39 protein-coding genes and 1 pseudogene are annotated in these 47,275 nt (G+C 44.3%); 23 read left to right on the top strand and 17 right to left on the bottom strand.

Annotated elements, in window-relative coordinates; genetic code table 11:
* A pseudogene (locus Q5866_RS16525) lies at positions 1-667 on the top strand (hypothetical protein); the annotation flags it as partial.
* 69 nt (positions 668-736) lie between these two features.
* Here Q5866_RS16525 and recG read toward each other — a convergent pair.
* Positions 737-2,839, bottom strand: a complete 2,103-nt coding sequence (gene recG, locus Q5866_RS16520; RefSeq protein ID WP_303181376.1) for an ATP-dependent DNA helicase RecG — start codon at positions 2,837-2,839, stop codon at positions 737-739.
* Between the two features lie 130 nt (positions 2,840-2,969).
* Here recG and Q5866_RS16515 point away from each other — a divergent pair, with 130 nt between their 5' ends.
* The 4 genes from Q5866_RS16515 (at position 2,970) to Q5866_RS16500 (ending at position 5,233) form a co-directional block, all read left to right on the top strand.
* The gene (locus Q5866_RS16515; protein WP_186977234.1) at positions 2,970-3,590 is read left to right on the top strand and encodes a hypothetical protein; all 621 of its coding nucleotides are present in this window, start codon (positions 2,970-2,972) and stop codon (positions 3,588-3,590) included.
* Positions 3,591-3,718: 128 nt separating this feature from the next.
* On the top strand, positions 3,719-4,279 hold the full coding sequence (locus Q5866_RS16510) for a cob(I)yrinic acid a,c-diamide adenosyltransferase (protein WP_099289994.1): 561 nt from the start codon (positions 3,719-3,721) through the stop codon (positions 4,277-4,279).
* 36 nt (positions 4,280-4,315) lie between these two features.
* Complete coding sequence (locus Q5866_RS16505) at positions 4,316-4,978, top strand: DUF2461 domain-containing protein (RefSeq protein ID WP_186977230.1); 663 nt, start codon at positions 4,316-4,318, stop codon at positions 4,976-4,978.
* An 84-nt stretch (positions 4,979-5,062) separates the two neighbouring features.
* Positions 5,063-5,233, top strand: coding sequence for a hypothetical protein (locus Q5866_RS16500; protein ID WP_176554860.1), 171 nt, complete (start codon positions 5,063-5,065; stop codon positions 5,231-5,233).
* Here Q5866_RS16500 and Q5866_RS16495 read toward each other — a convergent pair.
* Entirely contained in the window at positions 5,217-5,792 is a 576-nt protein-coding gene (locus Q5866_RS16495; protein ID WP_099289996.1) for a Fic family protein, read from the bottom strand. The two genes, Q5866_RS16500 and Q5866_RS16495, sit on opposite strands and share 17 nt — an antisense overlap.
* A 143-nt stretch (positions 5,793-5,935) precedes the next feature.
* Between Q5866_RS16495 and purD the strand changes: the two genes are divergently transcribed.
* Together purD and Q5866_RS16485 are read left to right on the top strand one after the other, a co-directional pair.
* On the top strand, positions 5,936-7,204 hold the full coding sequence (purD, locus tag Q5866_RS16490) for a phosphoribosylamine--glycine ligase (protein WP_303181372.1): 1,269 nt from the start codon (positions 5,936-5,938) through the stop codon (positions 7,202-7,204).
* A gap of 12 nt (positions 7,205-7,216) precedes the next feature.
* Entirely contained in the window at positions 7,217-8,191 is a 975-nt protein-coding gene (locus tag Q5866_RS16485) for a hypothetical protein (RefSeq protein ID WP_303181371.1), read from the top strand.
* 25 nt (positions 8,192-8,216) lie between these two features.
* On the opposite strand, the gene Q5866_RS16480 is transcribed toward Q5866_RS16485, so the two are convergent.
* The 3 genes from Q5866_RS16480 to murF all read right to left on the bottom strand — a co-directional run bounded on the left by Q5866_RS16480 (position 8,217) and on the right by murF (position 11,738).
* A complete protein-coding gene (locus Q5866_RS16480) occupies positions 8,217-9,542 on the bottom strand; it encodes a dihydroorotase (RefSeq protein ID WP_227217231.1) in 1,326 nt (441 codons plus the stop codon).
* Positions 9,543-9,699: 157 nt separating this feature from the next.
* Complete coding sequence (locus Q5866_RS16475; protein ID WP_186977581.1) at positions 9,700-10,440, bottom strand: polyprenol monophosphomannose synthase; 741 nt, start codon at positions 10,438-10,440, stop codon at positions 9,700-9,702.
* 5 nt (positions 10,441-10,445) lie between these two features.
* Entirely contained in the window at positions 10,446-11,738 is a 1,293-nt protein-coding gene (murF, locus tag Q5866_RS16470) for a UDP-N-acetylmuramoyl-tripeptide--D-alanyl-D-alanine ligase (protein WP_303181369.1), read from the bottom strand.
* A 139-nt stretch (positions 11,739-11,877) separates the two neighbouring features.
* On the opposite strand from murF, the gene ispF reads away from it, so the two are divergent.
* On the top strand, positions 11,878-12,357 hold the full coding sequence (gene ispF / locus Q5866_RS16465) for a 2-C-methyl-D-erythritol 2,4-cyclodiphosphate synthase (protein ID WP_099290002.1): 480 nt from the start codon (positions 11,878-11,880) through the stop codon (positions 12,355-12,357).
* A 34-nt stretch (positions 12,358-12,391) separates the two neighbouring features.
* Here ispF and Q5866_RS16460 read toward each other — a convergent pair whose 3' ends face one another.
* Together Q5866_RS16460 and lpdA are read right to left on the bottom strand one after the other, a co-directional pair.
* On the bottom strand, positions 12,392-13,771 hold the full coding sequence (locus Q5866_RS16460) for an aminopeptidase C (RefSeq protein WP_303181368.1): 1,380 nt from the start codon (positions 13,769-13,771) through the stop codon (positions 12,392-12,394).
* A 101-nt stretch (positions 13,772-13,872) separates the two neighbouring features.
* Complete coding sequence (lpdA, locus tag Q5866_RS16455) at positions 13,873-15,264, bottom strand: dihydrolipoyl dehydrogenase (RefSeq protein WP_303181367.1); 1,392 nt, start codon at positions 15,262-15,264, stop codon at positions 13,873-13,875.
* Between the two features lie 558 nt (positions 15,265-15,822).
* On the opposite strand from lpdA, the gene Q5866_RS16450 reads away from it, so the two are divergent.
* The 7 genes from Q5866_RS16450 (at position 15,823) to Q5866_RS16420 (ending at position 24,566) form a co-directional block, all read left to right on the top strand.
* Positions 15,823-16,695 (top strand): electron transfer flavoprotein subunit beta/FixA family protein, encoded by an 873-nt coding sequence (locus Q5866_RS16450; RefSeq protein ID WP_303181366.1) that lies wholly within the window; start codon positions 15,823-15,825, stop codon positions 16,693-16,695.
* Positions 16,696-16,785: 90 nt separating this feature from the next.
* Positions 16,786-17,805 carry an electron transfer flavoprotein subunit alpha/FixB family protein gene (locus tag Q5866_RS16445; protein ID WP_099290006.1) on the top strand — a complete coding sequence of 340 codons (1,020 nt, stop codon included), beginning with the start codon at positions 16,786-16,788 and terminating at the stop codon, positions 17,803-17,805.
* A gap of 100 nt (positions 17,806-17,905) precedes the next feature.
* Positions 17,906-19,612 (top strand): acyl-CoA dehydrogenase family protein, encoded by a 1,707-nt coding sequence (locus Q5866_RS16440; protein WP_099290007.1) that lies wholly within the window; start codon positions 17,906-17,908, stop codon positions 19,610-19,612.
* A 266-nt stretch (positions 19,613-19,878) separates the two neighbouring features.
* On the top strand, positions 19,879-21,087 hold the full coding sequence (locus Q5866_RS16435) for a hypothetical protein (RefSeq protein ID WP_303181365.1): 1,209 nt from the start codon (positions 19,879-19,881) through the stop codon (positions 21,085-21,087).
* A gap of 121 nt (positions 21,088-21,208) precedes the next feature.
* Positions 21,209-22,531, top strand: a complete 1,323-nt coding sequence (locus Q5866_RS16430; RefSeq protein WP_303181364.1) for a hypothetical protein — start codon at positions 21,209-21,211, stop codon at positions 22,529-22,531.
* Between the two features lie 42 nt (positions 22,532-22,573).
* On the top strand, positions 22,574-23,335 hold the full coding sequence (locus tag Q5866_RS16425) for a YjbH domain-containing protein (RefSeq protein WP_303181363.1): 762 nt from the start codon (positions 22,574-22,576) through the stop codon (positions 23,333-23,335).
* Positions 23,336-23,369: 34 nt separating this feature from the next.
* The gene (locus tag Q5866_RS16420; protein WP_099290010.1) at positions 23,370-24,566 is read left to right on the top strand and encodes an OmpA family protein; all 1,197 of its coding nucleotides are present in this window, start codon (positions 23,370-23,372) and stop codon (positions 24,564-24,566) included.
* Positions 24,567-24,669: 103 nt separating this feature from the next.
* Here Q5866_RS16420 and Q5866_RS16415 read toward each other — a convergent pair whose 3' ends face one another.
* A complete protein-coding gene (locus Q5866_RS16415) occupies positions 24,670-24,888 on the bottom strand; it encodes a hypothetical protein (RefSeq protein WP_186977204.1) in 219 nt (72 codons plus the stop codon).
* 410 nt (positions 24,889-25,298) lie between these two features.
* On the opposite strand from Q5866_RS16415, the gene Q5866_RS16410 reads away from it, so the two are divergent.
* The 7 genes from Q5866_RS16410 (at position 25,299) to kdsA (ending at position 33,410) form a co-directional block, all read left to right on the top strand.
* Entirely contained in the window at positions 25,299-26,537 is a 1,239-nt protein-coding gene (locus Q5866_RS16410; protein ID WP_303181361.1) for a hypothetical protein, read from the top strand.
* Between the two features lie 39 nt (positions 26,538-26,576).
* Positions 26,577-28,466, top strand: coding sequence for a carboxypeptidase-like regulatory domain-containing protein (locus tag Q5866_RS16405; protein ID WP_303181360.1), 1,890 nt, complete (start codon positions 26,577-26,579; stop codon positions 28,464-28,466).
* Positions 28,467-28,521: 55 nt separating this feature from the next.
* The gene (locus Q5866_RS16400; RefSeq protein WP_186977198.1) at positions 28,522-29,268 is read left to right on the top strand and encodes a YjbH domain-containing protein; all 747 of its coding nucleotides are present in this window, start codon (positions 28,522-28,524) and stop codon (positions 29,266-29,268) included.
* A 41-nt stretch (positions 29,269-29,309) separates the two neighbouring features.
* Positions 29,310-30,506 carry an OmpA family protein gene (locus Q5866_RS16395; RefSeq protein ID WP_303181359.1) on the top strand — a complete coding sequence of 399 codons (1,197 nt, stop codon included), beginning with the start codon at positions 29,310-29,312 and terminating at the stop codon, positions 30,504-30,506.
* Positions 30,507-30,730: 224 nt separating this feature from the next.
* Complete coding sequence (locus tag Q5866_RS16390) at positions 30,731-31,030, top strand: DUF3276 family protein (RefSeq protein WP_186977194.1); 300 nt, start codon at positions 30,731-30,733, stop codon at positions 31,028-31,030.
* Positions 31,031-31,251: 221 nt separating this feature from the next.
* Positions 31,252-32,523 (top strand): replication-associated recombination protein A, encoded by a 1,272-nt coding sequence (locus Q5866_RS16385; protein ID WP_186977193.1) that lies wholly within the window; start codon positions 31,252-31,254, stop codon positions 32,521-32,523.
* Between the two features lie 89 nt (positions 32,524-32,612).
* Positions 32,613-33,410 carry a 3-deoxy-8-phosphooctulonate synthase gene (kdsA, locus tag Q5866_RS16380; protein WP_186977191.1) on the top strand — a complete coding sequence of 266 codons (798 nt, stop codon included), beginning with the start codon at positions 32,613-32,615 and terminating at the stop codon, positions 33,408-33,410.
* Positions 33,411-33,444: 34 nt separating this feature from the next.
* Here the strand turns inward: kdsA and Q5866_RS16375 are convergent, their stop codons facing one another.
* Complete coding sequence (locus Q5866_RS16375; RefSeq protein ID WP_303181356.1) at positions 33,445-34,416, bottom strand: type I phosphomannose isomerase catalytic subunit; 972 nt, start codon at positions 34,414-34,416, stop codon at positions 33,445-33,447.
* A 127-nt stretch (positions 34,417-34,543) separates the two neighbouring features.
* Between Q5866_RS16375 and Q5866_RS16370 the strand changes: the two genes are divergently transcribed.
* Entirely contained in the window at positions 34,544-35,596 is a 1,053-nt protein-coding gene (locus Q5866_RS16370; protein ID WP_186977187.1) for a hypothetical protein, read from the top strand.
* Positions 35,597-35,722: 126 nt separating this feature from the next.
* On the opposite strand, the gene Q5866_RS16365 is transcribed toward Q5866_RS16370, so the two are convergent.
* The 8 genes from Q5866_RS16365 to Q5866_RS16330 form a co-directional block, all read right to left on the bottom strand.
* Positions 35,723-36,502: an alpha/beta fold hydrolase gene (locus Q5866_RS16365; protein WP_303181355.1), complete on the bottom strand. Its 780-nt coding sequence runs from the start codon at positions 36,500-36,502 to the stop codon at positions 35,723-35,725.
* Between the two features lie 82 nt (positions 36,503-36,584).
* Entirely contained in the window at positions 36,585-37,346 is a 762-nt protein-coding gene (locus Q5866_RS16360; protein ID WP_099290051.1) for a succinate dehydrogenase/fumarate reductase iron-sulfur subunit, read from the bottom strand.
* An 18-nt stretch (positions 37,347-37,364) separates the two neighbouring features.
* Entirely contained in the window at positions 37,365-39,305 is a 1,941-nt protein-coding gene (locus Q5866_RS16355) for a fumarate reductase/succinate dehydrogenase flavoprotein subunit (protein ID WP_186977183.1), read from the bottom strand.
* Positions 39,306-39,400: 95 nt separating this feature from the next.
* Complete coding sequence (locus Q5866_RS16350; protein WP_099290019.1) at positions 39,401-40,093, bottom strand: succinate dehydrogenase cytochrome b subunit; 693 nt, start codon at positions 40,091-40,093, stop codon at positions 39,401-39,403.
* 285 nt (positions 40,094-40,378) lie between these two features.
* Entirely contained in the window at positions 40,379-43,255 is a 2,877-nt protein-coding gene (locus Q5866_RS16345; protein ID WP_303181374.1) for a glycoside hydrolase family 3 N-terminal domain-containing protein, read from the bottom strand.
* 258 nt (positions 43,256-43,513) lie between these two features.
* A complete protein-coding gene (locus Q5866_RS16340; protein WP_186977179.1) occupies positions 43,514-44,599 on the bottom strand; it encodes a TlpA disulfide reductase family protein in 1,086 nt (361 codons plus the stop codon).
* Between the two features lie 37 nt (positions 44,600-44,636).
* On the bottom strand, positions 44,637-45,908 hold the full coding sequence (locus tag Q5866_RS16335) for a hypothetical protein (RefSeq protein WP_303181353.1): 1,272 nt from the start codon (positions 45,906-45,908) through the stop codon (positions 44,637-44,639).
* Between the two features lie 31 nt (positions 45,909-45,939).
* On the bottom strand, positions 45,940-47,275 hold a 1,336-nt coding region (locus Q5866_RS16330), incomplete at its 5' end, for a DUF4270 family protein (protein ID WP_303181351.1).

The raw sequence follows: 47,275 nt of genomic DNA, 5'->3' as shown, positions 1-47,275 counted from the left end.
GAGTACAATAGTGTCCTTGAATCTTCCGTCAGACATAGAATTACCGGACGAGAGTGGGAACGCGGATGCCGATACCACCGGAAAGTTTTTACCCCTTGATGCCTCGCCGTTCCCGACGAATGAGGATGAAATCATCGTGGATAACGAGGACTTGGGATTTGCGATTCACGAGACAAGAAAGTTTAGTCTTGCCTCGCTGTTCGGGGGTGTCGAGGTTCGGGCGAAATGTTACAGTTTTGCCCCTGCCAACCACTGGGGGCTTATACTTCGAACAGATTGCCAAGGTTTTCCGGTAAAAGGGGCGTATTCCAAAAGAGCCGGCAAGGGTAACCAGAAAGTGCAGTGGGAACCCCGTCTGCCCCGGGAGGGAAAGTACGAGGTATTTTGTTACTTGCCTTATGATGGTAGGAGTTATTATGCGGATCTGGCACCTCATTTTTCAAGGACGTATCACTATACCGTGTTCGACGGGCAAGAGGAACACGAGGTTGTTCTCTCGCTGGACAAGAACGATTGGAGATGGATATCCCTAGGGGTTTTCGACTTCCACGGGACGGCACGGGTGACCTTGAGTGACAAAGATCGGGAACGCACACCTGAAAATGAAAAGTTCGGACCGCAAGAAGTTGTGGCGGACGCCATAAAATGGGTGAAAATCCGGGAGTGATGGCGTTCGAAACCTGTAACTTACCGCAGGTAAATGCAACTTGTAACCTGCAACTCGCCGAAGGCGAATTTAGCTGATGTATCGCCAATTGATTTTTGTCTTGAAGAGCCGTTTTACTTGTGTGGCGAAGGTTTGGTTTTCTTCTTTTTGCAGGGAAGGATCATCTTCCAGAATAGTCGTGGCGGCTTGGGCGGCTTCATTCAGTATACGTCCGTCCTTTCCGAGGTTGGCTACCCGCAGGTTGCAGGTGAGTCCGCTTTGCTGGGTACCCTCGATATCTCCCGGTCCGCGTAGCTTCAAATCGACTTCCGCTATTTCGAAACCGTCGTTCGTGGAAGTCATCGTTTCGATGCGTTTGCGTGATTCGTTGGAAAGTTTGTACGAGGTCATAAGGATGCAATATGATTGATCTGCACCCCGTCCTACGCGGCCCCTGAGCTGATGGAGTTGGGACAGCCCGAAACGCTCGGCGCTCTCGATGACCATGATAGAGGCATTGGGGACATTGACACCGACTTCTATAACTGTGGTGGCTACCAGTATCTGGGTTTCGCCGGACGCGAAACGCCTCATGTGTTCGTCCTTATCGGCGGGTTTTAATTTTCCGTGCACGATGCCTACTTTATAGCCGAGCGGGTCGAAATAACTCATCACGTGCTCGTAGCCCTCTTCCAGATTCCGATAATCCATTTTCTCGGATTCGGAAATAAGCGGATAGACAATGTATGCTTGTCGTCCGAGTTCCAGTTCCTTCTGGATGAATTTGTAGACTTGCAAGCGTTTATTCTCGAAAGCGTGGTGAGTCGTGATTGGTTTCCTGCCCGGTGGCAGTTGGTCGATTACGGATACGTCCAGATCCCCGTACAGTGTCATTGCCAACGTTCGAGGAATCGGGGTGGCGGTCATGACCAGCATGTGGGGCGGAATCGTGTTCTTCTGCCAGAGTTTGGCACGCTGGGCGACGCCGAACCGATGTTGCTCGTCGATTACGACAAGCCCGATATTTTTGAAACTAACCACGTCTTCCAGTAGGGCGTGAGTTCCAATCAGTATTTGTAACCTGCCGTCGGAAAGGGCATCATGCAGTACATCCCGCTCTTTCTTTTTGGTAGAGCCTGTCAATAGCCCCACGCTAATGGGGGTATTTTTCAAAAGTTCGGAAATCGTTTCGTAATGTTGTGTGGCAAGGATTTCGGTAGGCGCCATGATGGCTGCTTGAAAACCGTTATCTAGAGCGATAAGCATGCACATTACGGCGACCAGTGTTTTCCCGCTTCCCACATCGCCTTGTAGCAGGCGATTCATTTGTTTCCCCGATCCGCAATCGGAACGAATCTCCTTGATTACCCGTTTTTGGGCGTCGGTAAGGGGAAAGGGGAGGTGATTGCGGTAGAAATCATTGAAGTAATTCCCCACCACGGTAAACGGATGGCCTTGGAATGCCGCTTTCCGGTTGAATTTGAGTTTTAATATGTTGAGCTGAATGTAAAACAACTCCTCGAACTTCAGGCGATACTGGGCATTGCGCAACATATCCGGGTTCTCCGGGAAATGAATATTGTACAGAGCCTCGTGCAGGTAGATCAAATTGTGCTTTTTGATAAACCATGCCGGGAGGGTTTCCTGTATGCGGCCGTTGATAGCCTTGAAGATATTCGCTTGAATTTTGTTGATTACGCGGGAGGTCAGGTAACTTTTCTTCATCTTCTCCGTGGTCGGGTAGATAGCTTGAAAACCCACGAGTTGTTTGGCGTTTGCCTCGTACAAGTCAATTTCGGGATGCACGATATTCAATTTGTGGTTGAACACGGATGGTTTCCCGAATATCAAGTATTCTTTCTCGGGCAGGATTTGGCTGGTCAAGTATTTGTAGCCGGTGAACCAAACCAGTTCCAGTTCCCCCGTGCCGTCGTACGCGGTGGCAACCATACGGGTCTGTTTTCCAGTTCCCACGGCGGACAGGTTCATGATTTTGGCTTTGACCTGTATGTACGGGAGGTCGGACGTGAGTTCTCCTATGGTATATATCCGGGTGCGGTCGATGTACTTGTACGGGGTATAATAGAGCATATCCTCGTAACTCCGGATGCCCATTTCCTGCTCCAATAGCGATGCCCGTTTTTCTCCGACGCCCGGGATAAACTTTATATTCAGTCCTGCCAGTTCCAAAATGCTCAATTAAATTTAATAGTATCGAATTTCACGAACGAAAGTAAAAAAAATAGATGACTTTAGTTGAGCATGTCGGGAATAAATTTTATTTTCGTAGGATAAATAATATAGATTAATTGTTCGTCGGGAGATGTATAATTATTTGAAACAACGGTTTAAGCATGCTATTCGATTTCGTCACAAGAGAGGGTACGGGGTACATTCCCCTTTTGTGTTTGACTTGATCACGAACGTGATAAAGGAAAAGGCGGAGTATTATGATTTCGCGCGTATCGAGGCAATGGGCAATGTCCGGGAGAAAGAACGAAAGTTATACCGGTTGATTTTCCGGTTGGCGGATTATTTTTCGTTTCGGGAGGTATTATGCGTGGGAGTGGAGAACCCGTGGGTGTCCCGTTATTTAGCCGCGGTCTCAAAGCAGATGAACGTGTTGAACGGGGGACATGATTGTCCCGGGGCGGAATACACGGGACGTGTGACTCCCGCGGAGATGAAAGGAAGGGAGATAGACTTGCTGTTTTTAGGACGTGCATTCGAGGCGGATTGGCATGAATCTTGGGAAGAGGTTTTGCGGGAACGCAAGAAAGGACCTTTGTGCGTCGTGATAAAAGACATTTACAAAGGTCGGTTTAATTCCCTCGTTTGGCGGCAATTGCGTCAAGAAGGAACGGTGTCGATCGATATGATGTGGTACGGGATTGTTTTTTTCGATGAACGGTTGCAAAAGGGGAGGTATAATATGATAATTTAATTGAAAATTGAAAGTTGAAAATTGAAAATGAATGGATTCGGTGATTGAAGAATTGCTGAATTTGAGAGTATCGAATGAGTGCGGGGACAGTGGGAATCATAAATCTAAAATTTAAAATCTAAAATTGAATGAAGGTTTACACGAAAACAGGGGATAAAGGAACTACGGCATTAATCGGGGGAACTCGGGTACCGAAAAATAATATACGTTTGGAAGCGTATGGCGGGGTAGATGAGTTGAATAGTCATTTGGGAATGATCCGGTCGTACCCGATTGACGAGGTTAGTGTGAAAGAGTTAATAGAAATTCAAAACGTGTTGTTTGTCGTGGGTGCGAACCTTGCGACGGATACGTCGGTGAGTAATATGCAAAAAAAGATGCCCTGCACGGAAGAGGACGTAGCTTTTCTAGAGCGGGCAATTGACCGGATGGACGAGGAATTACCACCTTTGCAATATTTCGTGCTACCGGGGGGACATCCTGCCGTGTCGGCTTGTCATATCGCTCGCACGGTTTGCCGTCGGGTGGAACGTCGGATTATTGACATGGGCGAGGAAATCGAGGTAGAGGACGTGATTGTACGTTACGTGAACAGGCTTTCCGATTACTTGTTTGTATTGGGACGCAAGCTGGCAAAAGATTGCGGTTTGGAAGAAGCCAAGTGGATTCCGAGGAAAGATAAATACTAATTGATTCCGTGTTCAATCATAAATCATAAATCATAAATGCAAGAGATATTTCGTTTTTTAGAGGCATTAAGAGAGAATAACGACCGGGATTGGTTTCATGCCAATAAAGAGTGGTATTTGAGAATAAAGGCAGAACACGAGGCATTTATTAATCGTGTCATAGCGGCGTTGGCAGTCGTGGAACCGGAGGTCGAGGGGTTGGAAGCGAAAGATTGTATCTTCAGAATTTACCGGGATACGCGTTTTTCCCCGAACAAGCAACCCTACAAGACACATATCGGGGCGTACATGGTGAGGGGCGGTAAAAAGAGTCCTCGTTCGGGGTATTACGTGCATATCGAACCGGGTAACTGCTTGCTTGCCGGGGGAGTATGGTGTCCGGAGCCATCTTTATTGAAAGCGTTGCGGCAAGACGTGTATGATAATATTGATGAATTCACGGGTATTGTTCGGGATAAAGAGTTTGCCAAGTATTACCGGTTGGACGGAGAAAAATTGAAGAAAGTACCCGCTCCTTTCCCGAAAGACTTCCCGGAGGCAGAAATGTTGAAATTCAAGGCGTATACTGTTACTCACGGTGTGCCGGACGCGTTTTTCGAGGGTGAGGATGCGGTCGAGAGGGTGGTTGACCGTTTGTTGTTGATGAAACCTTTTCATCGTTTCTTGAATTACACGGTGGAAGAGACGTGGAATAATTGAAAATGGAGAATTGAAAATTGAAAATGAACGTGTTTTTCCTTTGAATGGCTTTGATAATAAGGGGAAAAGTCGTATATTTGTAGTATGGAAAAAACAAAAGAAAAAATGCCGCAGCTAGTGAAAAACGCCACGGTCCGGGAAGAGATTTTGCAGGGAATGATAACCTCGTTTCAATTGGAAGGAATAAAGATTTCCCAAGAGACGGCGTACACTATTCTGGAACGGGTGAATTTGAAACTTAAAATGCGTAAGTAATGATCTTTTCCATTCTGGAGTAGTCTTTGCGGGCTACTTGCTGAACGGCTATAATATACTCGTCGAAATTCACTCGTCTGAAATTCAATCCTGTATAACCTTGTTTGCGAGCCATTAGATTGGCAAGTATACGTGCTGTCCGTCCGTTTCCCTCCCGGAATGGATGAATGAAAAGCAATTCCCCGTGTACTTTGGCGATGTCCTTGATTAACTCCTCTTGATGAGCGTAGTGATCCGGAAGATGTGCCAGTATCTCTTCTTCAAAAATTCGCATATTATCCGGGATAAAGCGTCCGGCCGGAAAGACGAATCCCCCTTTCGATACATTCACGGAGCGGAAATGCCCGGCAAAAGAGTAGAGTTCTTTTAACGCGGTACGGTGGATGTCGCAAATGTATTTTATCGTGAATTTCGTTTTGGGCGTCAGGTTCTCTGTAAATAGAATTTCGGCAGTCAAAAAGCCCTCGAACTCGGCATTGTGTATTGCTTCCTCGTCGGTAAGTCCGAGTAAGTTGTGGAGTATTTCACCCTCTTCACCATTGGTCGAGTATCTGTTCATGGCGTTCGATTTGCTTCAAAGTTATGGAAATCTGTCAATATCACCAAATTTATTTAAGATTTATGATTTATGATTTGTGATTAACCGCTATCTTTGTCATTCGGTAAAGCCGAGTTACAAGTTGTAATTATTATAAGATAACAATGAAGGTATTATTATTGGGTAGTGGCGGACGCGAGCATGCGTTGGCGTGGAAAATAAACGAGAGTGAGAGATTGACAACGTTATATGTTGCACCGGGAAATGCCGGAACTGCCGGGATTGCGGAGAACGTGAATATTAAGGTGACGGACTTCGAGGCATTGGCTGCATTTGTCGAGAATAACGGTATCGAGATGTTGGTCGTGGGACCGGAAGATCCGCTGGTGGAAGGTATTCGGGATTATTTCGAGGCTGATGCCCGTTTTGCACACTTGATGATCGTGGGTCCCGGAAAGGCGGGAGCGATATTGGAAGGGAGCAAGGATTTTGCGAAAGAATTTATGATTCGTCACCATATCCCGACGGCGGGTTACTTGACCGTGACGAAAGAAAATATAGAGGACGGGATTGATTTTCTGAAAACACTGAAACCGCCTTACGTGTTGAAGGCTGACGGACTGGCTGCCGGTAAGGGTGTCTTGATATTGAATGATATCGAGGAGGCGAAAAGTGAACTCCGCTTGATGTTGGGCGGTAAGTTCGGTAAGGCGGGCAATCGAGTGGTGATAGAGGAATTCTTGAGCGGGATAGAGCTTTCCGTGTTCGCCCTCACGGACGGGAAAGATTATAAGATATTAGGCTCTGCCAAAGATTACAAACGTATCGGGGAAGGGGATACCGGATTAAACACGGGTGGAATGGGAGCCGTTTCTCCGGTGCCGTTTGCCGACGAGGAGTTCAACCGGAAGGTGGAAGAGCGGATTGTACGCCCGACGATAGAGGGTTTCCGCGCGGAAGGTATCGATTACAAGGGATTCGTTTTCTTCGGGTTGATGAATGTTGCGGGTGATCCTTACGTGATTGAGTACAACGTGCGTATGGGTGATCCGGAAACGGAAGTAGTGTTACCGAGATTGAAGACGGATATCTTATCTTTATTCGAGGCGATGGCGAAGGGCGAGTTAAAACGAGCCGCTTTTGATTTGGATTCCCGTTTTTGCACGACGGTCATGTTGGTATCGCAGGGTTACCCGGGAGATTACGAGAAAGGAAAGGTTATTACCGGATTGGAGAACGTGGAGGGTAGTATCGTGTTTCACGCGGGAACAAAATTAACAGACGGGAAAGTGTTGACAAACGGGGGGCGCGTATTGGCTGTCAGCTCGTATGGCGATACCATGAAAGAGGCTTTGACTCAATCATACAAGAACGTGGCGAAAATTCATTTCGAGGGAATGAATTTCAGGCGTGATATAGGGTTTGATTTATAGCACGCGAAGAAAATGGGATTCAACTCGGTACTGAAGTCGAAAAATTTGTATTTGTTATATTTGTTGCCGTTTATTCTGGCTGCAATAGCATTTTTACGTTTCACGCTGGATGGAGACGGGGGAATCATTTGCCGCGAGAATGGTTTAATCTCATTTCCTTTTTTAAACGAAAACCAGCATCTTCTTTGGTTAAAGGCGGCAGGGATGTTCGTGTTGTTGTGCTTGTCTTTTCTGATCTTCTTTATCGCGGACCGGTACAAATTTTTATCCCGTATTACCGTGTTGCCCGCGTTGTTCTATGCTTTGATGTCGGCGGGAATTATTTGTCATTATGGCGTGAATAATTACCTGCTGGCAGCATTTTGCATGATTGTGGCGATATCCCGTTTGCAGTCGGCTATCGTGCACTCGAACTCCAATGCTCCCGTGTTCGGGTTTGGTTTGTTTACTTGTTTGGCAGTCTTGCTTTGTCCCAAGTTAGTGTCGTTGTTGCTTTGGGCTATCGTGGTATTGCCTTTCTCCGGTCGTGCGAATGTCAAGGACTTGGTAGCTTTGTTTATCGGCTTTTTTACCACTCTGTTTTTTACCGCCGCCTACTATTTTTGGACAGATCAATTATTCGAACTCCCGGCAGTGTTCTCGGAAACGTTGTTAGCGGGGGAAGGTTTTTGGAGGTTAATGCCGGAGAAACTGGCTGCCTATATCGTTTTCGGGGTACTGATTATCGTGTCGTTGTACAACGTGATCGTGAACTCTGCGACCGCTATTGTTGCGCAACGGAGAGGCATATTTTCAATGCTCTCGATGCTATTGTTTGCGGGTAGTTCCTTGTTTTTTATTCCATTCAATTGCCATGGCATCATGCTGATACTCGCGATACCCTTGTCCTACTTGTTTTCACAATATTTTATCTCACACCGCACCCGATGGTTGGGAAACGTGTTGTTTCTCCTCTTGTTGGCGGCGTGTGTTTGGACTATTTGGTAGAATATCAGGGTACAAATGTCGTACTCTAGTAGAATGTCAACATCTCTCCGCGTACCTTCTCGTTGATTTTACCGTTGTTGTACACGATTTGTCCATTCACGATTGTTGTTGCCACTTTATAAGTAAATGTCATTCCTTCCAATGGCGACCAACCGCATTTGTATCGTAAATTTCTTTTCCTGACCGTCCACGGGTGTTTTTCAAAGATGGCGATATCCGCCTTGTAGCCTTCCCGCAAGTAGCCTCTTTCCTCGACATGAAAGATATCAGCAGGGGCATGGCACATTTTGTCAACGACGTTTTCAAGCGTGATTTCACCCCGTTCCATGAGTTCCAGCATGACCACCAGCGAATGTTGTACCATGGGGCCGCCGCTTGCCGATTTGGTATAAACACCGGCTTTCTCTTCCGGCAAGTGGGGGGCGTGGTCGGTGGCAACGACGTCCAGACGGTGTTCATTCAGCCCTTGCAACAATGCCTTCCTGTCACTCTCTGCCTTGATTGCCGGATTCCATTTCACGAGGGAGCCTTTCGTGATGTATGCCTTGCTGTTGAACCATAAATGGTGGACACAAACTTCCCCGGTGATACGCTTTTCTTTTCTGGGGCCTTCGTCTAGCAGAGCCACTTCCTCTTCCGTGCTTAAGTGGAGTATGTGCAGGCGGCTGTTATGCTCGCGAGCCAATGCTGCGGCTAGAGAGGAACTCTTGTAGCATGCTTCCCGGCTGCGGATCACGGGGTGGCAATACGTGGGGATGTTGTCGCCGAGCATTTCTTGAAGAAGTGCCAGATTCCGGTTAATCGTGGGAGTATCCTCGCAGTGCGTGGCAATTAAAACGGGAGATTCGGCAAATATGCGTTCCAGTGCTTCCGGGCTATCGACGAGCATGTTGCCCGTGGATGAACCCATGAATACTTTTACCCCGCAGGTAGTGTGGGGATCGACATTTCTGATCTCGTCAATGTTATCCACGGTTGCTCCAAGGTAGAATGAATAATTCACGACAGCGTTCTCCCGGGCGATTTGTTGTTTTTCCCGCAACAATTCGTTCGTGACGGTGGGCGGCTTCACATTGGGCATATCCATGAACGAAGTGACCCCACCTGCTGCCGCGGCACGGCTTCCTTCCCCGATATCCCCCTTGTGGGTTAAACCCGGTTCGCGAAAATGTACTTGGTCGTCAATCACGCCGGGTATAATAAATTTCCCCGTCGCGTCAATGACTTTTACACCCTTGGGGATTTCAGTGATTCCGCCTTCAATGATTTTCTCGATTCTGTCGTTTTGAATAAGAATATCACCTTTAAATGTTCTCCCTTCGTTTATGATTGTTCCACCGTGAATAAGCATATTAATTTATGATTTACGATTTTTGATTTACGATTGAATAATTCTGAGATTTAGATTTCTGTTAATTTCTTGATTTATGATTTTCCGTTAACCGATGCTTCTAAAATCGTAAATCGTAATTCATAAATCGTAAATTAATCCGTCGGCAATCACAGAATTAATTTATTCTCTTTTTACGTTTCCCGATGCTTCTGAGTTTCATGGTGATGACACCCCAGAATGCTTCGTTGAATATACCACCGCTCATTTTGGACGTGCCTAGGGTGCGGTCGGTGAAGATAATCGGGACTTCTTTCAGTTTGAACCCGAGTATCCATGTCGTGAATTTCATTTCGATCTGGAATGCGTATCCTTTGAATCGGATTTTGTCCAAGTTGATTTCTTCCAGAACCTTTCTCGTGTAGCACACGAATCCGGCCGTGGCGTCATGTACTTTCATGCCCGTGATCATTCGCACGTACTTGGAAGCAAAGTAAGACATCAGTACCCGTCCCATAGGCCAGTTCACAACGTTGACGCCGGTGACGTAGCGGGAGCCGATAGCCATATCGCCCTCTCCCGAAGCACAAGCGTTGTAAAGTTTCACCAGATCGTCCGGGTTATGTGAAAAGTCTGCGTCCATCTCGAAAATGTAGTTGTACCCGTGTTCCAGAGCCCATTTGAATCCGGCGATGTAAGCGGTGCCTAATCCCAATTTCCCCTTTCGCTCGATCATGTGGAGTTGCGGGAACTCGGTTTGCAGGCGTTTGACGATTTGTGCCGTTCCATCGGGAGAATTATCCTCGATAACAAGGGCATCAAATGCCGGGGTAAGCGTGAAAACGTGTCGGAGAATGTTTTCGATATTCTCTTTCTCGTTATAGGTAGGTATGATGACAACTCTGTCGTTCATAACGATATATTTTATAAATAGTCAATAATCCGTTCCAACTTGTTCCCCCGGGAGCCTTTCACCAAAATGAAAGAATTTACTACTTCATGCGTTTTTAAATGTTCAATCAGAGTATCCGTGTCGGGAAAATAGGTTGTAAATGTATAGTTATTTATGATAGATTCAAAATTATGCCCCACGACAAATACTCGCGGGAAATTGTGATTCGCGATCATATCCATGATTTCCCGGTGCGCTTCGTGTGATATGTCCCCAAGTTCCCGCATTTCGCCGATAATGATGAGTTTGTTGTCCGCTTTCATTTCCGCGAAGTTGGAAATAGCTGCCCGCATACTGCTGAGATTAGCGTTGTATGCGTCCAGAATGATGGTATTCCGTTCGGTTTTCAGTAATTGGGAACGTAGATTCGAGGGCGTGTAGGCTTCTATCGCTGCCTGTATTTGCAGCGGGTCTACCTCGAAAAATATTCCCGCGGCAGAGGCTGCCATGGCATTGTCGAAGTTGTAGCCCCCGATCAGCTTGGTACGTATATAAAGATGCCCTTGGCGGGTTTTTAGCGTGTACACCAGATAGGGTGTGGTTTGCGCTATCTCGCCCTTGACTAAATCTCCGTCTGCACCGTAAGTGTATCGTTTCGCATCCTCGGACAGGCGGCAAAGCAGTTCATCTTCCCCGTTCACGAAAAGAATACCTTGTTTCGCCTTGACGGATTTGTACAGGGCGCTTTTTGTTTCGATGATATTCTCGTAACTGCCGAAACCTTCCAAATGCGCGTAACCGATGTTGGTTATAATCCCGTAATCCGGTTCTGCGATTTCGCACAGGTCTTTGATTTCACCGGGGTGGTTGGCACCCATTTCCACGATGCCGAATTCCGTGTCTGCATCCATGCTGAGCAAGGTGAGCGGAACCCCGATATGGTTATTCAAATTACCTTTGGTGGCAACGGTTTTGTACTTTTTCGAGAGTACGGCATGGCATAATTCTTTCGTGGTTGTCTTGCCGTTTGTCCCGGTGATACCTAAAATGGGGATGTTTAACTGTCTGCGGTGATGATTCGCCAGTTGTTGCAGAAAGCGTAATGCATCGGGAATGAGTACGCACCGGGGCGAGATGTTGTACTCGGCTTCATCAATGACGACGTACCTTGCTCCTTGTGCTATAGCTTTATCTGCGAATGTGTTACCGTTATGATTTTCCCCTTTTAAGGCAATAAATATATCCCCTTCTTTTATTTCCCGGGAGTCGGTGGTAACCCGACCGCCTTCCCGGAAGGCCTTGTATATAGATTCTAATTCTTCCATCTTTCGTTTTATTCGATAGGAATTACAAATTTATAAAAATAAATGAACCGATCAATTTTAGATTTATGATTTTAGATTTACGATTCTGTGATTGGTTGATTTTTTATTAATATCGCGGGATAATTTAATCTTAGAAATAATGAAAATCAAGACAGGGTTGGGGATTGATGTCCACCGGTTGGAACCGGGGTTGGATTTTTGGCTCGGGGGAATCAAGTTGCAACATGATAAAGGTTGCGTGGCACATTCGGACGGGGATGTGTTGATACATGCGATATGTGATGCACTTCTGGGAGCTGCCGGGTTGGATGATATCGGGACGTATTTCCCGGATACAGATCCCGCGTACAAGGGAATCGACAGCAAGATATTGTTGAAGAAAGTGGTCGAAATGCTTGAACGGAAATGTTTTTCTGTCGGGAATATCGATTGTGTCATCTGCCTGCAACGCCCGAAAATTAAGACGCGGACACTGGAGATGAGGGAATGTCTGGCAGAGATTATAGGAATTGATGTCGATGATCTCACGATAAAGGCTACGACCACGGAACAACTCGGTTTCGAGGGTAGGGAAGAAGGGGTTTCAGCCTATGCTACCGTGCTGCTTATCAAGTTATAAAAAAGGAAAGCCGCTCGGCTTTCCTTTTTTTATTTTAGTTCATGTAGTCCCACATGGGTAACAGGATTGGTTTCTGGTTCAATGCCTTCAAGGCTTTTTCTCCCAAGTATTTTTTATGAATTACCACGCGGAAGATGTATTCGTCAAACCATTTGTCCGTGAACGTGAGATAGCCGTTATGTCCCGCTTGCGGTCCCCAGCTATTCTCGAATTCCCATTTCGTGGGGTTCCCGTTCTCGTCAACATCCACTGCCACGAGCACCATGGCGTGAGCGGAACCGCTTTGGCGGGTGAGAATACGTGCTTTTTTATCCATGGAGAAGTCTACGCCCATTAAAGAGTTGTAGTCATACATCTCCGGGTCGAGAATCCCGGTTTCCCGGTTGAAGAATTTACCCACGTCGCTGGAAGTGTACATCGCCTCGTTCCCTTTGATGGAAGCGATCGCGGCTTGCTTGATGTCCTCGTTCGGCAGGTTCAGGTACACCCAGTTGATACCCTCTATCGTGTTGCGATAGTTCTGGATATCGTATATTTTGTAATATTCCCGGGTGGGGTCGTTCATAATCATGATATAGTTCTCCGGACTGTAATCGGCGGGAGTGATTTCCTTGTAGAACTGTTGCGGGGTATAGTTTGCCAATTCCTTGATTTCGCCGTTTTTATCCTTGTATCTCCACGTGAAGGTGGTAGGCGGTTCGCCGAGGCAAAGAGCCAGAATACGGTAAATATCTTTCAGCACGGATATTTTTTCAATGCGCAAATCTTTGGCTTTTTTGCCTTGTGCCGCCATTTCCCGGATGGTGTAACCACCTTTGCGAAGGCGTTCATTGATTAACGATACCATGGCGTTGGTATTGTTCGAGTGGGCTGTTTCCGGCATCACCTCTTTCGGGACAACCCCGTATTTTTCGCCCAAATTGTAATAAAGATTCCATACGCCACCGTCGTTCACGGGAGCTTGGAACATATAGTACACGTCCCGATCGTCCATCGGTTTGCCGGCAGTGGAAATCATGTTCTCGAGGAAAAGATTGGATTTCTCGAACATGTCCCAGAAATAAAGATAGTTGTGCGAGAAGTCGAAGTTGGTAAGATTGTATTTCTTCATGATGCTCGGGCGCAACACGTTCATGGACGTGAACATCCAGCAACGTCCGGAACTTTTCTGGTCCGTGATGCCGTTCACTTTTACCCGATACTTGAAGTAATGGTCTGTTTTGCCTTGTACTTCCCGGTTTAGGGCATTGCTACGGATGTCCTTGTCATTCGTCAGCACGTTCTGAATGGCTTTCGTGGCAGCGTCTTTCCGGAAACTCCCTTTGATATCGTTTAGTTCTTTCTCTCCAACCGTTTGAGCGCATAGCGTTCCCCCGGCCAAAAGCAGAGAAAATAATGTCGTGTATAACTTCATAATTTTAGATTTACGATTTTAGATTTATGATTTTGAAACGGAGAATTGAAAATCGGAATACGTGTGTAATTTTCAATTTTCAATTCTCCATTTTCAATTGTTTAAAGGTGAATCACTTCGTCGTAAGCGGCACATGCCGCTTCCATCACGGCTTCGCTCATGGTTGGGTGCGGGTGTACCGTTTTGATGATGTCGTGTGCGGTAGCTTTCATTTTGCGTGCAAGTACCATTTCGGCAATCATCTCGGTCACGTTCATACCTACCATGTGGGCACCCAGTAACGTGTTGTCGGCAGCGTTGAAAATCAGTTTGATAAAACCGTCATTGGCTCCTGCTGCGCTAGCTTTCCCGGATGCGGTGAAGGGGAATTTACCGATTTTGAGTTCATAGCCCGCTTCCCGCGCTTTTGCCTCGTTCAGTCCCACGGATGCAACCTCGGGTGTGGTGTACGTGCATCCCGGGATGTTCGTGTAATCGATTGTTTCGGTGTGAACTCCGGCGATGTGTTCCACGCAACAGATGGCTTCAGCCGATGCCACGTGAGCCAGTGCCGGACCGTGCACGATGTCGCCGATAGCGTAAACGCCTTCCACGTTCGTGCGGTAGTACTCGTCGACCTTTACCCTACCTTTTTCCATTTCGATATTCAGCTCTTCCAAACCGATATTTTCCACGTTCGGGCTGATTCCCACTGCCGAAAGCACGATTTCTGCCTCGTGTACTTCGATTTCACCCTTTTTATTTTTGATGTTTACTTTCAACAGTTTTTCTCCGGCTTCCACGCTTTCCACGGATGATTTCACCATCACGTCGATGCCTGCTTTTTTGAAAGAACGTCCCACTTGTTTGGAAACTTCCTCGTCTTCTACCGGGAGGATTGTCGGCATGAATTCAACCAACAATACTTTGGTTCCCATGGCGTTGTAGAAGAATGCCAATTCGGAACCGATAGCTCCCGAACCGACCACGATCATGGATTCCGGTTTGTGGTCGAGCGTCAGTGCTTGGCGGTACCCGATGATGCGTTTCCCGTCCTGCGGGATATTCGGCAATTGGCGTGAACGGGCACCGGTTGCCAGCACGATATGTTGTGCCTCGTGAACGGTTTTCTCGCCCGCCGCGTCGGTTACCTCAACTTTCTTGTCGGCGGTCAGTTTACCGTGCCCCTCGATCACTGTGATATTGTTTTTCTTGAAAAGGTATTGGATACCTTTACTCATCTTGTCGGCTACTCCCCGGCTGCGGGCGATAATGGCATCGAAATCCGGTTCTGCGTGCTCGATTTTTACCCCGTAATCGGCGGCGTGTCCGGCGTATTCCAACACTTGAGCCGATTTTAGTAATGATTTCGTCGGGATACAACCCCAGTTCAAACAGATACCCCCAAGTTCCGCACGTTCTATAACAGCCACGTTCATTCCCAGTTGTGAAGCACGGATGGCTGCCACGTATCCCCCGGGACCACTTCCTACCACGATTAAGTCGTATTTCATTTTATTTGTCATTTATAATGTGAATAATTATTACACTGAATCATCGGGTGACAAAATTAGGGTATTTGTTTAGAATAGAAAACAAAATCGATTTTAGATTTTAAAAGGTTTCTCTCGCGTTCATGTTAATGTAATAAAAATAATGTGTATAAATAATGAATTTTATTTGTAGTTAATATATATCACCTCCTATTCAATTCCCATTCAACTCCTATTCAAAGCCTATTATAAAGGTATAAAAATAGAATTTAAATTGAAATAGTATAAAAATTATTAATACTGAAATTTATAGTATATACGTTATTCTTTCACGTAAAATAACTGACTGTGTCGAGAGTTGTTTTTGAACGAGGTAGAAAATATTTTCCCGTTATGATATCGAGAGTTGAAGTTAAAATTTTGTATTTCTGAGTTGAAATAGTATCTTTACACGCTAAAATTTTATATAGTATTGAAAATAACTGGTATATGAAGTATTCCGTGTTGTGTGCCTTGCACTGTCGGTTGTGAATGAAGAGAATATTTCATGTCGCTTAAAACATAAAATTGGATATTAATATGAAAGGACTAAAAATTGTTGTTCTTGCTAAGCAGGTTCCCGATACAAGAAACGTGGGGAAAGATGCGATGAAGGCAGACGGAACTGTAAACAGGGCAGCTTTACCTGCCATCTTCAATCCGGAAGATTTAAATGCTTTAGAGCAAGCTTTAAGATTAAAAGATACAATTGAAGGAACTACTGTTCACGTGTTGACGATGGGACCGGGGCGTGCCGCCGAGATCATCAGAGAGGCGATGTACAGGGGTGCGGATGGCGGTTACTTGTTGTCGGATAGGGCATTTGCCGGTTCTGACACGTTAGCGACTTCTTATGCCTTATCTTGTGCTTTATGTAACTTGGAATATGACGTGATTATTTGTGGTCGTCAAGCGATTGACGGTGACACCGCGCAGGTAGGTCCGCAGGTGGCCGAGAAATTGGGATTGCCGCAGGTAACTTACGCGGAGGAAATACAGAAATGTGACGGGAATGTGCTCACGATTAAACGTCGCTTGGAAAGAGGTATCGAGGTGGTAACTTGCCCGCTTCCCTGCGTGGTAACGGTGAACGGTTCTGCAGCCGAGTGTCGCCCGAGAAATGCCCGTTTCGTGATGAAATACAAAAACGCGAAAGGCACTCAAGAGGCTCAAGATGCCAACGAGGATTATTTCGCGCTGGTGAACGAACGTCCCTATTTGAAGTTGACGGAGTGGAGCGTGAACGACGTGGAGAGTAATCCCGCGGATCTCGGTTTGAGCGGTTCGCCTACCAAGGTGAAAAACATCGAGAACGTGGTGTTCCAAGCAAAAGAGGCAAAAGTGCTCTCCGGCACGGACGTGGAAATCGATGCCATGATGAAAGAGTTGATAACGAATCATACAATTGGATAATTTATGATTTTGGATTTACGATTTTAGATTAGAATCAGCTAATCGTAAATCACGAAATCATAAATCATAAATTATTAAAAGAATTACGGAATGAACAGTGTATTTGTATATTGCGAGATAGAAGAGGGGGTAGTTGCCGACGTGAGCCTTGAGTTGCTGACGAAAGGTCGTGCCCTTGCAACAAGATTGGGTGTGAAGCTTGAGGCTATAGCGCTCGGACATAACTTGAAAGATATAGAGAAACAGGTATTCCCTTACGGGGTTGATGTAGTTTGGGTGGGCGACGATGCCCGTTTGGCTCCTTACACGACGTTGCCTCACACGAAGATGTTGGTTCGTTTGTTTGATGCGGAGAAACCACAGATCGCTTTGATGGGGGCTACCAGCGTGGGACGTGATTTGGGTCCTCGCGTGTCTTCTGCTTTACATAGCGGTTTGACTGCCGATTGCACGAGCCTTGAAATCGGGGAGTACATGGATGCCAAGAGCGGTAAGAAATACGAGAATCTGTTGTACCAGATTCGACCTGCTTTCGGGGGAAATATCGTGGCAACTATCGTGAACCCGGATTGCCGCCCGCAGATGGCTACCGTTCGCGAGGGGGTAATGAAAAAAGAGATTGTCGATCCGCAATATAAAGGTGAGATAAAGAATTTGAACATCGACGAGTATCTGGACGACACGGATATGGTCGTGAAGGTGATAGAACGCCAGATGGAGAAATCCAAGGTGAACATCAAGGGAGCCCCGATTATCGTTGCCGGAGGATACGGCGTGGGTTCCAAGGAGAATTTTGCTTTGTTGCATGAACTGGCTTCCGTGTTAGGCGGGGAAGTGGGTGCTTCGCGTGCTGCCGTGGATGCCGGGTTCTGTGAACACGAGCGCCAGATCGGACAGACGGGTACCACGGTACGTCCTAAATTATACATCGCTTGCGGTATCTCCGGACAGATACAGCATACTGCCGGAATGGAAGAGTCTTCCATGGTTATAGCGATCAACACGGACGCGGATGCCCCGATTAATAAATTTGCTGATTACGTGATCACGGGTGACCTGAACGTGGTAATTCCGAAAATGATCCAGTATTACAAGAAAAACAGCAAGTAAAATTATTTACGATTTATGATTGAAGATTTACGAAACAAAGAGTGTTTTTGTGGGAGGGAATCTGAAATCATAAATCATTAAATCAAAAATTGAAAAAGGTATGGCAAATTTCTATACAGATAACGAGGATTTGAAGTTCCACTTGGGACATCCTTTGATGAAAAAGATCGTCGCGTTGAAAGAACGGAATTTCGAGGAGGCGGGAAAATGTGATATCGCTCCCCGTGATTTCGAGGATGCAATGGATAACTATGATAGAGTGTTGGAGATCGTGGGGGACATTTGTGGCAACGTGATCGCCGAGAACGCGGAAGAGGTTGACCACGAGGGACCGCAAGTGATTGACGGTCGCGTGAAATACGCTCGCGGAACACAAGAGAATCACGACGTGTTGACACAAGCCGGTTTGTACGGTATGTCATTGCCGCGTGAGTATGACGGGTTGAACTTTCCGATGGTTCCTTATGTAATGGCTGCCGAGTTGGTTTCTCGCGGTGACGGCGGATTCGCCAATATCTGGGGATTGCAGGATTGTGCCGAAACGATTCACGAGTTTGCCAGCGAGGAGCAAAAACGTGAATTTTTGCCTCGTGCCGCGAAAGGCGATACTTACGCGATGGACTTGACCGAGCCGGATGCAGGGTCGGATTTGCAATCCGTGCAATTGAAAGCGACTTATTGCGATAAGACCAAGAAATGGTACTTGAACGGTGTGAAACGCTTTATCACGAACGGTGATGCTCAAATCTCGTTGGTTTTGGCACGTTCGGAAGAAGGTACGCATGACGGTCGCGGTTTGTCCATGTTTATTTATGACAAGGCTGACGGCGGAATGACTGTTCGTCGTATTGAAAATAAATTAGGTATCAAGGGTTCCCCGACTTGCGAGCTGGTATTCAAGGATGCGCCTGCCGTGTTGGTGGGTGAGCGTAAGCTGGGATTGATCAAGTACGTGATGTCGTTGATGAACGGTGCCCGTCTGGGCGTGGGAGCTCAATCGGTAGGTATCGCGGAAGCAGCTTATCGTGAAGGTTTGAAATACGCCGGGGAAAGACGTCAGTTCGGTAAGGCTATCATTGAATTCCCAGCCGTGTACGAGATGTTGACCAATATGGAAGCCAAGTTGCACGGTGCTCGTGCCATATTGTACGAGACCAGCCGCTTCGTGGATATGTACAAGGCTTACACGCATATTGCCAACGAGCGTACATTGAATAAAGAGGAGCGCGAGGAGATGAAGAAATACCAGAAACTGGCGGATGTTTTCACCCCGCTTCTGAAATTATTCTCCAGCGAGTACGCTAACGAGATAGCTTATGATGCGTTACAGATTCACGGTGGGTCCGGATTCATGAAGGACTACCCGATCGAGCGTCTGGTACGTGATGCCCGTATCACGAATATATACGAGGGAACTTCTCAATTGCAGGTTGTGGCTGCTATTCGCGGTGTAACAACAGGACAGTACGCCAAGCATATCCGTGAAGAATACGAGAAAGCTCCTATTTGCCCGGAGCAGGAGTTTGTGCGTGAAACTTTAAGAGGCATGACTGCCGCTTACGAGGCTGCCGTGACGAAAGTTACCGCTGTCGGGGAAACGGAATACGTGGACTTCCACGCTCGCCGTCTGGTGGAAATGGCAGGGTATATCATTATCGGTTACTTGTTGTTGATTGATTCTCAGCGGGATGGCCGTTTCGCGAAATCAGCCGAGATATTCGTGAAATACGGACAGGCAAAAGTTGCGGGATACGCGGCTTTTATCAATGATTTCGAATTGAAAGATTTGGGAATGTACAAGAAATAACGCATTTCTAAAATTACAAAATACGTGAAGAGATCGTTCCGAATGGAGCGATCTTTTTTTATCTCCACTCTTTCGAGGTCACCCCTTGAAAGCCTGCTCTTGGAAAATTGTTTTTACAACTGTTTCGTTTTCTAAAAAATAATAGTGTTTTTTTTCATGCGAATATGATTAAAACATTATCTTTGTTGTTGTAAATTATTGATTTATAGAATATTAAAATGTTCAAAAATGGCTCTGGGAGGGCAGAGTCGTTAATTTGTAATTGTATGAATGGGATAAAAAAGTCTATTTATAATGTTTTTTATAAAACGTCAGGAGTGTGTTTTATACTTTTCTGTACGATTGACTTTTTATACGCCCAAGGGACAGACGACGTGGTGAACGCGTTGGTGAATGCAGGGTACGAAAATGTCAGTCGGGAAATAGGGGAGACGGAGGAGGTAATCATGTTCGAGAATGCATTGTGGCGGGCGAACGGGGACGGTATAAGAGAAGCTATTAAACTTATAGAGTTATATCCGGTGACCCCGGGAAAAGGACGGCGGGTGGTCGTTCTGAGAAATAAGGTGCCACAAGTATCATTGTTGCTCCGTCCGGGAGAAGCTGCCGGGATAGAATGGAATGTCAGTTATGAACTGGGGGATTCATGGAAAAAGGTTCACGATAAAAAATTTGCCAATAATTCCCGTTGGAAAGCGGATTTGGTATTTTACCCGCAATTCTCTTTACGTAATCAGAAGTTCCACAAGATATACGACGTGTTGTTCAATATCGCCCCGGCGTTGGAGATTGTTCCGTTCCGGGGAACGAAAATCACGGGACAGGTTATTATCCCGGTTTTCAACGAGTTCGGCGGATTGTATGATGACGTGCGTCCCGGCTATATTACCGTGCAACAGAATTTCAGAGTGGAAAACGTGTTCCTTCAAGCAACGGTGGGGAATTTCAATCAAAACCGCTGGGGAATGGATTTGAGTTTTTTCCGTCCTTTTACAAAGGGCTGGTTGCAATATTTCGCGATAAAAGGGGGAGTCGGGTTGACGGGTTCTTCTTACTTTATAGATTGGAATTGGCATTATGGTCCCACGAAACTCTTTACGTGGAACGTCGGGGGAAGTTATTATAACCCGCGATATAACGTGCTTTGCGAGGTGCGGGTGGAGAAATTTCTTGCCGGGGATATCGGGGTGCGGGCAGATATGACGCGCCATTTCAGGCGTGCCTCTATCGGCTTTTACGTTATGAAAAATGACTATGATAATCTGGATGGCGGATTTCATTTCTCGATATTGATTCCACCGATGAAGTACAAGAGGAAGCGGGTGAGAGTAACCCCGGCTAAATACTTTAATATGGAATACAAAGCAGCCGGATTATTCTTTAACGGGAAGTCCTATAAAACGAATCCGGGACAGAATAAAGCGGAGGAGAACTTTAACCCGTATTACATAAAATCACAAATACAGAATAACTAATAACTTAAATTAAAAGCAGAAAGCAAGTAAAATAGTAAACAAAATCAGGAAATAATAAGTTAAACAAGTGTAAACCTTTATAAATGAAAGAATGATGAGAAAAGAAGTAAAACATTTTGGTATGAGCGCGAAAGCTATACTAATGGTAATGGTTGTCTTCGGAACGCTTTTCACTAGCTGTTACACGAAGGATGATATTCCGGTGGTTCAGGTACCGGAGGAAGTTCCCAACAAGTACATTATCGAGGGTACGATTGTAGCCAACACGAATGGAGTTTTGGAAACTTTGAAAGGAGTTACCGTGACCAGCGACAAGAACGGCGTTGTTTCGTCGGGAGATGCTAACTTTATTGTTACAGTGGGCAGTCCTGATACTTACACGTTATCATTGAGTAAGACGGGATACGATCCTATTTCTTACAAAGTGGTTGTTCCGAGCGCGGGCGACAAGATTACCGGACAATTGATTTCCGTGAATGTACAATTGACGATGTATCGCGAGAATACCTCGAATCCGGGTACCGGAGAAGTTGGTGTAGACGGTGGAAACGTGGTAAACGGAAACGGTACGTTGACGATTCCTGCCGGGGCTCTTACAGCGAACACGACGATCACCATGAGTGTTAATGATGATGTGAAACAAGCTGTCGAGGTAACCGGTTCGCAAGAGGCTGCCGCTCAATTCCTGTTAGGTGAGTTCGGTCCCGGTGGAACGAAATTCCTTGCTCCCGTGGATTGGAGTGTAGCGTATGACGCTTTGTCTGATTTTTATTTGGCAAATACGCAATTACAATACAGGGCGAATAACAATGCCGGTGACTGGACGGTTATGACTGATGGTATTGTTTATGACAATGATAATGATAAGTACAATGTATCATTAACCCACTTCTCTCAATACCGTATGGTATACTTGGCAAGCGGAATGACGTTGGATGCTGTTACAGAAACTCTTCCGGCTATCGCGACAATCTTGAATACGAATCCTTCACCTGCTTCGATCACAGAAATTCCTTACAAGAAATACGAGGGTGCCGAGTTGACTTTAGGTGACGGATGGAATAATATCACGAATACTTCCGACAAAGATCAGATCGAAGAGTTGGTGAAAAATGCCGTTATGGCTAAAGTAAACGTATCGGAATTTAAAGCATTTATCGGTGAGCCGGTTGCTGCTAACTATGTATTGAGAGAGCCGATCACGTTACCGTACGATTATCACTTGTTGTCCAAAGGAGAACAATCCATGGATTACTACGTATTCACGTTCAAAGTATACAAGAAAGCGGACAACGCGGCTGTCGAGTTGAAAGTGAACGTGAAGGTGGCAGGTAAAGTTTCTATTTTCGTGGAAATGGATTATTGTGGAGCACATCATACTCACGGAAGCTGCGGACACGTGTATCACGGTGGTGCCGGCGGTGGTATGGTTATAGGAGATTAATTTAGAAAAGGAATCGAACGTTAAGTTAAATCCGGAAGCAAAATGTCATTGATATTGAATATGAAAAGGGTGTTACTCGCGAGTATATTTATCTTGAGCACTTTCATGCTTTCGGCACAATTAACGTCGGGTACGACCGGATTGTTGAACAGTCCGTCTGCCGATATGCAACCTGACAAGACGGTGATGCTCGGTGGAAATTTTTTGCACGACCGGATAACCCCGAACGGGTTCCCGTATAACACGTACAACTATTTCTTGAATATCACGTTCTTGCCTTTCCTCGAAGTGGCTTACACGTGTACCTTGTTTAAGGCTACCGACAAGTTTGTCCCGGAAAAGAAAGGGAGGTTTGTCAATCAGGATCGTGCTTTTTCTGTTCGTTTACGAGCGCTGACGGAGAGGAAATATCGTCCGGCTATTGTTCTCGGGTCTAACGACCTGTACACGCAAAGCAACGGGGGAGGGATTATGACGGAGGAATCCAATAATCAATATTTCAACAAGTTCTACTTGGCTGCGACGAAACACGTGAACATCACGAAAACAGAACAGGTCGGATTGCATTTAGCGTATCAGTACAACAGACGGGCGTCCAATCGCCTGAATGGGTTTTCCGGGGGAATTAGTTATAAGCCCTCGTTTGCTCCCAACTTGAATCTGATCGTGCAGCATGATTCGAAAAGTTTCTTTGTAGGTGCCAACTACCTGCTCTTGAAGCATCTTTTTATGCAAGTTGTTTTGCAGGACGGGCAATATTTTTCGGGAGGGCTGGCATACAAGATGTATTTGAAAGGTAAATAACGAGGAATTTGATAAAACTATAAATATTAATAGAATGAAAATAAAGACTTTATTACTCTCTGCACTGGTTGTGGCGGCTTCCTGTTCGGTAACCGCCCAAACGACCGATACGGATGTAAAATATATGTCTCCTAAATTTAAGGATAATATTTTTATCAGTATTGGTGTGGGTGCACAAGGTTACCTGACGCAGGATAACTTTGACCACGGTTTCGGGAAAGTGATCCAACCGTTGGTGAATCTGTCCGTGGGTAAATGGATGGATCCTTACTGGGGGCTTCGCGGACAGGCATCCGGTTGGCAAAGCAAAATGTACACGGATGTCGACCGTCTGAACAATGGCGGCGTATTCAATAAATTCGAACGTAAATATATCAATTTGAACTTGGATTTCATGTTGAACCTGACTAACCTCTGGCGTCAATATGATCCCGAAAACAAATGGGATATGACCTTGTTCTTGGGACCCGGTTTGAGTTTTGGTAAATTCCATGACAAACAACTCGATGTGCTTGTTAACGGTTCGTTGGGATTGGGTGGAAAATACCATATCAACAAGTATTGGGCTATCGACTTGGAGGCTCGTACACATTTGATGCCGACATTCTTCTATACCTCTAAATACACGGGGTCAGAAGAGATTGCCGGACGTTCGTACCAAGACGGATTGCTTTCTTTGTCGATTGGTGCGACTTACACTTTCGGCGGTCGGAAGTTTGCCCGTTACGAGAGTGGAGCGGAACAGATGCGCCAACAATTGAATGACAAGATCAACGGTTTGGAAAACGAGTTGCGCAACACGCAATCTCAGTTGGAAGCTGCCAAGATTGCCGAGCAAGTGGCTCAAAAAGAACTTGCCTTGACCGAGGCCGAGAAAGCTGAAGCTATCGCTGCCGCTGCAAGACAGGATTTCACTCAATACGTTGGTTTCACAATCAACAAGAGTGCCGTGAAAACGGAACAAATGGTGGTACTGCAGGCTGTAGCCAACTATATGGCTGAGAACCCCGGCGTGAAGATGAAAGTTGTGGGTTACGCCGACAAACAAACCGGCAGTAACTATTTTAATCAGAAACTTAGCGAAAGACGTGCGAAAAGCGTTTACGATCTGTTAGTGAAGAAATTCGGAGTGTCTTCAGACCGTTTGTCTTACGTCGGGTTGGGTGACCAGTCACAACCTTTCAAGGTGAACAATTACAATCGTTTAGTAATGATCCTTGGGGAAAAATGATAATCAAGAGTTTATGAGGTTCGAGAGTCCGAACAAGTCATTAAATACAAAATGAATCTTATAGACTTATAAGTTGAGGGGTTGCGAAAGCAGCCCCTTAATTTTATTCTTCATCTTTACCGATTTCAATCGGTTTGTAACTCTCCCTTTCTTTACGGTCAGTTGTGGCGGCACAGCTGATGCCTCTTTCTCTCATGGCCTCGCTTTTACCGATGTGTGTATTCGGGAATTTTTTCTTTTTACTGAAAAACGTTGTTATTCCCAAGCCGATGAAAGCTATTCCGACCAGTACCAGTATGATAATGAAATAAGTTCCCAGCATAATATTATTCGTTTGGTTTAAACAAAAATACGATTATTTCTTCGGCAACCCAAATAACCGATTGGATATTGTCTTTTTTGTGATAGAAGATAGTTCGTTAACAATAGTTGATAGGCTTACGATGTCAATTTATTATGACCTTGTGTGATAAAAAAGGATTGATTGAAAAAGTGTTATCAATTGATCGTTTAATGCGATGCAAATATACCATATTTTTATTAATTGAAAAACTATTTGCACAAATTTTCCATTTTCGCAATCAGATATTTACAGTTTTTCGAGAAACGAAATTCGATAATTTTTTTTAATATCATTAAACGATGGTTTATAGAAATAAAATTTTCAACTCTTTCGGAAAATGCTTGGATAAACATCTGATAGATGTGATTGAAAAATAAAACTGGTTCTTCATGGTTGTAAAAAAAGAAATGGTATTGGGATGCGTGCATGATTATCGGTTATGTGTTATCGGATTGATTTTGACAATTTTTTGTTCAACAGAGTTATACGCTCAGAAAGAGGACGGAATTGTCAAAACTCTAGTTAATGCCGGTTTTGAAAATGTTAGTAGAGTCGTATCGGGCTCGGAAGAAATCATCACTTTTGAGAATACCGTTTGGAAAGCCGACGGAGAAGGAATCAGTAAAGCTATTGACTTGATCGGGAAATATCCCCCGCTTCTGGGGAAAACAAGACGTGTGGTGGTTTTACAACTGGGTATACCCCAAATGTCATTAGTATCGTCGGCGTCTGCCGCGATTACAACTACAGGAACGGTAAATTCCAATTGGTTACCGATGTACGAATTGGGAGATGCGTGGAAATCGGTTAAGAGAGTTCCTCGGGAAAACCGTTCGAGATGGAAAGTCGATCTTGTATTCTACCCGCAATTTGCATTTAGAAATCAGAAGTTTCATAAGGTATATGATATTTTGTTGAACTTGTCTCCCGCGCTGGAAATTGCACTAATAAGAGGAATGAAGCTAACGGGGCAGGTAATTATTCCTGTGATAAATCAGTACGGTGCTAAATACGAGCAAACACGTCTAGGAATCTTCACGCTCGAACAGCATTTCCGCGTACTGAATAGTTTAGTCGATCTGACCGCGGGAATTTTTAATCAAGACCGTTGGGGATTTGATTTGCACCTGTTCCGTCCGGTTATGACCGAAGGATGGCTAAGTAATTTTGCCTTGGAGGGACGAATCGGTCTAACCGGTTCCTCTTATTTTTATCATTGGAACTGGCATTACGGGGCAGCGAAGTTGATAACATGGAATGTCGGGGGAAGTTATTTTAACCCGATGTTTAACGTGTTGTGCGAGGTGAAAGCAATAAAGTTTTTAGCGGGAGATTATGGCGTGAGGGCAGATATGACCCGGCATTTTAAGCGGGCGTCAGTTGGTTTTTATATCATGAAGAATAACCGGGGAAATATAGATGGTGGGTTCCATTTTGCGATAGCCCTTCCTCCCATGGGGCAAAAAAGAAGAAAGGGTTTTCGGGTAATGCCTGCACGGTATTTTGATCTGGAATACAAGGCGGCGGGGTTGTTCTTTAATGGAAAGTCCTATGAAACACGCCCCGGGGAGAATAAAGCGATCGATAATTTTAACCCAAAATATATAGAATCACAATTAAAGAATTAGAATGAAGAAAACAAAGTTTAGAACTTAAATAACATGAAAATGAAGAAAGAAGTAAAACATTCAGGAATTGGTATTAATTTAATGCTGTTAATAACAGTGTTTTTCGGATCATTGTTTAGTAGTTGTTACACGAAGGATGATGTTCCGGTTATGCCTACAACGGAATCAAGCGATTCCGTCGTGTATAAAATAAACGTTAAGGTCGTAGACTTGAGCAATACTCCTATTGAGCATGTCAAGATCTATCCAATGGGTGTAGAAACCGACGCGAATGGAATGTATACTTTCACGTTGAATGTTGCTGGAAGTGTTTCATTTTCTTTGGAAAAAGAAGGTTATGAAAGTGTGTCTTACACGGTAACTTTACCTTTCGGAAAGAATGGTGAGACTAAAACTGTGGAAGCTACATTTTTAATGAAAAAAGTAGAAATCAAGGAGGCTATCTATACTGTTGCCGGAAAAGTGTTTGACGGGTTAACCAAGGAAGCGGTAACGAATGCTACCGGTACTTGGACTTTGAGAGGAGGAGCTGCAGCTGATGATGGTACATTAACTATAGGTGCAGACGGAACATTCTCTCAAGTATTGCATAAACCTGGTGTATATGATTTTGTAATTAATGCAACGGGTAAAGAGGAAGTAAAATACTCTGTAACTATTCAAAAAATAGCGGCCGGTGAAGAATATTATTTCAACATGGAGATCCCGATGTATGAAGAAGGTACAGTTGAAGGGCAAACTTACACGTTAGAAGGGACTATACGTGATGCCGATGGACAAGATTTAACGGGGGCAACGGTTTATTATAGTGTTGCCGTAAGTACTGAAACGACTCAAGTTGAGGTTTATGGAAACGAATTCTCTATTGATAACTTGAAAAAAGGTTCAGTGACTCTTTTTGTTAAAAAGGATGGTAAAAATGGTTGGTCAAAAACTTTTGACTTGAATAAATTCTCTGTAGGAACAGCGATTGCGGTACCTGTATACATGACTGCACCTAAAGCGGGTGAAGAAACCGCAGAAGTTTTTGTTCCCGGTCAGGGGGCGGAGCTCAAGCCTGTAAAGACGGAGTCTGGTGTAACTGAAGATGGAAAAAAGATGATCGAGGTTGCTACAACTTTGAGTATTCCTCAAGATGCATTGAATACCGCAACATTAATATCTACTAAGGTTAATGCTACCATTGATAATACTACAAGTGGTGGTATTCTTGATGTGATTCCTGCCGCTGCAACATTTGTTACCGGTGAGTTCTTGCCTAATAATACAACATTCGCTGCTCCATTAACTTGGAAGATTACGAATCCTTTTGATAAAGTTTTCATCGGAATGAAATTGCAATATAGTGAAGATGGCGTGAATTGGGCAGCCCCGGAGAAAGACGCAGGAATAGCTGTGCAAGGTAATGATTATATAGCTAAGATTCATCATTTCTCTTATTATCGAGTAGTATTGGAATCTTCTTCTGTTGATACCGTTACAGAATTGACTCCTATCAATTTTGAAAAATTCTATTTGAATAATACCGCTAAAATTATTAAGAAGGGAGAGGGTAAATTTACCTATACTGTTAAAAACGGATACGAATATATAACTTCATTGGATGGGTACAGCGAAAACGTTCAAGCATTGATTGAAGCTGCATTGGAAGGGCTTAATGGAGAGCCGATGGCAACTGTAGAGAAGACTGGAGCAAATGACATCGATGTACCGAGTGATTGGGTGTATGTCGCTAGTGGTCAGCAACAATTCTTGATTAAGACTTATACCTTCAAAGTTTCCGGAGGAGAGGATATTGTCGTTAAGATTAAGACAACGAATGGTCAAGTTTCAACGATTAGCGGTAAAATTGAGATGTTTGATCAACATCACCACACTCACGGTGGTCACATCACTGCTGGTGGTGCTGGTGGAGGTGCCGGAGAATAAATAGATTTAATGAACCTATAAGAATGAACCGAAAGTAATAAAAATGCAGACGAACATGATAAAGAAGATATTATTCATTTGCTTATTTTTGTTTAGCTCGTTATTACTTTCGGCTCAACTAACGCTTGGAACGACCGGGTTGTTGAATAGTCCGTCGGCAGATATGCAACCGGACAAGACCGTGATGATAGGAGGAAATTTTTTAAATGATCGTGTAACACCCGATGGATTTCCGTATAATACATATAATTATTTCTTGAATATCACGTTTTTGCCTTTCCTTGAAGTTGCATATACTTGTACGTTGTTTAAAGCGACGGATAAGTTCGTTCCATCAAAAAAGGGGCGGTTCGTGAATCAGGATCGTTCTTTTTCAGTCCGTCTGCGTCTGTTGCGAGAGAGAAAGTATCTTCCGGCGGTTGTAGTCGGCTCAAATGATCTTTACACGCAGAGCGGTGGAGGTAAAATACTTTCGGAGGGCAGTGGTAATCAATATTTCAGTCGGTTTTATATAGCTTGCTCGAAGTATATAAATATTTGCCCGACAGAACAAATTGGAGTACACATGGCTTATTTGTATAATCGGCGGACTTCAAATCATTTGAATGGTTTTTCCGGTGGTGTTAGTTATAAACCTTCGTTTGTTCCGGAATTGAATTTAATAGCTCAATATGATTCGAAAACTTTTTGTATCGGGGCTAATTATTTGCTTTTGAAGCATCTTTTCGCGCAAGTCCTTTTGCAGGATGGTAAGTATTTTACCGCGGGATTGGCGTACAAGATATATTTAAAAGGAAAATAAAGAGAGAACGAGGAAATTATAGAATATAAATAAAGAACAAAATGAAAATAAAGACTTTATTACTTTCAGCTCTTGTTGCCGGAGCCTCCTATAGCGTGAGTGCTCAAACGACAGAACCTGATGTAAAGTATTTGTCGCCTAAATTCAAGGACAATATTTTTATCAACATTGGCGTTGGTATGCAAGGCTACATGAACACGGATAATTTTGATTACGGATTTGGAAAAGTACTTCAGCCGTTAGTCAATTTATCTGTAGGTAAATGGATGGATCCCTATTGGGGACTACGCGGACAAATATCCGGATGGCAATCTAAATTGTACACGGATGTGAATCGCTTGAATAACAATAACAAGTTCGAGAAATTCCAACATAAGTATATTAATTTGAATCTGGATTTCATGTTGAATTTGACTAACCTATGGCGTGCATACAGTCCGGATAACAAATGGGATATGACCTTATTTCTGGGACCCGGTTTGAGTTTCGGTAAGTTCCATAATAAACAAATGGACGTGTTGATTAACGGTTCTATCGGTTTGGGAGGAAAATATAACATCAATAAATATTGGGCTATTGATTTGGAGGCTCGAACTCACTTGATGTCGACGTTTTTCTACACGAATAAGTATTCCGGTCAGGAAGAGATTGCCGGACGTTCTTATCAAGATGGACTGCTTTCTTTGTCAATTGGAGCAACTTACACTTTTGGCGGCAAGAATTTCGCTCGTTACGAGAGTGGTGCTCAGGAGATGCGTCAGCAACTGAATGCCCAGATTAACAATCTCGAGGCTGAATTGCAACAGACTCAATCCCAGTTAGAGGCTGCTAGGATTGCAGAGCAGATTGCCAAGAAAGAGGTTGCTGCCGTGGAGGCAGAGAAAATGCAGGTTGTGGCTGAAACAGCAAGAAAAGATTTCGCTCAATACGTGGGTTTCACGATTAATAAAACGGACGTGAAAACCGAACAAATGGTGATTTTGCAAGCTATTGCCAATTATATGGCTGAAAACCCGGATGTGAAGATGAAAGTTGTCGGTTATGCTGATAAACAAACCGGTAGCAAGTATTTCAACCAAAAGATCAGCGAGCGACGTGCTAAAAATGTTTACAACTTATTGATCAAGAAATTCGGTGTTCCGGAAAATCGTTTGTCTTATGTTGGCTTGGGCGATCAAGACCAACCGTTCAAAGTAAACCAATACAATCGTTTGGTTATGATCTTGGGTGAAAAATAATATAGTGTAAGGAAGCAAGAAAGATAAGAAGCTGTCCATATGTAAACGGGCAGTTTCTTATCTTTTTGGCAGGTATTTTCCTAAGCGAGTTATTGATGAAAGCGTGAAAAATCCCGATAAATGATTGTATATTAGGGAATGATAAAAAAAAAGATTAAAAAAGTCTATTTATTACTTTGTTTTTCCTACATTTGAGGTGCAAAGTCAAATAAAATCGAGATACAATGGAAGGATACGAACAAAATGACGGAATGGATAGGGACGAAATCTATTCCAATGCAGTGAAAGCAGGGAAAAGAACTTATTTTTTTGATGTGAAGGCGACGCGTAATAATGACTACTATTTGACGATCACCGAAAGCAAGAAAAAATTTGATAATGACGGGAACGCAAGCTACGAGAAGCACAAAGTCTTCTTGTATAAAGAAGATTTTGATAAATTCGTCGAAGGCTTGGATGAGGCTATTGGAGTGGTAAAAGCTGCAATCAATGGCGAACTTCCTGAAAAGAATTCTGATCTGTAATCAAGCTGTTATTAGTATATGAGAGGGAGTGTTGAAACACTCCCTCTCGTCTGTAAAGTCTGAACGTCCATAAGGTCGTAAGGTCGTAAGGTCAAATTAAATCACGGACTTTATAGACTTTAGGAGCCGGAGGCTCGACTTTATGCAATCTGAAACTTGTAACTTGCAAATGGTAATATGCAAACTTTCCGTATCTTTGTGGGGATAGAATAAGGAGAGAAATGGAGAATAAGCCTTTAGCAGAACGTATGCGCCCCAAGTCTTTAGAAGACTATATCGGGCAACAACATTTGGTGGGACCGGGAAAAGTGCTTCGGAAAATGATTGATTCCGGGGTAGTGGCGTCCTTTATTCTATGGGGACCACCGGGAGTGGGAAAAACCACCTTGGCAATGATTATCGCCGAGCAATTGAAGCGTCCGTTTTACGTGCTGAGTGCCGTGAGTTCGGGAGTGAAGGATGTCCGGGAAGTGATTCAGAAAGCGGAAAGTCAGCGTTTTTTCAATTCACCGAATCCGATTTTGTTTATTGACGAAATTCATCGTTTCTCGAAAGCGCAGCAGGATTCGCTTCTGGCTGCCGTGGAGAAAGGAACGGTGACGCTTATCGGTGCGACCACGGAGAATCCTTCTTTCGAGGTTATATCTCCTCTGCTTTCCCGTTGTCAAGTGTACGTGTTGAAATCACAGGAGAAGAAAGATCTGGAAGACTTGATCGACCGTGCGGTGGAGAAAGATTATTATCTCGGCAAACGGAATATCACCGTCAAGGAAAAAGATGCCATGATATCGTACAGCGGGGGGGATGCCCGAAAACTGTTGAATATACTGGAACTCGTGGTGAACGGGTTAGGCGAGGGAGATATTGTTATCGATAACGAGGCGGTACACCGGGAGTTGCATGAAAACCCGTTGATGTACGATAAAGACGGGGAACAACATTATGATATCGTGTCGGCGATGATCAAGTCTATCCGCGGGGGAGACCCGAATGCGGCGATTTACTGGATGGCACGTATGTTACTGGGAGGGGAAGACCCGAAATTTATAGCAAGACGTTTGATTATCTCTGCCGCCGAAGATATAGGTCTGGCAAACCCGAATGCCTTGCTGATAGCGAACACTTGCTTTGAGGTAGTGCATAAAATAGGAATGCCGGAAGCCCGCATACCCCTGTCGGAGTGTGTGATCTATCTTGCGACTTCGCCGAAGAGCAATTCGGCTTATCTGGCGATAGACGCTGCGATGGCTACGGTAAAACAGACGGGCAATTCGCCTGTACCCTTGCATTTGCGTAATGCCCCGACGAAGTTGATGAAGGATTTGAACTACGGGCAGGATTACAAGTACCCGCATGATTATCCCGGTAATTTCGTGGAACAACCGTATTTGCCGCAGGAATTGAAGGAAAAGAAGTTCTACCTGCCGCAACAGAATGCACAGGAAATAAAGATACTGGAGCGCTTGAGAGCGTGGTGGAGAAAATATAAATAATTAATTTACGATTTATGAATTACGATTTACGATTCATCAAATCTAAAATCATAAATCATAAAATCATAAATCATAAATCTAAAATAGTAATGGATAAGTTGATTAATCAAGAGATGTTTTTTTTGTTAGCCGGACCTTGCGTGATCGAGGGTGAGGAAATGGCTTTGAATATTGCGGAACACGTGAAGAAAGTTACCGATAGACTGGGAATACCCTATGTATTCAAGGGATCGTTCAAAAAGGCCAATCGCTCCCGGTTGGATTCTTTCACCGGCATTGGTGACGAGAAGGCATTAAGAATATTAGCTAAAGTAAGGCAAGAATTTGATATTCCTGTCGTGACGGATATTCACACGGAGCGGGATGCGGAGATGGCAGCGGGGTACGTGGATGTTTTACAGATTCCGGCATTCTTGTGTCGCCAAACGGATTTGTTGGTTGCTGCTGCCAAGACGGGAAAGATCGTGAATATTAAAAAGGGACAGTTCCTTTCACCCGAGGCGATGAAGTTTGCCGTGGATAAAGTACGGGAAGCGGGAGATGACAAGGTGATGGTTACCGAGCGGGGAACCACGTTCGGCTATCAGGATTTAGTTGTTGACTTTCGCGGTATCCGGGTAATGCAACAGGCTTGTCAATGCCCCGTGGTGTTGGACGTGACACATTCTTTACAACAGCCTAATCAGGCATCCGGGGTAACCGGGGGACAACCGGAATTGATCGAAACGATTGCGAAAGCCGGAATAGCGGTCGGGGCTGACGGGATCTTCATCGAGACTCATGCCGACCCTCGTTGTGCCAAATCAGACGGTGCAAATATGTTGCGACTGGATTTGATTGACGGACTGCTGGAGAAACTTGTGCGAATTAGAAAAGTGATATCATAAAGAAAAAGGAAGTTGGTTACAACTTCCTTTTTCTTTATTCTTCCACGTATATTTCCAGCACCCGGCTTACTTCATCCGGGTATAGTGTGACATTTTTGAAACAGGCGGGTACAAGTACGGTTTCGCCTTTATTTACCATGACCGGATCGCATTCTCCCGTGGAGATCGTGAACTTTCCTTGAATACACATGTAAATCACGAACGAATCGAGGTGCACGTATTCTTTCTCTATATCCCTATCGAAGACAAGTAGATTTGTCGTGAAGTAAGGACATTTCACCAGTTGCACGGATTTATTGTCGTGTGGCGTGTAATCTACCTTGTGTTTCGGGTGATAGTGGTAGTCAATCACGTCGGTTGCCAGATCTGTATGCAATTCCCTTGTATGTCCCTCAGCATCTTTCCGGTTGTAGTCATATATCCGGTAAGTGATATCGGAAGTTTGCTGGATCTCGGCGATATAACATCCTTTCCCGATGGCGTGGACAAGTCCGGCAGGGATAAAGAAGCTGTCTCCCTTTTTCACTTTTTCCGTATTCAATATATCCATGAGCCTGTTCGAGTGCAGGGCTTGCAGGTATTCGGCCTTGTCGGTTTCCTTGTTGAATCCCATGATCAACGAGGCGTCTTTCTCTGCATCCGCGACATACCACATTTCAGTCTTCCCGTAAGCGTTGTGGCGTTCCTTGGCGGTTTCATCGTCGGGATGTACTTGAATCGAGAGATCGTCATTCGCATCAATGTATTTGATCAATAACGGGAATTCTACGCCGAACTTCTCGTACACCCGGTCGCCGACCAGATCACCCATGTAGACCTCAATCAATTCCTGCAAATCATTGTCGGCCAGAATCCCGTTGGAAACAACGGATATGTTATCTTCCACGGCGGAAATCTCCCAACTTTCACCAATAGATTCCTCGTGTTGTTCACTCTTGTAACTTAATCTTTCCCCTCCCCATATCTTTTTTTTGAGAATCGGATGGAATTTTAACGGGTATAGCATGATTTATTTCTTTATTAGGCATAATTATTGTACAGAAAACAAAGATAGGAATTTTGTAGTTGGGGTTTATGATTTATGAATTAATTTTGTGGCAAGAATTGCGAGAATAAAATAAAAACGGATAAGAATGAAGAAATTAGGTATGTTAAGCGTCATCGTGGCAGGTATATTCCTTGGGGGGTGTAGTGATGACGATAAAGAGTTCCAATTGGATACAAACCGGATGACGGGAGTGGATTGGTATTATAACGGGGGTGCGAGCAATAATAGGCTTTCATTCACGGATGAAAGTGTATTGGATATAAATCGTTTTGATAAAAATGGTGAAATAAGGGGAATTGATATGCGGGTGCAAGTTGATACGGTGGCCGGAGTTTGGAAAGATGAGGGACTGAACACGCTTGCCGTGGAATGGAAAGATGGAATCATGGATAAATGGACCGTGACTAAATGCAATTCCAGTAATTTTGTCGTGAAAAATACGTGGGGAGAAAGAAAATATGTAGTCAAACCATCTTATCTTCAAGATTTAACGGGAGATGCTTTTTGGGAGAATTATTTTGACGGGGATGAATTTAAAACACGTTTAGGTTTTCGGGTGACGGGGAATAAAAGCTTGCGTGCGGGGTACGTGTATGCTTTGTTGTCTGATACCAAGGCCGGGCAGGTAGAATTGAAGGATAAAAATCAGAATAATATCTGGCAAGGTAATATTGAAACGCCCGTGGAGGAACGGAGAGTGCGTTTCTCTTGTCGTGTCGGTAGTGATAATTACGTGAAGTTTGACGAGCGAATCTCGGGTATGAATTTTGAGCCGTTAAGGCGTACGGATATTGATTTCAGTTGCAATATCGTGAGTGTATCCAATAAAAGTTGGAAATGTGCATGGAAAAAGATTAATGGTGAAAATGTTTGTTACAAAATAGAAGTGTACAACGAAGAGAAAGAAGGGGATGTTTATTTCGAGAGCTATTTGTTTACTTATGATGGTGAATATTCTTTTGACGGTAGTTCAACAAGTAAAGTTCCGAATAGACTGAAAGATATAGATACGCGTAAACACTATCAAGTGCGTTTGACGGCTTTCATGTTGGAACCCGGAGTCACGTATAATAGTATGACGGCTGAAAATAGGGTGCAGGCAACCGTGTCCGTTACTTGTGCTTTGAGCGTGCGATAAGGTCGCTTTTAAGATTAGAAAAGGCTTTGGCGTTGCGATAGGATCGTGACGCCAATTTTTTTGTGCTTGACGTGTCGATTGTTATTCCGGTGTTATGTAAGTGTTGTTCGTTTTTAGTTGATTCTCTTATGGAAACAGGAGAAAATCCCGTATGGCTTGTGCCAGTTTCTCCGGTTGTTCGCTATGAATCCAATGCCCGCATTGCGGGATTTCTTTCAGCCGGGCAGCCGGGAATTGTTGCTGCAAACAACTGAGGTCCGCTATCAGATTGGATTGCTCTCCCTTGATAAATAGAATCTCTTTATCGTAAGTATCGTGGAGTAATTTCCTTGGGCAACCACTGATTTCGTCAAAGTGACGGCTGATTACTCGATGATTGAGTTTCCACTCGAATCCGGAAGGGGTTTTCTTGATATTTTTCAAGAATAGTTGTTGAGCGCGTTCCGTTTTGAAATGTTCTTGTATCGCTTGGCGTACTTCTTCCCGGCTTTTGAAACGTGAGAAATCAAAATTAGCCATAAAATCTATAATCCGGTTATGGCTTCCTCCGTCCCGTTGCGAGTAGGACACGGGAGCGATATCCACTATAATTGCCTTGTTCACGATGTCCGGTCTTTTGAGTAATAACGCCATCACGATTTTCCCTCCCATGGAATGTCCTGCGATATGCGGGGGTACGGGAAAATGTAAATCCTCGATCAACTCGATAATATCATCACTCATCACCTCGTAATTCATTTCATTCGCGTGGGGGGATTGCCCGTGATTGCGAATGTCCGGCAAAATCACTTGAAACGTATCTTCCAGTGAATGAGCTATGGGAAGCCAGTTCTCGGAAGCCCCCCAAAGGCCGTGGAGTATCAGTAAAGGAGTTCCCTCTCCCTGCTTTCTAAAATATAACTTCATATTAATTCGGTGTGGTTTACATTACAAATTATACAAAAAGACCGCTCGAAAGCGGTCTTTTTTTTATAAAAATAAATAGAAATTAGTCTTTCAGTTTGGCTTTCAAGAACTCTCTGTTCAAGCGGGCGATGTGCTCGATAGAGATGCTCTTCGGGCATTCGGCCTCACAAGCTCCGGTGTTGGTACAGTTACCGAATCCCAGTTCGTCCATTTTGGCAACCATCGCTTTTGCACGGCGTGCAGCCTCGATCTTTCCTTGCGGAAGAAGGGCTAATTGGGATACTTTTGCTGCCACAAACAACATGGCTGAAGAGTTTTTACAAGTAGCGACACAAGCCCCGCAACCGATACAAGCGGCTGCATCCATTGCTTCGTCCGCTGCCGGTTTGGCAATCGGGATAGCGTTACCGTCAGGTACTCCACCCGTGTTCACGGACACGTATCCGCCGGCTTGCAGGATTTGCTCGTAAGCGGTACGATCCACGATCAAGTCTTTGATTACCGGGAAGGCTCCCACGCGCCACGGTTCGATAGTGATCGTTGCGCCATCTTGGAAACGACGCATATGCAATTGGCAAGTAGTCACGTCGTCGTCCGGTCCGTGTGCACGTCCGTCGATAAACAAACTACATGTACCGCAAATACCTTCGCGGCAATCGTGGTCGAATGCCACCGGTTCTTTGTTTTCGCTCACCAATTGTTCATTCAGAATGTCGAGCATTTCAAGAAATGAACTGCCGGTTGAAATATTATGAATCTTGTAGGTTTCAAAACCGCCTTTTGACTTTGCGTCTTTTTGACGCCAGATCTTTAGGGTTAGTTCTTTTAATATTTTATCTGCCATAACGATTTTCATTTAAGATTATTTATAAGAACGTTGAGCCACCTGAATGTTTTCGAACACGAGCGGTTCTTTATACATTTCGGGTTCTTTGTTTTCTCCCTTGTATTCCCAAACGGAAACATACTGGAAGTGCTCGTCGTCACGTTTTGCTTCTCCCTCTTCGGTAACGGACTCCAAACGGAAGTGTCCTCCGCAGGACTCGTTACGATCGAGAGCGTCCAATGCCATCAAGTGTGCGATGTCGATAAAGTCTGCCACGCGTCCCGCTTTCTCAAGTTCGTTATTCATGGCGGTAAACTCTCCGGTCACGCGCAAATCCTTGTAAAATTCTTCTTTCAGTTCGGCGATTAACTTGATAGCTTTCTTCAAGCCTTCTGCCTCACGCGCCATTCCGATATAATCCCACATGATATGTCCCAACTCTTTGTGGAAGTGATCGGGGGATTTCGTACCCTTGATATCATACAATCTGCGCAAGTGGTCGGTGACGTTCTTTTCAGCAGCGTCGAATTCCGGCGTGTTGGTTTTGATTTTCGGGGTTTGGATATCGTGAGCCAGATAGTCACCAATCGTGTACGGTAAAATGAAATATCCGTCAGCCAATCCCTGCATCAACGCGGAAGCTCCCAAACGGTTAGCCCCGTGGTCAGAGAAGTTACACTCCCCGATAGCGTACAATCCCGGGATTGTGGTCATCAAGTTGTAGTCTACCCAAAGACCTCCCATAGAGTAGTGGATAGCCGGGTAAATCATCATCGGGTTGTGGTACGGGTCAACGGCGGTGATTTTCTCGTACATCTGGAACAAGTTTCCGTAACGTTCTTCGATTGTGTGTCTTCCCAAACGGTCGATAGCGTATTTGAAATCAAGGAATACAGCCTTTCCGGTGTTGTTTACCCCGAATCCGGCGTCGCATCTTTCTTTAGCGGCACGAGAGGCAACGTCACGCGGAACAAGGTTCCCGAATGCCGGGTAACGACGTTCCAAATAGAAGTCGCGGTCCTCGTCCGGGATATCGTTCGGGTTCAGGGTTCCCTCTTGCAATCTTTTGGCATCCTCGATCTTTTTCGGTACCCAAACGCGTCCGTCATTACGTAATGACTCGGACATCAAGGTCAGCTTACTTTGCTGATCCCCGTGTACCGGGATACAAGTCGGGTGAATCTGCACGAAACAGGGGTTTCCGAACATGGCTCCGCGTTTGTATGCTTGCCATGCGGCACTACCGTTACATCCCATGGCGTTGGTCGACAGGAAGAACACGTTTCCGTATCCACCGGTAGCCAATACAACGGCGTGTGCGCCGAAACGTTCGATTTTTCCGGTCACAAGGTCACGGGCGATAACACCTCTTGCCTTGCCGTCCACGACAACGATGTCAAGTACCTCGTGACGGGTATATGATTTGATTTTTCCTTTTTCGATCTGACGATTCATGGCACCGTAGCAACCCAACAATAATTGTTGTCCGGTCTGACCGCGGGCATAGAACGTACGACTTACTAACGCACCACCGAAAGAACGGTTGTCCAAAAGACCGCCGTAATCACGAGCGAAAGGTACACCTTGTGCGACGCATTGGTCAATGATGGCGTTACTTACCTCTGCCAGACGGTAAACGTTGGCTTCACGTGCGCGGTAGTCACCACCCTTGATAGTTTCATAAAATAGTCTATAAACAGAGTCGTTGTCATTCGTGTAGTTCTTTGCAGCGTTGATACCTCCCTGTGCGGCAATAGAGTGAGCGCGACGGGGTGAATCCTGATAGCAGAATGTGGTCACGTTATAACCTAATTCAGCAAGGCTGGCTGCAGCCGATCCACCGGCAAGTCCGGTACCCACGATGATAACATCTAATTTTCTTTTATTAGCAGGGCTAACAACTCCGATATGTGCTTTATGATTCGACCACTTCTCGGCTAACGGTCCTGCTGGTATTTTAGCATTTAATTCTGTCATAACCTTAATAATTTTAGATTTTAAATTTTAAATTTTAAATTTAGATCGTTGATTCCTGCAATTTAAAATCTACAATCTATAAATTTAAAATTGTGTTAGTTCGCTAGTCCAAGCATGAAATAAAGCGGAATGATGCTGAATCCTGCTGCAATGATGAAAGCGAAAATTTTAGCAACACACTCTAATCTCTTTCTCCATATCTGGTTGCTGAAACCGATGGATTGGAATGCTGACCAGAAACCGTGAGTCAAGTGAAGTCCAAGGAAAATACCGCCTAAAATGTAAAGCAGGCAATAGATTACGCTTGACTGGAATAATCCGGCGACTAACGCGTAAGTGTTTTCCATTTTCACCCCGTCCACGATAGTTTCGGCTAGTGGCGTTCCTAATGAAGGGAATTTGATATTCCACCAGAAGTTCCACAAGTGGATTACAAGGAAAATCAGTACTAATGCGCCTAGAATATACATGTTTCTGGACGACCAAGTACAGTTACCTGCTTGGCTGCGGCGATCGTACTTGATAGGGCGTGCACCTCTGTTTTGAAGAGTCAGGATAGAAGCCAGCACGATATGGAAGATAAATCCGATAGCAAGAATCGGTTCCACGATCTTGATAATAGGATTCGTTGCCATGAAATGGGCTCCAATGTTAAATAACTCTCCACTATTATCTACTATCAACAGTAGATTTAGTGCCAAGTGAACGCACAAAAACGCAATAAGAAAAAGACCTGAAATACTCAGGAGCATCTTTTTCCCAATCGACGATGTTAAGAAATTGCTCATAATGTAGATCTATTTATTTGATAACTATTTGTATTCTGTATTCGTGCACAAAAGTATCTTTTTTTCTGTCATTTTGAACCGCTAAAGCTATTTTAAAATCATTCTAAATATAAAGAATTTTTTCTCTAATGAATGGGTTCATAAAGTTTATAAGGTTTATAAAGTTTATAAAGTAATGGACCCCTGCGGGGCGCTTTGTCCACGGCAGCATAGCTGCCGTTAAACTCTGTCCGAAGGACACCCGTAACCTTATGAACCTTATAAACTTTATGAACTTTACAAACTCTATCTTCCAATCGATTCGTAAATGATTTCTTGAATCTTTGTGCGGATATTCTCCTTCATAAGTTTGGTGTTGAACTCGTTAGGATAAGTTCTGTTGGAAAGGAATATGTAAATCAATTGGTTTTCAGGATCATTCCATGCGATAGCACCTGTAAAACCCGTGTGTCCGTAACTCGTGCAGGGGACTCCGTCACAAGTAGGGCTTGTTCTATCGGGAAGAGTTTCCGGTTTGTCGAACCCCAAACCTCTCCGGTTTTGTTCGGGGGATAGTTGAATAGAAGTGAAAAGGTCGATGGTGGTCGAGTCTATCATCCGCTCGCCACCGTATTGACCGTGATTTAGATACACGCTCATGATTTTTGCCAGATCTTCTGCCGTGGAAAACAATCCCGCGTTGCCTGATACGCCTCCCATTAACGCTGCAAGGGGATCGTGCACGTAGCCTTTTAATTCCGATTTCCGGAATACGTTGTCATTACTGGATGGAATTACCCGATCCATGTCGAGATTCAGATGGGCGTTGAAACCGGAGTTATAGGCTCCCAGTTTTTTCAGAAAATGATCCCGAAGATACATATCGAAAGGCGTGACTGTTTGTTCCTCCACGATATCTTTAAGTAGGACAAACCCCAGATCGCTGTACGTGTATTTCTTTTGCGGTAATAAGTCCGTGTTCAAGATCAACGAATGGATAGAGTCTTGGAAATGGCGGTGCATATAGAAATGGGGGGAAACCATAAGATAATCCTCCCCGCCTTTAAAGCTGAATGTGCTGTCCCGGTATCTGAAGTTGGGATTAATGTACAAGCGATCTCTGAGTTTCTTCGTGTTTGTCTTCGTGTATCTGGTCGTGAATAATCTTCCTTGCATCTTTTCCCAGTTAATCGCGTGATGGAAGAATGAAAAGGAAGCTTTTAAGCCCGCGTTGTGCAATAATAATTCCCGGACAGTCAAGTCTTTTTTGTTGGACTGTGATATCGCGTAAGAATAACGGGCGATAGGTGTATCCAGAGCTATTGTCTGTTGATCGTAAAGCATCATCACGGCCGGGAGAGTGGCAGCGATCTTCGTGATGGATGCGATGTCGTATATATTATCCGTCGTGTTTGCCTTTTTCTTGTCATAGGTATTGAAACCGAAAGCCTTGTTATATACCACGTACCCGTCTTTAGCCACGAGCACTTGACAACCGGGTGTCGCTTTCTCCCGGATAGCAACTTGACAAATGCTGTCAATGCGGAGTAACGTTTCCGATTGCATCCCGCTAGTCTCCGGTTTATGGTATCCCAAGCGTACTTTTGGAGTTGACAGTCCGGTCCCGACGGGGAAATAGTAGTTGATGCTCACGGGTAATTTCCCGTTCACGTTGATACCCCCGAAAATCGCTTGCGCGACAAATTCTTGCGCCGGGGTGTCATGGGAATAACTCACTAGGATGGCGTCCAAGGGCAGATAACTGTATATATCCAAACCGTAGGGAGTTGCCGGGTGACAGAAAATGACCCGTTTCCCTTTCAATTGTTTCAGTATATTCGATAACGCTTGCGATGCCCCGAACTGTCGGGATGTGGTGTTCCGTGCGGCGCTATTGTACACGATCACGCAATTGTAATCGGATAAATCTTTCAATAATTTTTCTATGGCCTCTTTACTCGCTCCTGCACGAATGGAAAAATGAGAGCAAGGTGCGTATTTTTCCAGCATGTCTTCAAACGCTTTGGCTTTCCTGTCGCCAAAATTGAGGGATGCGATGCGCAACGTATCGAGATGCGTTAGAGGAAGTAATAAGTCTTTGTTCTGTATCAGCGTGATAGCCTCCGCGTAGGTTTCCTGTAATAAAGCTTGATCGGCAGGGGTATTTAACCGGGCGGACAGCATGGTCGTGTCAATCATGCCGGCGTTGGGCAACACGTATTTCTCTTTCGCGGCAAGGACTCGGCGACATTTTTCGTCAATATCTTCTTCCGTGAGAATACCCTTGCGTATGGCTGCTTTTACCTTCTTTACCGTGGCTTCCACGTTTTCGGGGAAAAGCAGGATGTCGTTACCTGCCGACAGGGCTTTGACATCAGCTTCACCGGGAGAATTTCCTTTGGTTACCCCTTTCATGTTCATGGCATCGGTAAAGCATAGTCCATCGAAATGCATTTTTTCCCGCAGTAATTGGGTTACGATGTGACGGGAAAGGGAAGCGGGGATATTCGCCGAATCGTAAGAGGGAACATTCAAGTGCGCCACCATTACACCGGGGATGCCTGCGGCTATCAATTGCCGGAAAGGGTATAATTCCACCGTGTCGATACGGGCGACCGAATGTCTGATAAGAGGTAAGGCAAAATGCGAATCCGTGTCGGTATCCCCGTGTCCGGGAAAATGCTTCGCTACCGGCATGATTTGCTGGGATTCCAGACCTCTGGTATATTGCAGGGAGCGGTTGCCTACCTCGTCTTTTTTCTCCCCGAACGAGCGGATACCGATAACCGGATTTTTAGGGTTGACGTTAATATCCGCGACGGGAGCGAAGTTTACATGAATGCCCATCGTGCGGCATTGTCTGCCGATGGCTTGCCCGATGCGGTATATCAGATTCGTGTCGCGAATAGCACCTAACAGGGTTTGATTTGGGAATTCCATAGCCGGCTTTATACGCCATCCCACGCCACTCTCCGCGTCCATCCCGATCATCAGGGGAATGTGTGCCCGTTGCTGGTAGTCGTTGGTCATCGCGGCTTGTTTACTTGGAGTGCCTTGAAAGAAGATAATACCACCGATATGATATTTCTCGATTGTTGCACCCAATTGCTTCTCGTACAAACTGTCCTTGTTGCTGTACGCGGCAATCATGATCAATTGTCCGATTTTCTCCTCCAAGCTCATGGCATTTAAGGTTGAATCGACCCATTGTGATTGTGAGCGTCCTGCCAAGGGACAAACGAGTAAACAAATTAAACCGAAAAACAGGAAAAAACGCATTAGATTTTAGATTTACGATTTTAGATTGAAGATTCAGTGATTAACAAAAATAACTTGTAACCTGAAACTTGCCGTAGGCAAATGTAACTTGTAACTCGGTTAGTATAGAAAAGTGCGGTAAACAATCTTGTTTGCCGCACTTTTCTATACTAACCGAATAGATTATTTCAACAGTTCAGCAACTTTTTGCTTCAATGCTTCGCCTCTCAAATTTTTGGCGATAATCTTGTTGTTCTCGTCTAACAATAATGTCGCGGGAATACCGGTAATGCTATATAATTTAGCCGGTTCGGATTGCCAACCTTTCAAGTCTGAACCATGTTTCCAGATCAAACCGTCGTCAGCGATTGCTTTTACCCAAGCTTCTTTGTTGTTATCTAAAGAAACACCGAAGATTTCCAAGCCTTTCGGTTGATATTCTTTGTAAAGAGCAACAACATTCGGGTTCTCTCCGCGGCAGGGACCACACCATGATGCCCAGAAATCAACTAATTTCACTTTACCTTTGATGTCATACAGTGAAATAGATTCTCCTTCCGGGGTTGTAACCGTGAAGTTCGGGGCAACTTGTCCGACAGCCGTTTTTTCCAGTTTAGCGATTTGGTCAGCGATCGCTTTTCCTTGAGTGCTTGCTTTTGCATTTTCGCCAAGGAGAGCGAATCTTTCTTTCAATTGCTCGTATTCCATTTGTCCCATGGCAGATGCAATCACGAAAGCGGCTACATAAGTGTCAGAGTTAGCTTTGAGCAATTCAAGTTCTTTTGCTTGAGCGGCTTCAACGATTTTACCAAATTCCTCTTGGATAGCTTGCATTTTAGCTTGATCTTGAGATTGAGCGGCTGCTTGATATTCGCCGTTTAATCTCATTTGCTCTTGCATGATGCCTTGGTTGATCTCTGAGAATTGGTTGAACAATTTTTGAGCCTCACCACCTTCTATTTTCAAGCCGGATTGATCCGCGTTTACCGTGATGTTTGTGTTTTCAAGCATAACCGGAATACCGCCTTGTTGACCGGGGAAAACGATATAAGCCGCGGTGATTCCGTCCACTTTACCAGTGAATTCGAAAGCGCCGTTAGCGATATCTGCTTTAGCCAAAGTATCCACTTTGTTATCCGCGAAAGTTACAAGTGCAGCTTTAGGAACTTGTATCCCTTGAACGTTTCCGGTTACTTTGAAACCGCTTTGTGCGTTGCATGCTGCAAGAGTCATACTAGCAGCAACGATTGATAATAAAATCTTTTTCATGTGTTTTAGTTTTCTTAAATAGATATTTAATATGCCATTAATTAATCTTGGCTTTCATAAACCACAACTCTTTAAAGGCAATGTTTATTCTTAGTTTTACGTATTTTTCCATGATCTGGTTATTACGGTGCGTACCTCTCACTCCGAAGTCCACGGCAACTCCTAGCATCAGTTCTTGGTAAGGTAAACGGATAGGAATTTGCGAGCCGACAGTTACTCCATAGGTGTTGATATTGGTTGAATTGAAATTCAGATGGGATTTAGTGAAATAACCACCTGCCATATATTTATTTCTTTGCCACCAGTAACGTCCTAATGCATTGGGTTGAAAAGAAGTCCCTACGGCTATTTTGTGGTAATTATTGAATTCTTTTTCAGCATCAAATTCCTCGTAAGCAGACATTTTTTGGAAAGTATAATCACCGGAGAAGAACCACTTTTTGTCGTATTGATAAGCTGCTCCGGCAATAATTCTGAACGGGTAAAATACCTTCCCGTTATTCCAAGCTTCATCGTTTAGAGTATAATATTGTCCACTGGTATTACTAATTTTGTTAGCAAGATATGTTTTACGCCCGTGTAACGGAGTCCCGAAATTGAAACTTGTACCTAGTGTAATTTCCGATTTATTTTTGATTTTTATAGGTAATTGTGCTCCTAAAGTGAATAAAGCTCCTTGTAGATGAGTTAGCGTTTGTGTTTTCAAGTAATAACCACTTGTCATAGGTTGCATTATCAAGGTTAGGCGGTCTTCTATTTTGCCAAAAATGTAAGAAACATTTAAGCCTAAAGAAAGTTTCCCTAATTGATAACCACCTCCAATATAAAATTCATTTAATCCACCTTGGCCTTCTAGTTGCTGTAAAGAATATACTGGGTAGTAAGGATCGGCTCCGCTGACTGGGTAGGTGTAATACAAATCGAATCCTCGGTCTGAGCGTTGGGTTAATCCCAATGACATGAATAGTTTGTTATAAATGCGGAAAGCCATGTTTACGGAAGCGTTTTGAGCCACCTTGTAAGTTGCGTGTTGTTTATAAGTTGAGATATCCACGTGTTCACCTGTTATTCCCAATTGGAAATAGAAACGGTTGGAATCTAATGCTGTATATGAAGCGGGATTTAAAAAATTGATATTGTAATTATCACGCATAGCGGCAGAAATACCTCCCATTGCCGTGTATGCACCGTAATTATCAGGTAATAAGCCGAGTGCGTATTTAGAATAAGGTGTTCCGGAATTATTCTGTCCCAACAAACTTGTGGATAAAAAAAGTAGTAAAGCGAAACTTATAAATATATTTTTCATAATCCGTTAATAACAAAAGAGAGTACTTAAATTACTTGTAATTGGCGTAGTAAATTCGTAAAATCGGAGTTTTATCAATCACAATGCGGTCAAAAGTTGTTGCAACTGCTCCAACCATAGTGAGTGTTTCATCATATCCGATTTGTCGGGGTACGCCTGCTAATCCAATCAACAGATTTAGTTGGGGATCTATATCGGAAGCAGAGGTGACTACTGAATTGTAATAATCGGTAATATCAATCACGTATGATTTAGAATCTTGATAGTCAGGATTTGCCTGTAATGTCGCAGTCACTGAATTACCTGCTATGTCTGTTAATGCAGATCTCAAACGTCCGTTGCGGTCTAAACTGAAGACCTGAAGCGTGGTGTTTTTCAATTCCGGAATATCTTCAGCGTTTCCGACAATTGGTTTCAAAACAATTTCAGCTTTTAATATTGTTTTATACGCATCATTATTGGCGATGTAGGGTAGCTTTATCTTGAGTGCATAACCGTTCATCCCTTGGACTACTGCTTGTCCATTTACGGAGAATGGAATGGAGTCCTTCCAATTTACTCCCTCTAACCATGGAGTGGGAGTATGTTTGATATTCGTGAATGAGAAATAAGAGCCTAAAGATGAATTTATTGTAGCAAGTGCTGGTAAAGAAAAACTTCCTGTACTTTGGTCGCTACCCGCATGATAGTGGCAGATCAATGCTGCTTGAGATATATCAATCGGAACTAATACTGTGTTGGTCGAGGATGGAACGATTGTCAATCCTTTAATGAAATCGCGGATAAAATCCATCGGTCTTTCAAAAATAGGATCTTGTGCTTGCATCCGATCGAAAATTTCACGTCCTAGTTCATCGCTTAGTTTGAAATATGCATTCCGGTTTCCAAGTCCCGGGTTGTTGAAATAATCATTGTCAAACCGTATGTTTAATTTTTCTGCCAACGGTTTGTCTGTATCATAGAGCATACTGTCTGTATTAAATATGGCAGGTTCATCATAATTAATTTTAGGGTATTCATTGAGTCTATACAGCGTGTATGTTTGCATATTAACAGTATCTCCGGCAATTAATTTCATTGACGTGTAGTCAAACGGGAAATTCATGGTCAAGGAGTCGTAAATATATCCTTTGTCTACGTCAATTTTCGTTATTCCGCTACTGGCTATTTGGAAATAAGGGGTAGCGGTAACCTCTCCGGTGTACATATCTTTTATATGTCCCAAGGAGAGTCGGCTTGAATTCATTACAGAGGATAAAGTGTAGAGATCCGTGGGAAAAGAATCTAAACGAACTGTAGATGTTTCCGTTATATCAAAAGACTGGATCTCGATAAAACCCTCGGCGGGAATCATCGTGTCCCCAATG

Source organism: uncultured Butyricimonas sp., from assembly GCF_959596855.1.
In the GTDB taxonomy this organism is placed as follows: domain Bacteria; phylum Bacteroidota; class Bacteroidia; order Bacteroidales; family Marinifilaceae; genus Butyricimonas; species Butyricimonas muris.
The sequence above is the reverse complement of the archived record's forward strand: the minus strand, read 5'-3'. Positions and strand labels throughout refer to the sequence as shown.

Bases quoted from the DNA above. Each gene is read 5' to 3' on its own strand.
- Q5866_RS16515 (WP_186977234.1), top strand. From the start codon at position 2,970: ATGTATAATTATTTGAAACAACGGTTTAAGCATGCTATTCGATTTCGT.
- Q5866_RS16510 (WP_099289994.1), top strand. From the start codon at position 3,719: ATGAAGGTTTACACGAAAACAGGGGATAAAGGAACTACGGCATTAATC.
- Q5866_RS16505 (WP_186977230.1), top strand. From the start codon at position 4,316: ATGCAAGAGATATTTCGTTTTTTAGAGGCATTAAGAGAGAATAACGAC.
- Q5866_RS16500 (WP_176554860.1), top strand. From the start codon at position 5,063: ATGGAAAAAACAAAAGAAAAAATGCCGCAGCTAGTGAAAAACGCCACG.
- Q5866_RS16495 (WP_099289996.1), bottom strand. From the start codon at position 5,792: ATGAACAGATACTCGACCAATGGTGAAGAGGGTGAAATACTCCACAAC.
- purD (WP_303181372.1), top strand. From the start codon at position 5,936: ATGAAGGTATTATTATTGGGTAGTGGCGGACGCGAGCATGCGTTGGCG.
- Q5866_RS16485 (WP_303181371.1), top strand. From the start codon at position 7,217: ATGGGATTCAACTCGGTACTGAAGTCGAAAAATTTGTATTTGTTATAT.
- Q5866_RS16480 (WP_227217231.1), bottom strand. From the start codon at position 9,542: ATGCTTATTCACGGTGGAACAATCATAAACGAAGGGAGAACATTTAAA.
- murF (WP_303181369.1), bottom strand. From the start codon at position 11,738: ATGGAAGAATTAGAATCTATATACAAGGCCTTCCGGGAAGGCGGTCGG.
- ispF (WP_099290002.1), top strand. From the start codon at position 11,878: ATGAAAATCAAGACAGGGTTGGGGATTGATGTCCACCGGTTGGAACCG.
- Q5866_RS16460 (WP_303181368.1), bottom strand. From the start codon at position 13,771: ATGAAGTTATACACGACATTATTTTCTCTGCTTTTGGCCGGGGGAACG.
- lpdA (WP_303181367.1), bottom strand. From the start codon at position 15,264: ATGAAATACGACTTAATCGTGGTAGGAAGTGGTCCCGGGGGATACGTG.
- Q5866_RS16450 (WP_303181366.1), top strand. From the start codon at position 15,823: ATGAAAGGACTAAAAATTGTTGTTCTTGCTAAGCAGGTTCCCGATACA.
- Q5866_RS16445 (WP_099290006.1), top strand. From the start codon at position 16,786: ATGAACAGTGTATTTGTATATTGCGAGATAGAAGAGGGGGTAGTTGCC.
- Q5866_RS16440 (WP_099290007.1), top strand. From the start codon at position 17,906: ATGGCAAATTTCTATACAGATAACGAGGATTTGAAGTTCCACTTGGGA.
- Q5866_RS16435 (WP_303181365.1), top strand. From the start codon at position 19,879: ATGAATGGGATAAAAAAGTCTATTTATAATGTTTTTTATAAAACGTCA.
- Q5866_RS16430 (WP_303181364.1), top strand. From the start codon at position 21,209: ATGAGCGCGAAAGCTATACTAATGGTAATGGTTGTCTTCGGAACGCTT.
- Q5866_RS16425 (WP_303181363.1), top strand. From the start codon at position 22,574: ATGTCATTGATATTGAATATGAAAAGGGTGTTACTCGCGAGTATATTT.
- Q5866_RS16420 (WP_099290010.1), top strand. From the start codon at position 23,370: ATGAAAATAAAGACTTTATTACTCTCTGCACTGGTTGTGGCGGCTTCC.
- Q5866_RS16415 (WP_186977204.1), bottom strand. From the start codon at position 24,888: ATGCTGGGAACTTATTTCATTATCATACTGGTACTGGTCGGAATAGCT.
- Q5866_RS16410 (WP_303181361.1), top strand. From the start codon at position 25,299: ATGGTTGTAAAAAAAGAAATGGTATTGGGATGCGTGCATGATTATCGG.
- Q5866_RS16405 (WP_303181360.1), top strand. From the start codon at position 26,577: ATGAAGAAAGAAGTAAAACATTCAGGAATTGGTATTAATTTAATGCTG.
- Q5866_RS16400 (WP_186977198.1), top strand. From the start codon at position 28,522: ATGATAAAGAAGATATTATTCATTTGCTTATTTTTGTTTAGCTCGTTA.
- Q5866_RS16395 (WP_303181359.1), top strand. From the start codon at position 29,310: ATGAAAATAAAGACTTTATTACTTTCAGCTCTTGTTGCCGGAGCCTCC.
- Q5866_RS16390 (WP_186977194.1), top strand. From the start codon at position 30,731: ATGGAAGGATACGAACAAAATGACGGAATGGATAGGGACGAAATCTAT.
- Q5866_RS16385 (WP_186977193.1), top strand. From the start codon at position 31,252: ATGGAGAATAAGCCTTTAGCAGAACGTATGCGCCCCAAGTCTTTAGAA.
- kdsA (WP_186977191.1), top strand. From the start codon at position 32,613: ATGGATAAGTTGATTAATCAAGAGATGTTTTTTTTGTTAGCCGGACCT.
- Q5866_RS16375 (WP_303181356.1), bottom strand. From the start codon at position 34,416: ATGCTATACCCGTTAAAATTCCATCCGATTCTCAAAAAAAAGATATGG.
- Q5866_RS16370 (WP_186977187.1), top strand. From the start codon at position 34,544: ATGAAGAAATTAGGTATGTTAAGCGTCATCGTGGCAGGTATATTCCTT.
- Q5866_RS16365 (WP_303181355.1), bottom strand. From the start codon at position 36,502: ATGAAGTTATATTTTAGAAAGCAGGGAGAGGGAACTCCTTTACTGATA.
- Q5866_RS16360 (WP_099290051.1), bottom strand. From the start codon at position 37,346: ATGGCAGATAAAATATTAAAAGAACTAACCCTAAAGATCTGGCGTCAA.
- Q5866_RS16355 (WP_186977183.1), bottom strand. From the start codon at position 39,305: ATGACAGAATTAAATGCTAAAATACCAGCAGGACCGTTAGCCGAGAAG.
- Q5866_RS16350 (WP_099290019.1), bottom strand. From the start codon at position 40,093: ATGAGCAATTTCTTAACATCGTCGATTGGGAAAAAGATGCTCCTGAGT.
- Q5866_RS16345 (WP_303181374.1), bottom strand. From the start codon at position 43,255: ATGAGCTTGGAGGAGAAAATCGGACAATTGATCATGATTGCCGCGTAC.
- Q5866_RS16340 (WP_186977179.1), bottom strand. From the start codon at position 44,599: ATGAAAAAGATTTTATTATCAATCGTTGCTGCTAGTATGACTCTTGCA.
- Q5866_RS16335 (WP_303181353.1), bottom strand. From the start codon at position 45,908: ATGAAAAATATATTTATAAGTTTCGCTTTACTACTTTTTTTATCCACA.